At 67.6% G+C, this 43,531-nt stretch carries 30 protein-coding genes; 11 read left to right on the forward strand and 19 right to left on the reverse strand.

Annotation, left to right across the window (positions count from 1 at the left end; translation table 11 throughout):
• Positions 1-337 precede the first annotated feature (337 nt).
• From AC1DSO_RS13875 to tagH, 3 genes are read left to right on the forward strand one after another with little or no spacing between them, the layout of a single operon-like run.
• On the forward strand, positions 338-2,302 hold the full coding sequence (locus tag AC1DSO_RS13875; RefSeq protein ID WP_477069374.1) for a type VI secretion system Vgr family protein: 1,965 nt from the start codon (positions 338-340) through the stop codon (positions 2,300-2,302).
• A gap of 8 nt (positions 2,303-2,310) precedes the next feature.
• Positions 2,311-2,868, forward strand: coding sequence for a DUF6931 family protein (locus tag AC1DSO_RS13880; protein WP_477069375.1), 558 nt, complete (start codon positions 2,311-2,313; stop codon positions 2,866-2,868).
• Positions 2,865-4,253, forward strand: coding sequence for a type VI secretion system-associated FHA domain protein TagH (tagH, locus tag AC1DSO_RS13885; RefSeq protein WP_477069376.1), 1,389 nt, complete (start codon positions 2,865-2,867; stop codon positions 4,251-4,253). The genes AC1DSO_RS13880 and tagH overlap by 4 nt, the downstream gene beginning before the upstream one ends.
• 36 nt (positions 4,254-4,289) lie before the next feature.
• On the opposite strand, the gene AC1DSO_RS13890 is transcribed toward tagH, so the two are convergent.
• From AC1DSO_RS13890 to tssK, 5 genes are read right to left on the reverse strand one after another with little or no spacing between them, the layout of a single operon-like run.
• Entirely contained in the window at positions 4,290-5,030 is a 741-nt protein-coding gene (locus AC1DSO_RS13890) for a PP2C family protein-serine/threonine phosphatase (protein WP_477069377.1), read from the reverse strand.
• On the reverse strand, positions 5,023-5,571 hold the full coding sequence (tagF, locus tag AC1DSO_RS13895; protein ID WP_477069378.1) for a type VI secretion system-associated protein TagF: 549 nt from the start codon (positions 5,569-5,571) through the stop codon (positions 5,023-5,025). Before tagF ends, AC1DSO_RS13890 begins: the two co-directional genes overlap by 8 nt.
• A complete protein-coding gene (gene tssM, locus AC1DSO_RS13900; RefSeq protein ID WP_477069379.1) occupies positions 5,568-9,005 on the reverse strand; it encodes a type VI secretion system membrane subunit TssM in 3,438 nt (1,145 codons plus the stop codon). The genes tagF and tssM overlap by 4 nt, the downstream gene beginning before the upstream one ends.
• On the reverse strand, positions 9,002-10,396 hold the full coding sequence (icmH, locus tag AC1DSO_RS13905; protein WP_477069380.1) for a type IVB secretion system protein IcmH/DotU: 1,395 nt from the start codon (positions 10,394-10,396) through the stop codon (positions 9,002-9,004). Before icmH ends, tssM begins: the two co-directional genes overlap by 4 nt.
• Positions 10,393-11,736, reverse strand: a complete 1,344-nt coding sequence (gene tssK, locus AC1DSO_RS13910) for a type VI secretion system baseplate subunit TssK (protein ID WP_477069381.1) — start codon at positions 11,734-11,736, stop codon at positions 10,393-10,395. Before tssK ends, icmH begins: the two co-directional genes overlap by 4 nt.
• A gap of 253 nt (positions 11,737-11,989) precedes the next feature.
• Between tssK and AC1DSO_RS13915 the strand changes: the two genes are divergently transcribed.
• The 3 genes from AC1DSO_RS13915 to AC1DSO_RS13925 all read left to right on the forward strand — a co-directional run bounded on the left by AC1DSO_RS13915 (position 11,990) and on the right by AC1DSO_RS13925 (position 14,575).
• Positions 11,990-13,216 (forward strand): peptidoglycan DD-metalloendopeptidase family protein, encoded by a 1,227-nt coding sequence (locus AC1DSO_RS13915; protein ID WP_477069382.1) that lies wholly within the window; start codon positions 11,990-11,992, stop codon positions 13,214-13,216.
• 182 nt (positions 13,217-13,398) lie between these two features.
• Positions 13,399-14,019: a thioesterase domain-containing protein gene (locus AC1DSO_RS13920; protein WP_477069383.1), complete on the forward strand. Its 621-nt coding sequence runs from the start codon at positions 13,399-13,401 to the stop codon at positions 14,017-14,019.
• A 37-nt stretch (positions 14,020-14,056) separates the two neighbouring features.
• Entirely contained in the window at positions 14,057-14,575 is a 519-nt protein-coding gene (locus AC1DSO_RS13925; RefSeq protein WP_047410981.1) for a hypothetical protein, read from the forward strand.
• Here the strand turns inward: AC1DSO_RS13925 and AC1DSO_RS13930 are convergent.
• The 7 genes from AC1DSO_RS13930 to AC1DSO_RS13960 form a co-directional block, all read right to left on the reverse strand.
• Positions 14,572-14,862 (reverse strand): hypothetical protein, encoded by a 291-nt coding sequence (locus AC1DSO_RS13930; RefSeq protein ID WP_477069384.1) that lies wholly within the window; start codon positions 14,860-14,862, stop codon positions 14,572-14,574. The two genes, AC1DSO_RS13925 and AC1DSO_RS13930, sit on opposite strands and share 4 nt — an antisense overlap.
• 38 nt (positions 14,863-14,900) lie before the next feature.
• Entirely contained in the window at positions 14,901-15,344 is a 444-nt protein-coding gene (locus AC1DSO_RS13935; protein ID WP_477069385.1) for an SMI1/KNR4 family protein, read from the reverse strand.
• A 42-nt stretch (positions 15,345-15,386) separates the two neighbouring features.
• Positions 15,387-15,908: a suppressor of fused domain protein gene (locus AC1DSO_RS13940; protein ID WP_477069386.1), complete on the reverse strand. Its 522-nt coding sequence runs from the start codon at positions 15,906-15,908 to the stop codon at positions 15,387-15,389.
• 219 nt (positions 15,909-16,127) lie between these two features.
• On the reverse strand, positions 16,128-16,595 hold the full coding sequence (locus AC1DSO_RS13945; protein WP_477069387.1) for an SMI1/KNR4 family protein: 468 nt from the start codon (positions 16,593-16,595) through the stop codon (positions 16,128-16,130).
• A gap of 15 nt (positions 16,596-16,610) precedes the next feature.
• On the reverse strand, positions 16,611-17,918 hold the full coding sequence (locus AC1DSO_RS13950) for an HNH endonuclease (protein ID WP_477069388.1): 1,308 nt from the start codon (positions 17,916-17,918) through the stop codon (positions 16,611-16,613).
• A 31-nt stretch (positions 17,919-17,949) separates the two neighbouring features.
• On the reverse strand, positions 17,950-18,513 hold the full coding sequence (locus tag AC1DSO_RS13955; protein ID WP_477069389.1) for a DcrB-related protein: 564 nt from the start codon (positions 18,511-18,513) through the stop codon (positions 17,950-17,952).
• A complete protein-coding gene (locus AC1DSO_RS13960) occupies positions 18,488-19,897 on the reverse strand; it encodes an amidase (protein WP_477069390.1) in 1,410 nt (469 codons plus the stop codon). The genes AC1DSO_RS13955 and AC1DSO_RS13960 overlap by 26 nt, the downstream gene beginning before the upstream one ends.
• A 133-nt stretch (positions 19,898-20,030) precedes the next feature.
• On the opposite strand from AC1DSO_RS13960, the gene AC1DSO_RS13965 reads away from it, so the two are divergent.
• Positions 20,031-21,023 (forward strand): P1 family peptidase, encoded by a 993-nt coding sequence (locus AC1DSO_RS13965; RefSeq protein ID WP_477069391.1) that lies wholly within the window; start codon positions 20,031-20,033, stop codon positions 21,021-21,023.
• Here the strand turns inward: AC1DSO_RS13965 and AC1DSO_RS13970 are convergent.
• The 6 genes from AC1DSO_RS13970 to AC1DSO_RS13995 all read right to left on the reverse strand — a co-directional run bounded on the left by AC1DSO_RS13970 (position 21,020) and on the right by AC1DSO_RS13995 (position 30,625).
• Positions 21,020-22,615 (reverse strand): ABC transporter ATP-binding protein, encoded by a 1,596-nt coding sequence (locus AC1DSO_RS13970; protein WP_477069392.1) that lies wholly within the window; start codon positions 22,613-22,615, stop codon positions 21,020-21,022. The two genes, AC1DSO_RS13965 and AC1DSO_RS13970, sit on opposite strands and share 4 nt — an antisense overlap.
• 1 nt (position 22,616) lies before the next feature.
• Positions 22,617-23,432: an ABC transporter permease gene (locus AC1DSO_RS13975; RefSeq protein ID WP_477069393.1), complete on the reverse strand. Its 816-nt coding sequence runs from the start codon at positions 23,430-23,432 to the stop codon at positions 22,617-22,619.
• The gene (locus AC1DSO_RS13980; protein ID WP_477069394.1) at positions 23,429-25,984 is read right to left on the reverse strand and encodes an ABC transporter substrate-binding protein; all 2,556 of its coding nucleotides are present in this window, start codon (positions 25,982-25,984) and stop codon (positions 23,429-23,431) included. Before AC1DSO_RS13980 ends, AC1DSO_RS13975 begins: the two co-directional genes overlap by 4 nt.
• A complete protein-coding gene (locus AC1DSO_RS13985) occupies positions 25,981-27,354 on the reverse strand; it encodes a tetratricopeptide repeat protein (RefSeq protein WP_477069395.1) in 1,374 nt (457 codons plus the stop codon). The genes AC1DSO_RS13980 and AC1DSO_RS13985 overlap by 4 nt, the downstream gene beginning before the upstream one ends.
• A gap of 54 nt (positions 27,355-27,408) precedes the next feature.
• Positions 27,409-28,374, reverse strand: coding sequence for an alpha/beta fold hydrolase (locus AC1DSO_RS13990; RefSeq protein WP_477069396.1), 966 nt, complete (start codon positions 28,372-28,374; stop codon positions 27,409-27,411).
• A gap of 64 nt (positions 28,375-28,438) precedes the next feature.
• The gene (locus AC1DSO_RS13995) at positions 28,439-30,625 is read right to left on the reverse strand and encodes a TonB-dependent receptor (protein WP_477069397.1); all 2,187 of its coding nucleotides are present in this window, start codon (positions 30,623-30,625) and stop codon (positions 28,439-28,441) included.
• A gap of 402 nt (positions 30,626-31,027) precedes the next feature.
• Between AC1DSO_RS13995 and AC1DSO_RS14000 the strand changes: the two genes are divergently transcribed.
• The 4 genes from AC1DSO_RS14000 to AC1DSO_RS14015 all read left to right on the forward strand — a co-directional run bounded on the left by AC1DSO_RS14000 (position 31,028) and on the right by AC1DSO_RS14015 (position 41,140).
• Positions 31,028-33,307, forward strand: coding sequence for a hypothetical protein (locus tag AC1DSO_RS14000; RefSeq protein WP_477069398.1), 2,280 nt, complete (start codon positions 31,028-31,030; stop codon positions 33,305-33,307).
• 328 nt (positions 33,308-33,635) lie between these two features.
• Positions 33,636-36,371, forward strand: coding sequence for a TonB-dependent receptor (locus AC1DSO_RS14005; RefSeq protein WP_477069399.1), 2,736 nt, complete (start codon positions 33,636-33,638; stop codon positions 36,369-36,371).
• Between the two features lie 82 nt (positions 36,372-36,453).
• The gene (locus tag AC1DSO_RS14010; protein ID WP_477069400.1) at positions 36,454-37,776 is read left to right on the forward strand and encodes an oligogalacturonate lyase family protein; all 1,323 of its coding nucleotides are present in this window, start codon (positions 36,454-36,456) and stop codon (positions 37,774-37,776) included.
• Between the two features lie 13 nt (positions 37,777-37,789).
• Complete coding sequence (locus tag AC1DSO_RS14015; RefSeq protein WP_477069401.1) at positions 37,790-41,140, forward strand: DUF4450 domain-containing protein; 3,351 nt, start codon at positions 37,790-37,792, stop codon at positions 41,138-41,140.
• Positions 41,141-41,160: 20 nt separating this feature from the next.
• On the opposite strand, the gene AC1DSO_RS14020 is transcribed toward AC1DSO_RS14015, so the two are convergent.
• On the reverse strand, positions 41,161-43,422 hold the full coding sequence (locus AC1DSO_RS14020; protein WP_477069402.1) for a glycoside hydrolase family 88 protein: 2,262 nt from the start codon (positions 43,420-43,422) through the stop codon (positions 41,161-41,163).
• Positions 43,423-43,531 lie beyond the last annotated feature (109 nt).

Below are 43,531 nucleotides of genomic sequence, written 5' to 3' on the forward strand. Positions count from 1 at the left end.
CGACACCCGAGGCGTCGATCGAGACCTCGGTCTCGAACGCTTGCTCGATCTCGTATCGCGCCGGGTCGTAGGCCAGGTCGGGGCCGGTCGGATCCTCGTCGGATACCGGCGCCAGCAGTCGACCAAGATCAAGCGCCATGTGTGAAGCCGTCTCAGCTTTTTACAGAGGTCCGACTGCAACCTCGGGCTGCGAGGCTTGGGGTCGAAGGACGGCGCGGAGTGTGGCCGAACAAACGGATTTGGCAAGTGCATCTGGTTGAGATTTGAAATTTAACGGCTACACCTAGTTGCAATCGTCGGACCGTCGTATGGTAGAGCTTAGTAACAGGAGCGATTAATGGATCGGCAGGCGGCCATATCTGTCGCTCTCGGTACGGCTAAGCTTAACCTTGAGCGTTTCGAAGCGATAGAACGTCTAAGCGAACCCTTTGTTATTGTCGCAGAAGGGTTTTCCGTCGACGAGATCGATTTCCTGCCGCACATCGGCAAGCCCGTATCGTTCGATGTGGGCGACGAGATGGACCACGTCCGCTACTTCCATGGGTTGTTGGCGGATGCGGTCCTGACCAAGGTGGACATCAGCGGCGCTCACTATCGCCTGACGGTGAAGCCCTGGTTCGCGCTGCTGGATCAGAACCTGAACTACCGGATCTTCCAGGACAAAAGCGTCATCGACATCGCCAAACAGGTCTTCGCGGACGCGGGGATGAAGGACGTCGAGTTCGACAAACTGACGGGCGCGTACAAGCCGCGGGAATACTGCGTCCAGTACAAGGAGAGCGACTTCAATTTCCTCTCGCGCCTTTTCGAGGACGAGGGGGTCTACTACTATTTCCGCCACGAAGAGGCCGCCCACAAGCTGGTGCTCTGCGACGGCAAGTCGGCGCACCAGCCCGCGCCGGGCTACGAATCCATCCGCTTCCTGCCCGTGTCGGGCGACGAGGCGACCACGCCCGACACCCTGTCGGACTGGAACGAGCGGGTCAGCTCGGTCAGCCAGGCCACCGTCACCCTGCGCAGCTTCGATTTCACCAAGCCCCAGAACCCGGTCGAGGCGGTCGCCAAGGGCGCGGGGCAGCATCCTGGCGATGCGCTGGAGGTCTACGAGTATCTCGGTGACTTCACCGAGCAGTCCGAAGGCGAGGCGAGGGGGCAAGCGCGGCTCGCCGCCAGTCGAGCCCCGCGCCGGCTCTACACCGGCGGCGGTGACGTGCTGGGCCTGGCCTGCGGCGGCCTGTTCACGTTGACCGAGGCCGGGGTCGACCGCTTCAACCAGGAATATCTGATCACCGGCCTTAACCACGTGATCGAGGCCGAGAGCCATCGCAGCGGCGACGACCGTCAGGCGCGACGGGTGAACGTCGTGGCCATTCCGGGCGACACCCTGTTTCGACCGGCGCTGAACGCGACCAAGCCAGTCTCCACCGGGGTCGAGACCGCTACGGTGACCGGACCACCGGGCGAGGTGATCTATGTCGACGAATGGGGACGCGTGAAGGTGCGGTTCCACTGGGATCGCTCGCCGGACCAGCCGGGCAAGACCTCATGCTGGATGCGGGTCTCGCACCATGCCGCCGGCGAGGGCTTCGGCAATGTCGACCATCCGCGCGTCGGCCAGGAAGTGATCGTCGATTTCCTGAACGGTGATCCAGACCGGCCGATCATCACCGGGCGTGTCTACAACGGCCAGCGCAAGCACGCCTACGACCTGCCCACGCAGAAGACGCGGTCGCTCTGGAAGACCCAAACGGTCGGCCGCCTGGGCGACTATTCGGGCGCCGAGAAGACGCCGGCGCCCAACAGCGTGGGATTCAACGAGATCCGCCTGGAGGACAAGGGCGGGGCCGAGGAGATCTACGTCCACGCCCAGCGCGCCATGGTGCGTGAGGTGCTGCTGGACGACAGCCTGTCGGTGCAGCGTGATCGCGCCACGCGAGTCGGTCGCGACCGGGTGACGGCGATCAAGCGCCACGAGACCACGACCGTCGAGACCGGCAATCAGACCCACGAGGTCAGCCAGGGCAACCGCACGACGACGGTCGAGCAGAACGATTCGACCACGATCCGATCGGGCGACTATTCGGTGAAGGTGGACAAGGGCATGGTGACCATCGAAGCTGCCACGAGCATCACGTTGAAGGTCGGGTCCAGTTCGATCGTCATGGATCCTTCGACGATAACCTTGAATTCGCTGACCATCGTCAGCCAGGCCACGACGCTGCAGAGGGTCTTGGGAACCATGACGGAGGTCGACGGCTCGGGCGGGACCACGATCACGGGCAGCGTCGTTAAGATCAACTAGGACCTGTAATGAAGCGCTGGAAACAGGTTCGTTGGACCGAGGCGGGCCAAATCACCGCGATCCTGGGATGGCCCGCGTCCGAGCACGACACGCAGCCGCCTGAAAGCTTCTTCGACCGGTTGCTGGAACAGGGCCGGGACGACGACGCGGCGATGTTCCTGGGCCAGGCCTTGCCGCGCTACGAGGTGGTCGCCTGGGCCGTCCAGACCGTCCGCGACCTCGCCCCCGCCAATCTCGCGGCGCAGGATGCGGAAGCGCTGGACGCGGCTTTGCGGTGGCTGACCGACCCCAGCGACAACCGGCGGCGGGCGGCCTTCGACGCCGCCGCGAAGGCCAGCGGAACCAGTCCCCAGCGGATGTGCGCCCTGGCGGTGTTCTTCTCGGGTGGATCAATCGCGCCGGCCGACTTGGAGCCGCTGCTGGCGCCGAAGGACACGGCTGGCAAGTTCGCCGCCGGCGCGGTGCTGACCGCGGCCACGCGTAGCGGTCGACGTCATGAGGGCTTGCGCGCGGCGCTCGCTCTCGGCGAGGCTCTGGCCGTCGGCAACGAAGACGGACGTTCATGACCCTCGTGCTTACCATCAGGTCTCTGGAACGGCTCGACAACGGCGAGGCCGCGCGGCTGGCCCTCGATCGGCACGGTGCGCGCATCGGCCGTTCGCCGCACATGGACTGGTGTCTGCCCGACCCGCGCAGCTACATTTCCTCGGCCCATTGCGAGATCGAGTACCACGATGGCGCATATGTGCTGGTCGATCGCAGCACCAACGGCACCTTCGTCAATCACTCGACCGCGCGGCTGTCCGCGCCGCACCGCATCGACGACGGCGACGTCATCCTGATTGGGCACTACGAGATCGAGGCGCATCTGGATCAGGCCCCGGCCAATGATCCGGTCCCCGAGCCGGTCGCCTGGAGGGGTTGGGACAGTCACGGCGCGCGCGAAACGGCCGGCGAGCCCGGCCGTTGGGATCAGCCCGCGCCGAAGGCGGCGATCACCGGGCAGGGCGCCGCCGCGGGCGCCTGGGCCGCGCCGCGCGTGCGATCCCAGCCGGAGCCCACCTCGGCCTGGACGCCCGCATCGCCCGAGGCGCCGCCGCCTTCGGCCTGGTCCAGCGAGCCGCGGGCGCCCGCCGCGCCGTCGGCCGACGACGTTTGGGGGCGGCTGGCGCAGACCAACGAGGTCGACTGGGACCGGGGATTCGCGCCGGCTCCAGCCGCTACGCCGCCAACTTTCGCGCCATCGAGCGCGGCGGCCGCCTGGAGCGCTCCGCCGCCCGCCCCGACGACCGGAACGGCGCCGCCCGCTCCGCCGCCGCGAGCGCGCGCGCCCGAACCGCGCCCCTCCACGGCCAGCGCCGAATGGAATGCCTTCCTCGGAGGCTCGGGCCTGCGGCCGGAGGATCTCGGGGATTCTCCGCAGCAAGTGCTGGCGACCGCTGGCGGGCTTCTGCGACGCCTGATGGGCGGCCTCGTGGTGATGCTGGAGGCCCGGGCCAGGGCCAAGGCGCAACTGGGCGCTCAGGGCACGGCCCTGGAGTTCGACGGCAACAATCCGTTGAAGTTCACGCGATCGGCCGAACGCGCCCTGGCGCAGATGCTCAATCGCCCGGACCGCGGCTTCATGCCCTCGGACCGCGCCGTCGAGGACGCTTTTCGCGATCTCCAGGCCCACCAGATGGCGACCTTGATGGCGATGCAGGGCGCTTTGGCGTCGACCTTGGATCGGTTCTCGCCCTCGGCGATCCGCGCGCGGGCGGAGAACAAGGGCTTGCTGGCCAAGATCGTGCCCGGCGCTCGCGCCGCGGCGCTCTGGCAGGCCTACGAGCGCGAGTTCGAAGGCGTCACGCGCGGTTCGGACGAAGCCTTCATGGAAGTCTTCGCCAAGGAATTCCGCGAGGCTTACGAGCGCACCGCCGCCGAGATGAAAGCCAGACCCCCTCGGGCCTGATCGCCAAGAACATCTCGACGTCGATCAGGCTCCGGGTCAGGCCAACGCCAGCAATGTCGTCTCGTCGCACGCCACCACGGCGACGCTGACATTGTCGGGCGCGCCGCGCTCCAGGCATGTGGCGACCAGGCTGTCGGCCGAGGCGCCAGGATTGCCCTTGGCCAGGATCGTCGCCAATTCATCGTCCGGGATCACCCGGGTCAGACCGTCGCTACAGACCAGGAAGACATCGCCGACCTTGGCTTCGTCCGACACCGCGTCCAGCTCCAGCTGAGGCCCGACCCCGACGGCGCGCGACAGCACGTGGGCCATGGGATGGTTTTCGGCCTCCTCGGCGGTGAGCCGCCCCGACGCGACCATCTCCTGCACCTGCGAGTGATCGACCGTGAGCTGGTAAAGCTTGCCCGCGCGCAGGAGGTAGCAACGACTGTCGCCCGCCCAGAACACCGCGAAGCGTCGCTCGCGCAGCAGCAGGACCACGACGGTCGAGCCCATGGGCTGGCCGCCGGCCTTCAGCCAGATCCGCTCGTTGGCCTTGTGCACCGCCGCTGCCGCCGCGCTCGACGCGGCGTCGAAATCGGCGGGCAGCGTGGCCGCTTCCAGGGCGTTGACGATCGTTCTCGACGACCACTTGCCGTTGGCGTGCCCGCCCATGCCGTCGGCGACCGCCCACAGCCCTTCTTCGGGGCGCGCGAGCACATGGTCCTCGTTGTCGCTCCGCACCTTGCCGGGATGGGTCAGAATGGCGTCGCGGATCCGCAAACTCCCGTCATCCATGGACGGCTCCCTCTATCGTCAAGGCCCGAGCAATCAGATCGGCGGGCGGTTGGCCGGCGGAGATGTCGAAGGGCGAGTCCGGCCGCCAGAAGCGTCCGTGCGCGTCCGGCTCGGGCTCTGATTCCATAGTGTGAAAGACATTTTGCGCGTTGGCCACCATCGCGTCGACGTCAGCGGCGGTTTCGAACGCGCGGTAGATCTCTTGCTCCGCCGCCTCGGCGATCCGCTCGCTTTCCGACGGTGCTTCGTCGGTGTGGACGCCCAGAATCAGAACGAAGCGCCGACCCGCGGTATCGATCGAGGCGGTCAGCGCACCGGTGCTCCATCCCGATCCGAACGCCCCGGGACCGAAGGTGAAGCGTACAGGCGGGGCGGCGTCGTGGTGGGCTTCGAACGCGACGCCAAGCGCTTCGCGGGCGGCTTCCAGGCCTGCGCTCGACCAGGCGTCCCAGGCCTCGCGCGCATCCGGCGTCAAGCCTCGCGCGACGAAGTCGCCATGGGTCGGCAGCTTGCCGAACGCGAAGGCGCGCGGGGCGGTCACAGCTTCGCCGGGCATCGGAATGACCACAGACCGCCGCGCCCGAACGGGTTCTTGTCGGACGGCAGATTGACCTTCAACGAGAAGTACTGGGAGCCTTGGCCGAAGGTCGCCTTGACCACGGTCGGACCCGCGTTCTCCTTCTGCGCCGCGTCCATCAAGTGGAACAGCGCCCAAGGGCCCTGGGCTTCGAAGCGCCGTAGCTCCTTGGTCCCCGAATAGAGAATGAGATGAGCCTCCGGCAGGCTCGAGATCGACCACATCACCGGCTTGGCGCCGACGGTGCTCGGTTCGAACCGATAGGTGGTTCCGCCGGCCGAGAACTCCGCGGCGGTGACCGCGCCGCCAAAGCCAGCGGCCTCGACCTTGATCGGCAGGCCGGAGGTCAGTAGGTCGCGAACCTGGGCGGCTTTCTGGAACTGCTCGGCGCTGGTCGGATCGAAGGTGGCCGCGATCGGGTCCTCGGCGCGCCAGCGCCAGATCGGTCCCGAGGTGACCAGTAGCGGCTGGAGGCGATCGCGGACCAGGCTGTCGAACTGGCCGTTGAGGCCAAAGACCTGCAGCATCTCGCCCGCCGTGCCGTCGTTCCGCGCCGCGCCGTAGAACGGATAACGGTTCTCGCTGACGCTCCGGCAGGCGCCCGCCAGGTTGGCGGCGTACTCCTGGGCGATGGCGTTCTGGGCCGACGACACGGCCGCGCCCTTGCCGGTGCGGGTGGCTTCGGCGACGAAGCCCTGCAGTTGCGGCGGGGCGACGACGCCGGCGGTGGCGACCTGTCCGAGGGCCGAGGCCAGCTGGCCCTGGGCGGAGACGCCGCCCAGTCCGCCGCCAGCGACGCCCGCGGCCATGTTGGCTGAGGCGGCCTGCTTGACCGCGGCCAGGAACTCGTCGATCGGCGCGGCGCCCTTGCCGTCGCCGACATAGTCAGCGAGCGGCTTGAAGTAGTTGGAGATGGTCTTGCCGGCGTCGACACCGCCGGCATCCAGCACGGTGGCCCCGACGATCTTCGCCGCCGCCTTGAGCTTGCTGGGCGCGCGGATCGGCGGCGGCTTGCCGAAGCTCGTGTTCTTGCGCACTTCCAGCAGCAGCACCTTCAAAGGGGAGGGGGTGCGCGTGAAGGCGCCCAGGGCGCTCGGATTGGAGAAGTAGTCGGCGGGCTTGAGGTTCTGGACTACGCCGTCCCAGGCGGCGATGTACTCCTTGGCGTAGAGCGCCGCCACGCCCGGCCTGACTTGGGCGATCTGGCTGCGGATCGCCGTCTTGTTGGCGTCGTCGCCCATCACCCAGAGATCCTTTTCCAGGTCTGAAGCGACGGTCTGCAGGCCGGTTTGATAGGCCCGCTCGAAGCCCGCGCGGGTGAAGAAATAGGGCACGGTCGACTGCAGCACGGCCTCGCCGTTCAGAAAGGCCTGACGGTCGCCGCTGGCCAGCACCGTGTCGGCGCGCCAATCGGCCTGGTCGCTCGCCGCGGCCTTCTGGCGGAGAATGGCATAGGCTCGGTCGGCCAGGGACAGAGTCTGGACCGCCGCGCGCGTCGAGTCGATCAGAGCGCCGTCCAGCGGCGCTTCCCGCCCTGGCCAGACCCGGCCGAGCTGAGGGTCGGCCAGCATGGCGTCCAGGTGTCGGGACAATTCCGCGCGCACCTCGGCCCGGTCGGCGCCCGGCAGCACGGTCTCTTCCCAATCGTCGCTCACCCAGGCCTTGACCGCCTTGGCGTCAAGCGGACCCAGGCCCCCCAACATCAGGTAGACCTTCAACGGTTCGTAGAGCTTGAGCGGCTCCTGGGCGTGTTCCTGCATGTAGCGCTCGAGCCGCAGCAGCAGGCGCGGCAGCAGGATGCGTTGCAGAGAGTCGAGATAGGCCTGCTTGGCGGCCTTGGCGTGACCGCCTTGGAACAGGCCCCAGCGCATCATCAGCGGCGCGCCGCCCTTGGCCTGGTCGCCGTAACCGCGCGGCAGTTCGCGCAACGCCCGGATCAGGGACAAGGCCTGCTCAAGGTCGGGGTCGCCATCGCGCACCTCGACCAGGTCGACGCCGGTCTCACGCACCTCGGCGCTGATGTTCTGCGCGCCGGTCAGCAGCCTGTCCTGCAGGGCGCGGTTGCGCGCATAGCTGACGGACCAGAGGGCGAGAACCGCGACCGACACGACGGCGACGGCGCTGACGCCGGCGATCAGGGCGGTTCGCCGCCGCGCCCGCGCCTGGGGCGAGGCCTGCACCAGCCCCGCTTCGGCGAAGATCACCTCCTTCAGGAGGCGGTTGAGGAAATACGCCCGTCCGCTCTGGCCGGGACGCGACTGGACCGGCGCGTCGTACACAGCCGCGACGTCACCGAGGATGCGGTCCAGGGGTGCGCCTTCCTGCACCCCGCTGGTGAAATAGAAGCCGCGCAGCTTGGCCGGCGTGTCCTGGTCGGCGATCAAGGCTCCGTCGAGGAAGCGGGCAAGGCGCGCGCGTAGCGAGGCGACCTGGGCCGGGAAGCCGAGGATCAGGCTGCGCCGATGCGGATCGGTCTCTTCCTGCAATCGCTTGGCGACCCGGTCGGACAGCGCCTGCACCACGGCGTCGAACTCGCCCAGCAGCCCTTCCAGGTCGTAGGGCTGGTCCAGCGCCAGGCTGGCGCCGAGCACCGCGCGGCGGCCTTCGACGTCGAGATCCTCGAAGAACTCACCAAACCCGGCCAGCAGGTCGGCCTTGGTGAACAGCACATAGACCGGCGCCGAGACCTCGAGCACCCGCCGCAGCTCGGCCAGCCGCCGGCGTACGGCGGTGGCGTGGTCGTCCAGTCCCGCGCGGTCGGTGTTCAGGATCTCGTCGAGGCCGATGGCGACCAGCACGCCGTTGATCGGCTGCAACGGTCGCGTACGGCGCAGCAGGCCCAGGAAGCTCTCCCAGCCCTTCTGGTCGACAGACGCGTCAGAGGTTTGGGTGGTGTAGCGGCCGGCGGTGTCGACCAGCACCGCCTCGTCGGCGAACCAGAAGTCGAGATTCCGAGTGCCGCCCACGCCCTTCAGCGCCGCGTCAGCGAACGGAAGGCGCACGCCCGACTTCAGCAAGGCGGTGGTCTTGCCCGCGCCCGGCGGACCGATGATCACGTACCAGGGGCGGGCGTAGAGATAGTCGCGCCGCTCGCCGGCCACGGTCTTCAGCTTGGCCAGGGCCGAGCGCATCCGGCCCGAAAGCGCCTCGGCCTCGGCGTCGCCAGGCGACGGCGCGGCCAGCTGTTCGGCGATCGCCGCCGACGCCCTGCGGGCGCGAAGAACGCGCAACGTCGCGAAGACGCCCCAGACGATGGCGACCGTCAGGAGCAGCAGCAGCCGCACCCACCACGGCCGAAGGAACGGCGCCACCAGCGGCAGCACCAGGGCCAGCAGGACGGCAATCAGGATCGCGGCCAGCCCGGTCAGCAGCCACCAGTTCAGGAAGAAACGCTTCATGGCGCCTGTTCACCACGCGGAATGACGATTTCGACGCGGCGGTTCAGGGCTTTGCCGGCCGCCGTGGCGTTAGGGGCGATCGGCTGGCTGTCGCCGAAGCCCTCGGTGCTGACGCGCGCCTTGTCGGTCAGCTGGTCGCGAACGACCCCGGCGGCGGCGTCGGCGCGAGCCTTCGACAGCGCGAAGTTGTCGGGGAAGGTGATGCTGGTCAGCCGATCGGTGTCGGCATGGCCTTCGACCCGCACCGCGCCGCGCTCGGCTTCGACAGCAGCGCCGATCCGAGCGAACAGCTTGTCGGCGTTGGGTTCGAGCTTGTCCGAGCCCGACTTGAACAGCGTGCCGATCGTGGTGCGCACGCGGATGGACTGACTGTCTTGCTCGACCGTGACCAGGTGCTGGGCGATCTCCGGCGCGAGGAAGCCCTGGATGCGTTGCAGCTGGGTGCTGGTCTGCGCCGGCGGCGGTGCGGCGAGGCGGGACATGCGCAGCGGCTGCTCGGGATTGATGGCCTTCAGGGCCGCCAACGACGGCTGCCCGGTCTGCATCAGCATCACGCGGAACAGGATGAACGCCACCAGCAGGACGCCGAGCGCGATCGCGCCGGCCAGGGCCAGGATCGCCCAAAAGCCGACCCTGGTCGCGGGCGTCGGGTGTCCGCGCCAGCGCGGCGTCAGTTCGGTTTGTGAAAGCGCGCGGACATGATCCAGCGCCGCGTAGCAGCTGGCCATGATCTCATGGAGCTGGCGCTTGCCGTCGGGCGAGACGCGATAGCGCCCCTCGAATCCGGCGGCGAGGCAGGCGTGGTAGAGCTCGATCAGGTCGGCGAACTGGGCGGGGCGCGCCAGCATGTCCTCCAGCAGGCGCCAGAAGCGATCGCCGCCGATATTCTCGGTGAACACCTGGACGACCATGCTTCGGCGCGCCCATTCGGCGCCGTCGGCGGTCTGGCCCGGCAGGTTCTGGGCGACGTCGTCGACCGTGGCGCAAACCGCGTAGAGGGCGCGTTGCCGGGTCTCGGCGTCATAGTTCGCCGCATGCAGGGCCTTGTCGAAGGCCGCCACCTCGGTCGAGGCCTTCTGGTGCAGTTCGGGCAGGTCGAGTCTTACGCGTCCCGATCGGACGCCGATGATCAGCGACAACAGCGGCGCGGCCGCCATCATCATCGGGTTGCGGGCTCGTCCAGCCGGCGGCGGCAGAGGGATGTCGTCGTCGCTGGCGGTGCGGCGCCGCGGCGGTGGGGCGGGGGGCGAGGAAAAGTCGCCGGAATAGGCAGGGGTGAAAGCCGGTGACGGCGACGGCGAGGGCGGCGCGCCCGGCGTGCGGAGATTTTGTAGCGGCGACGGCCGGAATACCGTCTTGTTCGGATTCTTCGGGTCGTCGCTGTCGCTCATCGGCCGGTTCCCTTCACGCACCAGAGCTCGAGCTTAAGATCCGGCCAGTCTCCGGCCACGTGCAGGCCCAGCGCCGCGGCGCTGGCGAAGTCCCGCCAGTCGGGGACCGAGCGATCGAGTTCGAAGTAGACGTAGCCCGGGATCACCCGCAGCTGCGGCGGCGGCGTGGGCGTATGGCGGAGCGGCACGCCGGGCAGGGCGGAGTCGACGATCTCGCGCATCTTCTGGACCGCGCCGATCTTGGCCATGGACGGGAAGCGACCGCGGATATCGTCCAGAGACGCGCGGGCGTTGACGGCCAGGTAGAAGTAGCCGGTCTTGTAGAGATTGTGGTCGGTGATGCGTGAGGTGTAAGCGCCCAGCCCCGCCATCTGCAGCGGCAGCTGGATCGCCGAGCGGTCGAACACCGCCGAAAGCGCCGCCTGCAGAGCCTCGAAGACGGGCTCGAAGGTCGGCTGCAGCTTCTCGTGGACATAGGCGGGAAACGGCGGCGGGCGCCGATCCGGCCGAGTCAGGGTGGCCAGCTCGCCCGCCATGCCCAAGAACGTTTCGTACAGGCGCTCCGGATGAACGCCGGGCAGGGCGTCCAGATGGCGAAGCTGGGGTGTCCAGCGATTCAGCGCCTGCAGCAGCAGGAAGCTGGCGAAGGTTTCGGCCCCGCCATCGGTGGCCTCGACCGCGCGCAGCGCCAGTTCGTCCACGCGCTGGGACGCTCGACCGATGATGTCGGTCAGGAAGCCCGCCAGCCGGCGGCTGGCCTGGATGTCGAGGGCGGACGGAATGTAGCGATCGTCGAACACCAGCGCGCCGTTGTGCACTTCGCGAATCCGCGCCAGTCCCAGCAGGACGCGGCCATAGGTCTGGTCCTGGGTCACGCCGAAGGCGAGGTTGGGGCGCGCCACCTCGATGGGCTCCTGGCCGCGCTCCTCGGAGAAGGCGTCGGTGACGTCCTCTTCGTCGACCAGATAGCGGACGGCGGCGGTGTCGCGCTCGTCCCGTCCCTTGAACTCGACCGCGCCGGCCTGGCGGGCGGGGAGGGTGAGGTAGACGATGGCGTCCCGGGCGTCGGCGGGGATGTCGAGCGGCGGTGGCGGCGGCAGGTCACCGGGGATCGAAAAGGGCAGGCCGTCCGGCAGCACCCCCGACAGCGATTCGACCGCGAACTTGCCCAGGGCCGCCATGTCGGCGTTGATCTTCAGTTGCGACACCCCCCACGGATAGGGGCGCAGGCTGTTCGCCCGGGCCGTGATCAGCGCCTCCAGATAGCGGTCCTGCTGTTGGAAGTGCTGTTGCCGAAGGAATAGACCCTCGCGCCACGCGACGCGGCTGTCGCTCTGCATACGCTTCCCTCGTTCCCCTGGGGGTTGCACTTAAACACTAGTCGGTAGAGCTACGGAAGCCGTATTCCCAGCAATAGACCCTGGTTCGCACGCCCCGCACAGCTATGCTTCGGGAAACGCAAGCAAAGAGAAGCGGATGCATCGCCGTTCAGAAGACGAGCCGTCCTTCGATCCGCGAAGCTGGGTCAGAAAGACTGGTGCGCATTCGAAAATGATCCGGGAACGGTCAAGCTTGTCACGGTCAAGCTTGACCATGAGCCGTCTTATGCTTTTTGGCGCTGGAGCGGTGGTCGTCCTGGCGCTGGCGGGAGGCGTCGGCTGGCGCCTGTGGCGCGCGCCCGCCAAACCCTCGGCGCCTCCCCCGGTCGTCGCCGCCCCACAGCCGCCAGAGGGCTTGCGCCGCACCTTCTCCATCGCGCGCGTTCAGGACCTGGCGTCCGCGCTCGTCGCGGAGGGGGTCAGCATGGATCGTGCGATCCGCCTGGGCTTGGCGGCCAACGAGAAGCTGGACGCCAAGCCTGGCGAGCTTCGGGTGTCGCTGCGGCTTCGATCGGGCCAGCCGGGCCTCGTCGACAGTATCGAACTGCGGCGGACGGACGGATCGGGGGTGATGTTGCGAGGCGACGGCTCACGGGCGGTGGACGCCGAGCCGCTCTCGTCCAACCGGACTCTGGAGATCAAGGTCGTGCGGGGCGAGATGGACGCCAACAGCTTCTACTCGTCGGCCGTCGCGGCCGGTGTGCGTGACTCGCTGATCGACGATTTCGCCGCGGCGTTCGCCTTCGACTTCGACTTCCAGCGCGAAATCAAGCCGGGCGACATCTTCGAAGCCGCATTCGAGCGGCAGGTCGATGGCGATGGCGCGGTCGTCGGCAGCGAGCGTCTCGTCTATGTCTCGCTGCAGACCAGCGCCAAGTCGCGGGCGCTCTACGCCTTCCAGCCGCCCGGCGACGCCCGGCCCAGTTGGTTCGACGGCAACGGCGTCAGCGTGGTGCGCGGGCTGATGCGGACGCCGGTGGAGGGCGCGCGCATCACCTCCAGCTTCGGGCCGAGGGTGCATCCGGTGCTGGGCTATACCCGCCTCCACAAGGGCACCGACTTCGCCGTGCCGGTGGGGACCACCGTCTATGCCTCGGGCGATGGCGTGGTGGATTTCGTGGGTCCGCATGGCGGCCACGGCAACTTCGTGCGCATACGCCACAAGGCCAATCTCGAGACCGCCTATGCTCACCTCTCGCGCTTCGCCCCCGGCGTGGTGGTCGGGGCGGCAGTGCGTCAGGGGCAGCCGGTCGCCTTCTCTGGCAATACCGGCCTCTCGTCGGGCCCGCATCTTCACTACGAGGTCATCGTTCAGGGCGTTCAGGTCGATCCCATGGGTTTCCAGACGAGTCAGGGGCGTACGCTCAATGGTCAAGCTTTGGCCGCCTTCAGGCGGGAGCGCGACAGGATTGACGGTCTGCGGGCGGCTCAAAACGGCTAAGCCTTGGAATGGTTCCAAGGCTATCGCGAAATATCGTGCGTAAGCTCTGCTGTAACTGTTCTGACATCATCTGGTTGAAGAAAAAGGACTTTCTGAAAATTACAACAAAGGGTGGTGGAGTGTATTGAGTAAGGCGAGTGCTGACGCTAGGCTCCGGCGACCTCTGGCCAGCGAGAGAGAGTATGATCGTCATCATCGATGGAACGGGACCGAGCGACGACAAGGAGTACGCCAAGGAGATGGGGAACTCCTTCCCCAGTCAGATCGCCAGGCAAGTCGTCGGAAGCGCCTACTTCCGCGGGCCGTCCCTGACCGGCAAGGAGGTGTCGCAAATCGCCGACCGCGCCGTCGGCGCGGCCCAGGGCGGTTCGGGGCCCTTGATGCTGGTGGGCTACAGCCGTGGCGGGTGCACCGCCATCGTCGCTGCCAAGCGGCTCAAGGCGCAAGGCAAGCGCGTCAAGGCGATGTTCCTGTTCGACGCGGTCGACATGCAGACCAGCGAACTGGGCCTTTCGCAGACTATCCCAGACAATGTCGACTTCGTCGCCCACGCCCGCACGGCGCGCAGCTTGGGCTTTTGGGTCCGCAATCCGGTCAAGTCGCGGTTCTACTTCTACAACACCGGCCGCTGGCTCGATGGCGACGGGATCCTCGAGGAAAAGAAGTTTGTCGGCACCCATGGCGCGGCCGGCGGCGTGCCTTGGGCCGACGTGGTCGGTGACCGGGCCTGCGCCCTGGCCGTGGCCGAATGGATGAACGGCCAACTTCAATCGCAGGGCGTCGCCGTCACCTTGAAAGTCTAGTCCCGCGAAATCGCGATCTTCTCCAGGGAGCAGGCCCTTGAGTCCTTTCGACATCAGTGTCCAGGAAGCCCAGTCGTTCGAGGGCGGCTTCTTCCGCTTCACCACCATCGCGGGACCGATCCGTCTGGTGCGGTTCAGCGATAGTGGGCGGGGCGTGAATGGACGTCTTGGCCGATTCTGGCTGTACGGCAGCGAAGTGGCCGAGATCCTCTCCGCCGGCCCCTCGGGCAAGCACCTGGTCAAGGAGGTCAGCCAACGCTGGGCCGTCTGCGACGACTGGGGCGACAAGGGGCTGGTCTGGTTCATGGACGTGCCGCGCGGCCAGGCCGTTCCGGCCTGCTGGGGCGCGACCAAGTTCCAGCCCAAGGTCTCGGCCGCCGCTCAGGACAAGGGCTGGCGTCAGACTCGTCGGTCCTACGCCGGTGGCTCCATCCAGCTGGTGATCCCGGTCGTCGACACGGGGCGCAACCCGGACCCGTGGCTGACGTCGCTGATCTCTGGCCCGACGCCGACCGACAAGCTGGTGACGTCGGCCGACCGTTTCCTGCCGGCCTAAAGCGCAGGCGGGTCCGTGTAGAACGGAGCGCCGAGGTCGGCCTCGTCGATTGGATCGGATTTGAACACTTGGTCGGCGCTGGCGGCCTCGCTCAGCAGCTCGGTCAGGTCGCGGCAGAGCCAGGGGGCGTATTCGTCCAGGGCCAGGGATCCCGTGTCGACCAGAGAGACGCCGCGACCCTGCTGACCGTCGCCGTAGACCAGCCATTCCCCGCCGCCATTGTCCGCGAACGGCAGGGCGCCCAGCCCGCCGGCGACCTCCGGTTCGACATAGAAGAAATCCGGCATTTCAGTTCCTGAAGGGCGTGGGGGGCGACCAGCGGTGACTAGGGTTCTTCGGCGAGCGCATCGAGGAAGCTCGCCAGGTTGGGACTCAGGAACACAAGGTACCGATCCGGTTCTTCGAAATAGTCGGACTGGACGAACAGGATATGGCCGTAAGACTCCGGCCTGACGCTGTAGACGAAGTAGTCACCGCCCTCGTCGACCGCGAACGGAATGACGCCGGCGGGGAACAGGGGATTGTCGAGAACGAGGCTGCTGTAGCTCGCTTCGAAGCTGTCTCCAGCATCGCCATTGGCCATCGGCAGAAAGTAATGAACGCCATACCACTCGTCATTCTTTTCGAAGAAGCGAGGAGCCGGCCTTCCGCCGTTGTGGCGCAGATAATGGTCCTTGAGATCCGCGGGCAGGATGACGCCTAACCGCCTCTCGACCGACGCCAGGTCGGCTTGGGTGAGCGGCGGTCGGGTTCTGCTGAACGCCACCATTCTCGATCTCGCGCGCGCGTTACAAATAGCGTCTTCGGGGTTTCAAAGGACGCTGGGGCGATCGATGTCGAAGACGTCAATCTGGTGGTCCTCGAACAGGTCCTCCAGGGCTTCTGGACCGTTCGCCAGCGCATGGTCCCGCTCCGCGTCGGAAATCGGCAGGACCTGCAGCCAGGCAACGGTCTTGTTGGGAAAGGTCTGTGTTTCCAAGTCCCAGACGAACGGGGCGATCAGCATGGCGTGCTTCATGTTGCGACCGTCGCCATAGAGCTCCAGGACCCGGGGGATGATGGCGCCCGGCGTGGGCGTGATCTCGCCCTTCTTGATGCTGAAGCCACAGGTGGCGATCATGTTGGCGCCCTGCGCGCACGAGCTGGCCATCGGTAGCAGGATCTCGACGCCCAATGTCTTGTCGCCGATGGTAAGGCCGGTGCTGGCGTCGGACAGGCCAAGGCTCGCGTAAGTCGTCACGGCGTCGGCGGGGGCGTCCCTGACGATCATGATGTCGATGTCGCTCGCGCGGACGTCGTCCCAATATTTGGTGATGATTGGGGCGGCTTGCATGACGTCCCTCAGGTAGCGGGCGAGAGCTTTGTTATCTTCCGAAACCGCCATGATCCCTCGCTGAAGCGACTTGGAAAGGCGACGCCGCGCGCTCGGGTCGCATGATGCTAGAGGGCGATGCGATAGTCAGAACGGGCCGCACGCAAGCGGAGCAGTTCCGCTGGACGGCGAAAACTGCTCCGTCGCCACGCTTTGCCGGGACCATCCAGCAACGCGCCATCACCTCAGGATCGAGAGAAACTCGCTGAACGAGCGCGCCACCGTCGTCACGGCCGGCGCGAAGTCTTCCGAGGCCTCGTGATCCCAGAAACCGATCGTCGGATTTTCCGGACCCTTTCGGTAGTCCAGCACCACGAAGTTGCCGGCGAACAGCGCGGCGATCGGGATCAGGTTGATGTTCTCGCCATCCTCGTCGTCGGTCAGGCGCGAGTCGAGCTGCGAAGCCACGACCTCCAGCTCCAGCCAGCCCAGCGGATGGTCTTCCGCGTCCTGGATGACGGGCAGGAAACGTTCGACCATCCGCTCCAGCCCCGCGACGTCGAAGCGGGTGGTCAGCGGAACGGCGCCGTTATGGGTGACGACAAACCGCTTGTAGTCGTCAGGAAGCTTGATGTCGTAGTAGTCCTCGAGCGCCTCGAGGTGCCCCGGCGGTGGGGGCGGAATGATGGAAGCTGGATCGAATTCCATACACCTTTTCCGTTGTTAGCGCGGTCCGTGCGCCCAGTGACCGGGCGAGCGTCCGCCGATATGGCTGATAGTATTGTGCTGGCCGAAAGGCACTAGCTCCATGCGCCCAGGCGTTTCCGTATGGTGCCAGGTCGTGCCGGCGGGACGTCCGCCAGGAATGCGCGAATCCAGGTAGCTGAACTGCTTGGCGTCCGAGCTCTTCCACAGGTTTTGCGGCAGGTTGTCGACCTTCTTGACCAGGCCCGCCTTCTGGAAGTCGGCATAGCGGGTTCCGGGCTTGAGCTCGACCTTGGAGATCAGCCCGCGGTCGATGGCGCCCTGCTTGATCTGGGCGCGCTCGGCGTTGGTGATCTTGCCCTGGAAGCTCTCGCGCCACTTCCATGGCTTGTTCGAATTGACGACCTTGGCGTACTGCTTCGACGCCCGGGTCATGTTGATCGTGCCGTTGGGGTTACGGACGTTGGGCGGACGACGCACGACGCTGACATTGCCGAGGTTCGAGCCCAGGCGATTGGGGTGCACGACGACCTGGTAGCGGCTGTTGAAAGCGCGCACGCCCTTCACGCCGGCCGCGCCGCCGATCATGCCGCCCAGGAACTGGCCGCCGGCCTCCATGGCCCGTTTGCCGGCCTCGGACATGCCCAACGCCTCGCCCAGGGCTCTGCCGGCCTCGCCTCCGTACTTGCCTCCGTAGTAGCCGAGCACCGCGCCGCCGATCGTCGCCGCCACGCCGACCGTCGCTATGGCGAAGGGGAGAGCCAGGATCGCCCCGGCGACACCCAGCACCTGCAGCGCCGTCACCGCCCACTCCGGCACCTCGGGCTTGATCTCGACGCGCGGATCTTGAGCGCTCTCGCCGCCGATCAGCACGTTCGGCGAGGTCATCTTCACCGACACGGCGCTGCAGCCCAGCTTCTCGCCCTCGCGGCCGGCCATGCCGATGTTGATGAACACGGTCGAGGAGCCGGTCGCCAGCGGGATTGGCACGCCGGCTTCCTTGATGCAGACCGCCATGGACACGAAGGTCAGGGTCGCCGGGCGGCTGTTGATCAGAACGTTGGGCGARCCGACCACGAACTTGCCGGTGGGCGGGCCCATCATGGCCGCGCCGATGTTCATGCCCGCCAGCCCGCCGAACGAGGTCAGGCCCGCCGCGCCGCCGACCGCCGCCACCACGGCCAGGGCCGCGCCGCCGGTGGCGATCGTCGCGCCCACCAGGACCGCGCCCGCCACCACGCCGCCCAGCACGCCCAGCAGCATGCCGAGTCCGGCCTGACTGTGGGCGACGTCGTCACCCAGGCGCGCGGCGGGCATTTGGCTCATGCGGTCATCCGGCTCCAGCGGCGCGTGGGCATCAGTGCATTCCGGCCGCGGCAGCCGGCGGCGCGTCGATGCGCAACGAGGCCAGACCGCGCTCGAAGGCGGGCTCATAGGCGGCGAAATCATCCGCCGCGGCGGTCACCGCATAGTTCACGACGACCTGGGTTCCGGTGGCGATGAAGAAGACCCGCTGGCGCAGCAGGCCGGCGGCCGAGCGCCAGGTGAACTGGATCTGGAACGCGTCCCGCTCGTGGCTGCGGCCGTAACCCTCGCTCTCGCGGTTGAACTGCGGGAGATTGGATCGGAAGGTCTCGATCTGGCGATTGCAATATTCGCGAAAGGACTCGCCCTCGAGAAGGGCGTCGCGAGAAATGACCATGTTCGGCGCCATGGCGCGCCCGGGTTCATGGGGCGCGCTATATACAATCATCGTCTTGTCATGCCAGCCCTGCGGCGGGTCGGCTGCTAGCTTGACCATTGGCGGGCTGCCATCAATAGACTTCATTGGCGCGTGCTCTGTGATTTGATCGCCGAAAAGTTCTAGGAGGAGAGCCCGCTCGCGGCAAGGCTGATCATGTCTTCGTCGTTGCCTCATCATCAAGTCGGGGCCAGGGACGTTGGGGCGGACGCAAAAGCTCGTAGGCTCGTGAAAACCGCAGCACGCCCAGATCGTCGAACCGTCGCCCGACGATCTGCAAGCCGATGGGCAGGCCCTCGGCCGTGTAGCCGCAATTGATCGAGGCCGCCGGCTGTTCGGTCATGTTGAACGGGACCGTGAATCCGATGTGCTCGAACGGCCGACTGGGATCGTTGGTCGGGGAGGGCAGGTCCGCGGCGAAGGCCGGCATCGGCGCGGTCGGGGACAGCACGAAGTCGTAGGGCTGGAACGCCTTGGCGCCGGCCTCGCGCATCCGGTGAATCTGATGGAAGCCGCGATAGACCGACAGGCCGTCGGCGTCCTTGGCCGCCCGCGCCCACGCGTCGATATAGGGCAGGATGCGTTCGGCCTTGTCCGGCGCCAGGGCGGTGATGTCGCTCCACGACCGGACGCGCCAGAAGAGATCGAGGCCGTCGAGCATTTCGCGCGTTAGGAAGGGGGCGAAGGTCTCGACGATCGCGCCTTGGGCCTCCAGCAGACGGGCCGCGGCGGTCACCGCTTCGATGACCTCCGGCTCTGCGGGCGCTCCGGCGCCGGCGTCCAGCATCAGGCCGATGCGCAGGCCTTTCAAATCGAAGTCCAGATCGAGCCAGTCGATCTCGGCCGGTGGCAGGCTCATGTGGTCGCGCCAGTCCGGTGCGCTGAGCACGCTCATCATAAGGGCCGCGTCGACGACGGTGCGGGTCATCGGTCCGGCGACGCGGCCGATATAGGGCGGATCGATCGGGACGCGGCCGTTGCTGGGCTTGAGTCCATAGACGCCACACCAGCCGGCGGGCAGGCGGATCGAGCCGCCGATGTCCGTGCCCAGATGCAGCGGGCCGTAGCCGGCCGCGGCGGCGGCGCTCGCCCCGGCGCTGGAGCCGCCGGGCGTCTTGCTGGTGTCCCAGGGATTGCGCGACAGCTTGTGAAAGCTCGACAAGCCCGACGACAGCATGCCGAAATCGGGCGAGGTGGTCTTGCAGAAGATCACCGCTCCGGCCTCGCGCAGCCGCGCCGCCGGGGGCGCGTCGGCGGGTTCGGGCGTCAGGTCGGTCGCCGCGCTGCCCAGGGGCTTGGCCACGCCCTGGGTCGCGATCAGCTCCTTGACCGTCACCGGAACGCCGTCGAGCGGCCCCATCGGCTCGCCCCTGGCCCAGCGCGCCTCGGCCGCGCGGGCGTCATTCAGGGCCGCGTCGGGGTCCAGCGCCCAGGTGGCGTTGAGCCGGGGCTCCAGGGCCTCGACCCGGGACAGGGTCGCCGTCATCACCTCGACGGGAGAGGCGCGCCGGTCGCGATAGAGTCTCAGCAACTCGATGGCGGACAGGTCCGGCAGGTCGGCCATGGGAACTCCGGGAGGCGGGACTCGACCGGAGCAGCCTACAGTCGCTCGCGCCGGCGCGAAGCCGTTTTCCACCCCGCTGGGCGGCCGCCTCGGGTAAAAGCAGCGGCACGCCGAATCTTCGAAGGTGACTGCCTTGTATCGCCCCGGGCCCCGCAATCTGATCACCGACGTACCAGGCCTCACGGTGGGTAACGCCACGGACGAGACCGTGCGCAGCGGCGCGACCGTCGTGCTGTGCCCGGGGGGGTGGCGGGCGGGCGTGGACGTGCGGGGCGGAGGGCCTGGCGTGCGCGAAAGCGAGGCGCTGGCGCCGGAGAATGGCTATGCCAAGGCTCACGGCCTGGTGCTGTCGGGCGGGTCGGTCTTCGGGCTGGGGGCGGCCGATGCCGTCACCGCGGCCCTGTCGGACGCTGGGGAGGGTTTCGCGGTCCGGCCCGGCGCGCCCACCGCGCCGATCGTGGCCGGGGCTGTGCTCTATGATCTGGCCAATGGCGGCGACAAAACCTGGGGCGTGGATCCGCCCTATCGGCGGCTGGGCCAAGAGGCCTTCGCCGCGGCGTCGAGCGATTTCGAACTTGGCTCGGTCGGCGCGGGACGCGGCGCCCGGGCGGGCTTGGTCAAGGGCGGGCTAGGCTCGGCCTCGCTCGATCTGGGCGAGGGTCTGATGGTCGGCGCCCTGGTCGCGGTCAATCCGGTCGGCTCCGTCTACATGCCCGACGGCGAGACGTTCTGGGCCTGGCCGTTCGAGATCGATGGCGAGTTCGGCGGCCGCGCGCCCAAAAGTCCGGCCGCGGCTGTCGACCCCATGCCTGACGACTCGCGATTGGCGGGGCAGGGGCGTTTGACGCCGGGGGCCAACACCACCCTCGCCGTTGTCGCGGTCAACGCGGACCTGTCGTCGGGCGAGTGCAAACGCGTGGCGATCATGGCTCAGGACGGCCTGTCGCGGGCGATCCGGCCGGCCCATACGCCCTTCGATGGCGACGTCGTGTTCGCGGTCGCCTCCGGAGCGATCGTCCTGACCTCCGCCCAGGAACGACAACACCAGATCGCCAGGATCGGCTCCGCGGCCGGCGATTGCCTGGCCCGCGCCGTCGCTCGCGCGGTATATCTGGCGGCCGGCTAGGCGCGGACCCCCAGGGCGCGTTCGAGGCTCGGCGTCGCGGCGATCAGTTGGGCCGTATAAGGATGCCGGGGGTTTGCGAAGACCTCCGCCGTCAGGCCCTCTTCGATGATCTTGCCGCCCTGCATCACCAGCACCCGATCGGTCAGACCGCGCACCACGCCCATGTCGTGCGAGACGAACAGATAGGCCAGGCCCAGTTCATCGGAGAGCCGCGTCAGCAAATCCAAAATCTCGGCGCGGACCATGACGTCGAGCGCCGAGACGGCCTCGTCCAGAACGACCACCGAAGGTTCCACGATCAGGGCGCGGGCGATGGCGATCCGTTGGCGCTGGCCGCCCGAGAACTGGTGCGGATAGCGGTCGGCCACCATGGCGGGCAAGCCGACCTGGAGCAGGACGTTCTCCACCCTGGCGCGGCGCTCGGCCGGCGTGGGTCTGGCGTCGAGCAGGTGCAGGGGTTCGGCGACCAGCCGCTCGACCGTCCAGCGCGGATCGAAGCTGCCGCTGGGATCCTGGAATACCGCCTGGATGCGCCGGCGCAGCGCGCGGGGCGCGGCCGGTGAAAACGGCTGACCGGCCAGCGCGACCTGACCGCCCTGCGGCGCCTCCAGGGCCAGCAGGGTGCGCAACAGGGTGGACTTGCCACTCCCGGACTCTCCGACCAGACCGACGATCTCGCCCGGCTGGATCGTCAGGCTGACCTCGGACACCGCCCGGAAGGCGGGGCCGGCGCGCAGCAGGCGCCGTGGACCGGGATACTCGCGGATGACGGCCTTGGCTTCCAGCACGGGCGGGGCGGAAAGGTCGGGGCCGCCGCGCCTCAGCGGAACGCGCGCGGCGTCGACGGCCAGGGCGCGGGTGTAGGGATGGGTCAGGTTTGCGAACAGAGCGGTGGTCTGGCCCTGTTCGACGATCGCGCCGTCCTTCATGACCGCCACGTGATCGGCGATCCCGGCGACCACGGCCAGGTCATGGCTGACCAGGATCAAGGCCGCGTCGTCCTCGCGCACCAGCTGGCGCAGCAGGTCCAGGATCTGGGCCTGGGTGGTGACGTCCAGRGCCGTGGTCGGCTCGTCGGCGATGATCAGGCGGGGCGACAGGACGATGGCGATGGCGATGGCCACGCGCTGGCGCTGGCCGCCCGACAGCTGGTGCGGATAGCGGTTTAGCGGGAAGCGGTCGGCGGGCAGACCGACGCGATCCAGGGCCCGCCGCGCCGCCGCCAATGCCTGGCTCCGGGATCCGCCGCGATGCTGGCGCACGACCTCCGCCACCTGGTCGCCGATGGTCATGACGGGATTGAGGGCCGTCATCGGTTCCTGGAAGACCATGCCGATCCGGGCTCCGCGCACGCGACAGAGCTGGGCCTCGGACAAACCGGTGAGGTCCTGGCCCTCGAAACGGATCGCGCCCGACGCCTTCGCGTCGCGCGGCAGCAGACCCAGGACCGCCAGGGCGGTCATTGATTTGCCCGAGCCGGACTCGCCGACGACGCCCAGCACCTGGCCGGGCTCCAAGGTCAGGGACACGTCGCGCAGGATCGGACTGTCGCCGATCGTCACGCTCAGGGTCTCGATCGCCAGCAGGGCCATCTCAGCGCTCCCCGTCCAGGCGCGGATCGAGCCGGTCGCGCAGGCCGTCGCCCAGCAGGTTCAAACCCAGGACCGTGATGACGATGACCAGGCCAGGGACGATCGCCTGCAGGGGCGAGAGGCTGATCAGGGTCTGGGCGTCGGCTAGCATCTTGCCCCAGCTGGCGGCCGGCGGCTGGACGCCCAGGCCGACATAGGACAGGCCCGCTTCGGCGATGATCCCCAATGAAAACTGCAGGGTGGCTTGGACGATCAGAAGGCCGCGCAAGCCGGGAAGGATGTGTTCCCATGAGATCCGCGCTTGACCCTTGCCGGCCGTGCGCGCGGCCAGCACATAGTCGCGCGTCCAGAGGCTGAGCGCGGCGCCGCGCGTCAGGCGGGCGAAGACCGGGATGTTGAAGACGCCGATGGCGATCACCGCGTTGATCGCCCCGGGACCCAGCACGGCGGTCAGCAGAATGGCCAGGATCAGCGACGGAAAGGCGAAGATCACGTCGTTGGTCCGCATGACCAGCTCGTCGGTCCAGCCGCGCTGGGCCGCGGCCAACAGGCCCAGAGGCACGCCGGCGCCCGCGCCCAGCAGCACCGCCACAAGCGAGACGGCCAGAGCGTTTCGCGCGCCCGCCAGGATCATCGACAGGACGTCGCGGCCGAAGTGGTCGGTTCCAAGCCAATGGGCGGCCGAAGGACCTTGTAGGCGCCGAGCAATGTCGAAGGCCGCGACATCGTAGGGCGTCCAGACCAGAGACCCCAGGGCCGCCAGGACGAAGAGCGTGGTGATCGCCGCGCCGACGCTCAGGCTCAAGGAGCGGTTCATGATCGACTCCGCCCGCGCAGCCTGGGATCGACCAGCACATAGGCCACATCGACCAGGAAGGTGGTGGCCACGACGGCGAAGATCAGCAGCATGACCACGCCCTGGACGACGATCAGATCGCGCTGGGTGATGGCCTGCAGCACCAGCCGTCCCAGACCGGGCAGGAAGAAGACGTTCTCGATGATCACGCCGCCCGCCAGCAGGAACGGGAACTGCAGGCCCAGGATGGTCAGCAACGGGATCAGGGCGTTGGGCAAACCGTGACGCCACAGGGCCTGGCCGGGCGACAGGCCCTTGGCGCGGGCGGTGCGCATGTAGTCCTCGGCCAGGGTGTCGAGGAGCGCCGAACGGGTGACGCGAGCAATGATCGCCGCCTGGGGAATGGCCAGCGCCAGGGAGGGCAGGGTGAGAGCCTTCAGCGCCGGCCACAGCCCCGCGTCCCAGCCCGGAAAGCCGCCGGACGGGAACCAGCGCAGGCCCAYCGAGAAGCTCATCACCAGCAGGACGCCGAACCAGAAGTTGGGAATGGCCACGCCGATCTGGGTCAGGCCCATCGCCGTTGCGTCGGCCGCGCCGCCGCGGCGGGCCGCCGCCAGCGCGCCAATCGGGGCGCCGATCAGCACCGACAGCGCCATGGCGGCCGTCGCCAGGGGCAGGGAAACGGCCAAGCGCTCGGCAACCAGGCCGGCCACGGGCGTCTGGTAGGTGTAGCTGACGCCGAGGTCGCCGTGGAGCATGCCCAGCAACCAGGCCAGGTAGCGTTGTGGGGCCGGCCCCTCCAGTCCCATCTGGTGACGCAGGTTGGCCACGGCCTCGGGATTGGCGTTGAGGCCCAGCATGTAGGCGGCGGGATCGCCGGGCACGATCTGGATGATGGCGAACACCACAAGGCTGGCGGCCAGCAGGGTCAGGGCCATGATCGCCGCCCGTCCGCCCAGATAGGCGGCTCCGAAACGGACCAGAAGGGCGATCAGGCCCGCCACCCCCGCTAGGCCGGCCAGGATGCCAAGGATGTCGCCGGCTCGGCTGGTCGTGGCGACCGTCGTGTCGCCGGTCGCGTCGGGGGCGTCGAAATAGGCGGTGCGCGGATCGACGGTCAGGGTCGGCGAATTGACCCAGAAGTCCTTCAGCCGCGCATCAAACACACCCAGGCGCGGGAACTGGAACAGGAAGCCGTTGACGGCGTCGTCGGCGATCTTGCGCTGGATGCGTTGCAGGATGACGGCGCGCTGGCCTTCGTCCGCCGTGGCTTTCAGCGTCGTCATCAGGGCGTGGAACTCGGCGCTGTGGTAGCCAAAGTAATAGTCGGGCCGGTCATAGATGTCATAGTCCATCGGCTCGGCGTGGCTGACCACGGTCAGATCGAAGGCGTGGCGGCTGAACACCTGGTCCAGCCACTGAGCCCATTCCAAGTTCTCGACCCTGACCTTGATCCCCACCGCCGCCAGCTGCGAAGCTGCGATCTCGCCGCTGCGGCGGGCGTAGTTGGGCGGCGGCAGCTTCATGGTCAGGGAAAGGCCGTTCGGATAGCCCGCCTGTGCCAGCAACGCCTTGGCCTTGGCCACGTCGTGGGGATAGAGGCCGGTCAGGTCGACGTAAGAGGCGTTCTGCGGCGGGAAATGGCTGCCGATCGGTGTCCCGTAGCCGTACATCGCTCCGTCGATGATCGCCCCCCGGTCCAGGGCATGCTGGATGGCTTGGCGTACACGCACGTCAGCCAGCGGGCCGTTGCGGTTGTTGATCGCCAGGATCACCTCGCCCTCGCTGGAGGCCGAGATCACCTTCAGCGACGGATCGGCGCGCAGCTGGGCCAGGTTCTCGGGCGCGGGATAGTCGGGAAAGGCGTCGACGTCGTGGGTCCTGATCGCGGCGAAGGCCGCCGCGGGATCGGCGATGAACTTGAACACCACCCGGCGCAGTTTGGCCGGCTGACCCCAATAAGCGTCGTTGCGCGTCAGGGTCACCGCGTCGCCGCGTCGCCAACTGGCGAACTTGAAGGGGCCGGTGCCGACGGGCGCGGTCGCCAAGGTCGCGACCGATCTGGGCGAGACCATCACCGCGTCGCCCCAGGCCAGTACGTAGAGCAAGTTGCTGTCGGCCTGGGCCAGATGCAGTTTCACGGTCAGCGGATCGACGACCTCGATCCGGCGGATGACGCTCAGCGCCTGCTTCTGGACGTTGACCGACGTGGGCGCGATGGCGCGCTCCAAGCTGAACCTGACAATGCCGGCGTCGAACGGCGTACCGTCCTGGAAACGCACGCCCTCGCGCAGATGAAAGGTGTAGGTCAGGCCGTCAGGCGCGACCTCCCAGTAGGTCGCCAGCAGAGGCTTGATCGCGCCGTCGCGGTCCAGGCGCACCAGCCCTTCGAAGATGTTGGCGTAGACCACCTCGTCGGTGGCGACCGCCGCGCCCGAGGTCGGATCGAGGTTCGGCGGCTCCAATTGCAGGGCCAGGGTCAGGCTGTCCTTGGCCAGGACGGGGCTGGCCCCGCCCAGCAGAACGAGCATGCAGGCGGCGAGGATCGCGCCCAGAACCTTCGGAAATCTCACGCCAGGGCCGCCAATCTGCGCTCGACCCGCGCCCTGGCCCGGACCGCTTCGGCGGGCAGGCCCAAGCGGTCATAAACCTCGGCCAAGGCGCGGTTGAGCGGTACGCCGTCGGGATCGAAGCCACGGCGCAGCTCCAACGCCTGCTGGGCTTCCGAGAGCCGGCCCGCGCGTATCGCGGCGTCGAGGGCGATCTGCTCGAAGAGGTCGCGCTGGGCGTGGCTGCCGCCGACCTCGATCATCCGGGGCAAAGCGGTGCGCAGGCTCTGGACGGCGGCCTCGAAGTCGCCGCGGGCGTGAGCGACCAGGCCGTGGGCGGCGGGCAGCGCCGCGTCGCGCCAGGCCGCGCGGGTGAACTCGGGCGCATGGACCGCTCTATGGCGCACCGCCGCCAACAGGCTGTCGGCCTCCGCACGGCCGGCCTTCGCCAGGCCATAGAGGTATTGCAGCGTCAGGAACGGCTGGACGACGTCGTCGGCGCGCTTGACCAGGTGATCGGCGACGTCTTGCCAACGCTCGCCGAGGTTCACGCCGGCCAGTTCCAGGCGGGCCAGCAACGAGACCGCCCCGACCTGGTCCTGGGAATAGTCCTTCTCCTGGGTCCAGCAGTGCTGGTCGTAGGCGTTGAGCGCCTGATCGAACCGTCCTTGGCTGAGATAGAACAGCGCCAGATGCCACCAGAGGTGGGTGTCCATGAACGAATTCAGCCCTGTCCAGGTGTCGCGCACGCTCTCCAGAAACAGCGCGCCTTCATCGATGCGCCCCTGGGTGAGCATGACGTGGGCGAGGGCGTGCTGAGCCCAGGGCTCCTTGCGTTGCAGGTTGAGGGCGCGATGGGCGGCGGCCTCGGCCTCGACCAGCAGATGGCACTGCTCGTAAGCGAAGGCCATCATGCCGTGCCAGTGGGCGATGTCGGCATTGGCCTTGGCGACGCTGGAGGCCGCGCGCAGCATGGCGGGAAAGTCGCCGCGATTGAAGTCGTGATACTGGCGCAGCTTGAGGATCAGCAGGTCGCGCGGCCAAGTGGCCAGGATCGCGTCGGCGACGGCCAGGGCGCGGGGAATGTCGTCCTCGAACCAGGCGAGCAGGAAATCGACCGTGGCCTGCTCACGCGGATGGGCCGCGGCGCGGGCGGCGCGGGCCGTGGCGACGTAGGGCGCAGCGCGGCCGGGGCCTTCCGGCGATTCCAGCAGCAGCCACAGCACGCCCGCATAGGCGTTGAGCAGGGCGCTGGCGGGATCGGCGTCGGCCGCCGCCAGCACGTTCGCGGCCCGGGTCTCATAGGCCAGAAATCCGCCGACGAAGTCGTTCACCGCCGCCAGCGAGGCTTCGGTGGAGACGGTGACGGGGTTGCCCAGATCATCGACGCGCATGCGGTTACTCTAGTCAGCGAACGCGGGCGCGCCAGCGGCGGCGCGCCCTATCGGTCACGGGGCCGGATGGGCGATCAGGAAGGCCGCGACGTCGTCGGCCGAGCGCTGCGGAATTTCCACCTGCGGCAGGTGGCCGACCTTGGGATAGACGATCAGCTGGGCGCCCGGGATGGCGTCGGCGAACTTGCGACCGGCCGACACCTCGATGATCGGGTCGATCTCGCCGTGCAGGACCAGGGTCGGGACCTTGATCGTGGCGAGGGCTTCCTTGGTCGCCTGGCTGTGCTTGCCCGGCTGCATCGACATCAGGATGGCGCGATGGCCCGGCGCGCGCTGCAGCTCGGCCCAGCGGTCGATGAAGGCGTCGGTGATCACGGCCGGATCGCCGACCTCGCCGCGCAGGCCCGAGCGGATCAGGGGCTTGTTGTCGATCGACCGCAGGAAGGCGCGGCCCCACGAGTACTTGAGCAGCTTGAACGCCAGGGGCGGTTTCTTCAGGGTTTCGGCGGGCCAGCCGGCGGCGTCGGCCAGCACCAGGGCGTTCAGGCGGTCCGGATGGCGCACGGCCGTCTGCCAGGCCACGCCGCCGCCCATGGAATTGCCGGCGATCGCGAACTTCGGCAGGGCCAGCCTGGCGGCCAGGGCGTCGATCAGGTCGGCGTAGCCGTCGCTGGTGGCGACATAGCCGGCCGGGGCGCGGGTCAGGCCGTGGCCGGGCAGGTCGACGGTGATGATCCGGTAGCGGTCGCCCAGCCGAGCCACCCAGCCTTCCCAGGAAAAGTGGGAGTCGCCGAAGCCGTGGACCAGCACCAGCACCGGCCCATCGGCCTTGCCCTCGTCCTTGTAGTGCAGGCGCACGCCACCAGGCAGGTCGGCATAGTGCGAGGCCGCCGTGGCGTATTTCGCCTCGAGCGTCTCGTAGGGGATATCCGGACCCCGCAGCAGCAGCCAGCCGACGAAGCCGGCCACCACGACAAGGGCCGCCAGGCCGCCCAGGATCAGCAACAGAGTCTTGATCATCACGAAGGTCCTGAAATGGCGGGCTGGCGCTTGAACATCGGCGCCCCGGGGGCGGGGGGAAGGACTAGAACGCGTAGCTGGCGCGCACGCCATAGGTGGCCGGGCGTCCCGCCGCGCCGATCTTGGCCGAGGTCAGGAAGTAGTTGCGGGTGACGTCGTACTTCTCGTTGAAGATGTTGCGGCCCCATAGGCCCAGGCTCCAAGGCCCGTCCTTCGGCTGGATCGTCAGGTTGGCGTTGGCCAGCCAATAGGAGGCGACGGTGTATTCGGCGCCCAGGAACGATGGAGCCTTGTCGCGATAGGCGTAGTCGGTGGCCGCCTGGACGTCGAAGTTTCCGACGGCCCAGATGTAGCTGACCGCGCCGCCATAGCTGACGCGCGGGAAGTCGAGCGCCACGCCCGACTTGTCGATCGTCTGCCCGGTCCACAGGCCTGTGGACGGATTCTTGACCACCGAGCTGGCGTCAACGTCGTCGAAGGTCTTGTACGAGCCTTTCTTGTAGCTGGCCGTCTGGGTGATCTGCAGGCCGTGGAACGGGGTCCACTGCAGCTCCAGTTCGCCGCCGTAAATCTCGGACTTCGGCGCGTTGGTGATCCGGCCGATGGCGCCGTTGGTCGGGTTGATGACCACGCCCAGCACCTGCTGGTCGCGGTAGTCGTAGTAGAACACCGAGCCGTTCAGGCGCAGGTTCCGCGCCAGGTCGCCCTTGAAGCCCGCCTCGTAGGCCCAGACAACCTCGGGCTTGAAGGCGTTGATCTGGTCGGACTGGGGCGAGTTGTAGACAGTGAAGCCACCCGATTTCACGCCGCGGCTGACATTGGCGTAGAGCAGGACATTCTCGTCGGCCTGGAACTCGACACCGGCCTTGCCCGACAGCTCGTTGAGCGAGGTGTGACGGTCGCCGTTGTTGAACAGCGGCGCGCCGCCGATCTTGGTGGCGAAGTTTTCGAGATCGCGTTCCTCATGCTCGTAGCGCAGCCCCAGGATCGTCTTCAGGCGCGGGGTGAGGGCGTATTCAGCCTGGCCAAAGCCGCTGATCGACTCGACCTTCTGGCGGTACGAGGTGTTGGTGATGAAGCCCAGGCTCTGGCTGAAATCGGTCAGGAAGGTCTCGTCCAGGGTCTGATGGCTATAATAGCCGCCGGCCACCCAGGTGAGCGGACCCGCGCTCTTGGAAGCCAGCCGAACTTCCTGTGAATAGATGTCGACATCGCTGCCCCAGAAGGTGTCGGACTCCGACCTGGGTTTGGCGTCCCAGTCATTCAGCTCGCGGCGCTTGAGGTTCTCATAGGCGCTGATGCTGGTCAGCTTGGCGAAGCCCAGGTCGATATTGGCGGTGATCGAACCGCCGCCGGATTTGTTGTCCCGCTGCGGCTTGGCGCCCGGCGACACGCCGGCGAGGCTCGCGAAGGTCGGCGAGACGCCCCAACCGGTGGCGTTGTAGCGGGTGTCGCCAACCTGGCCCGGGACGTTGAGCAGGTAGAGGCCCTGGCCGTCGGACTTGTCCTGGCCGTAGTGGGCGCTCAGCAGAACGTCGACCTTGTCGGTTGGCGACCAGTCCAGCTGGCCGCGCACGGCGCTCCGGTCGGCGTCGCCGAGTTTCTCGCCGGTGGCGCGGTTGCGCTGCCAGTCGCCGCCCTGTTCGGTCACGGCCGACAGGCGGCCCTTCAAGGTCTGGCCGAGCGGTCCCGAGACGAAGCCTTCGACCTTGGCGCTGTCGAACCGGCCATACTCGGCGGTGACGCCGGCCGATAGCTGATCGGTGGGACGCCGGGTGATGAAGTTGATCGCGCCGCCGGTCGTGTTGCGGCCGTAGAGCGTGCCTTGCGGCCCGCGCAGCACTTCCACCCGGTCGATGTCGTAGAGCACGCCCTGGGTGGCGGCCGGGACCGGGTAGGCGACCTCGTCGACATAGACGCCGACCGTAGGCGTATTATTGGTGGCGTAGTCGTCGAAGCCGACGCCGCGCAGACGGAACTGAGGCTGGCCGCCGCCGAACGCCGGAACGATTTCCAGGCTGGGGGTCTGGTACTGCAGCTGGTTGACATTGGTTACGCCACGCGCCGCCAGCTGGTCGCCGGAGATCACCGACAAGGCGATGCCGACGTCCTGGGCCGACTGTTCGCGCCGCTGGGCGGTGACCACCACCTGCTCCAACTCGGTGTTGTTGGCGGCCTGGGCGTAGGCGCCGGTCACGAAGGCCGCGCCCAAGGCGCCGGCCGCGGTTCCGATAAGAAGACGCTTGATCACTGCACTATCCCCTGTGTCGGCGGACGTGGTCTGACGCCACGGCGAAACGCCGGTTCCGATGCCTAAAGCCTAGTTATCAAGTGGGGATTGGAAACCGAGATTTTCTGTCCTTGTCGCCAAGCTTCTCTATCGGCGGACCTTTGGGCAGGGCGGAGGGGGACGTTGAACGTCCGGCTCCCCTTAACTCGGCCGCTCAGATCGGCCACTGGCCGCTTTGCATCTCGACAACACCCCGAAACATGGATCGGGAGCGCCGTGCTTGCGGGAAATTCCATAATATGAGATATCGTTCTATAAAATGACATAACGATCTCGAGCAAAGCGTGGCCTGCCAGGTGGCAAGTCCCCGCTGGACCGGCTCGCCGCGGTTCGGCGCGGCTCGACAAAACATGGGGAGTAGCCATGAAACGCGTTCTCGTCGCCGGGCTGGCGTTGGCCTGTCTCGCCGGTCCGGCATTGGCTGGGCCCATCGACCGCCACGCGCTGGTCAGCCGCCACAATGTGAAGCTCACCAAGGTCGATCCGTCCGCGCCCCTGATGGTCGGCAATGGTCAGATCGGTTTCACCGCCGACATCACCGGCCTTCAGACCTTCCCGGAGGCCTATTCCAACATTGCGCCACTGCTGACCGAGGCCCAATGGGCCTGGCACGCCTTTCCGAACCCGAACAACTACACCTACGCCGACGGCACGACGCCGATCGATGTGCGCGGGACCAAGCAGCCCTACGCCTATATGAAGGACTGGAACGAGGCCGAGGCCCGTCCGGCCCTGGCCTATCTGCGCGAAAACCCGCACCGTTTCTCGTTGGGCCGCGTGGCCCTGGATCTGCGCGACAAGACGGGGAAGCCCGCCAGGTTCGAGGACCTGACCCAGACGGAACAGGCCCTGGACCTGTGGAGCGGCGTGCTGACCAGCCGCTTCACCTATGACGGCGAGGCGGTGACCGTCCGAACGCGGGTCCATCCGACGCTGGACATGATCGTGGTCGACCTGGACTCAGCCTTGGTCGCGCAAGGACGACTGAAGCTTTCGGTGAAGTTCCCCGGCGTCTCCAAGACCCTGAACCCGGATCCGTCCGACTGGATCCATCCGGAACTGCACACGACCAAGGTGACGGGGGAGGGCGCCTCGCGCCTCGACGTCTCCCGACAGTTGGATAAGACCCGCTATTTCGCGGCCCTACAGGCCGACCGCGCGGTGGACTTCACGGCCGCCGGACCACACGCCTTTACGGTTTCGCCCAAGGCCAAGGGCCGGGCGCTGGGTCTGGAGGTCGCCTTCTCCCGCCAGGCCGTGCCGAAACTGCCGACCGTGACGGTCGCCGACCTGGCGGCGCGCGCGCACTGGAAAAGCTACTGGACGCAAGGCGCGACCGTCGACTTCTCGGGCAGCACCGACCCTCGGGCCGCGGAGCTGGAGCGCCGCGTGGTGCTGTCGCAGTACCTGATGGCCCTCAATGGCGCTGGCGAGGTCCCGCCGCAGGAAGAGGGACTGTTCTCCAACAGCTGGAACGGCAAGTTCCACCTCGAGATGCACGCCTGGCACGCCGGGCACTTCGCGCTGTGGAACAGGCCCGAGCTCTTGGAGCGGAGCCTGCCCTGGTATCTGGGGCATCTGAAGGACGCCCAGGCCCGCGCGGCCAGTCACGGCCTGAAGGGCGCGTGGTGGCCGAAAATGACCGGCCCCGACGGCGTCGACAGCCCCAGCAAGGTTTCGCCGTTCATCATGTGGCAGCAGCCGCACCCGATCTGGATGTCGGAGCTGGTCTGGCGCGACAAGCCGACCCAGGCGACCTTGGCGAAGTACGGCGCGCTGGTTTCAGAAACGGCCGACCTGCTGGCTTCCTTCCCACACAAGGCCACGGCCGGGCGCTACGTCCTGGGTCCGCCGATTATCCCGGTGCAGGAGAACTACGATCCGCTGACCACCTCCAACCCGACCTTTGAACTGGAATATTATCGCTGGGGCCTGGAGACGGCGCAGCGGTGGCGCGAACGCCAGGGCATGAAGCGCAAGCCCGAGTGGGACGCGGTGATCAAGGGGCTGCCCGCGCCGGCCATGAAGGACGGCCTATACCTGCCGACCGAGACGGCGCCGGACTTTTGGGACGTGGCCAAGAGCAAGGCCTGCTCGCGCCATGCCATCGACCCCAAGTGCATGAACCGCGACCACCCCTCGTTCCTGATGGCCTATGGCCTGATCGCGGGGAGGGGCGTCGATCGCGAGACCATGCGGCGCACGTTGCGGGCGGTCGAGAGCGACTGGGACCTGCGCCAGACCTGGGGCTGGGACTATCCGATGGTGGCCATGACCGCCGCCCGCCTGGGCGAACCGGACAAGGCCGTCGATTGGCTGTTCTACGAGGCCAAGAACAACAAGTTCGGCGTCTCGGGCATGACGCCGCGCGTGCACTTGGACGAGCATGCCGAGGCCTTCGTGCCGAAGACCGTGGTGTCGAGCGGCCAGATCGTGCCGACCGGCGAGCCGGTCGGGCCGGACGGCCCGGACGGCCCGGGCTACCGTCGCGCGGCCGAGACCTACTTCCCGTCGAACGGGTCGCTGCTGGCGGCCGTGGCGATGATGGCCGGCGGCTGGGACGGCTCGAAGGGGCCGGCGCCCGGCTTCCCGAAGGACGGCAAGTGGACCGTCCGCGCCGAGGGTTTCAAGCCGCTACCTTAAGGTCTTGGATTCGGCGGCGCGTGGCCTCAAAGACCGCGCGCCACGCTGCAGAGCGAGTTCGATAAGGCGGATCGCCGTCCCCACGTCGGCGCTCGACATGCGCTTTCGCACGTTTTGTGGGCATGAAATAAAGCCTATTAAAACAATAGACTAGCGTCCTGAAGTGGGGTGATCCCGGTGCGCTCCACCTCTCGCACCACGTCATGACGCCAATAAGGCGGTTGCGAACTATACCGGTTTACTGCACTATGTGGGCAGTAATCTCACATTGTGGAAACGATGTGACTGTCAATGATACCGGTGTCAATCCGGTATGGGGAGAAACGAAATGGCTTCGCGCACCCTGCGTCAACAGCTTATGGCGAGCGCTCTGCTCGGCGGCGCCTTCGCCGTGTCGATGCTCGCTGGCGCCGCGTCGGCTCAGACCGCCGCACCGACGCAAACCGCCGACGAGGCCTCGGCCGTCGAACAGATCGTCGTCACCGGCTATCGCTCCAGCCTGAGCAAGGCCCTGGGCGCCAAGCGGACCAGCATCGGCGCCATCGACGCCATCCTCGCCGAAGACATCGCCGCCTTCCCCGACCAGAACCTGGCCGAAGCCATCCAGCGCCTGCCGGGCGTGACCATCGACCGCGTAGGCGGCGAAGGTCGCCAGATCTCGGTGCGCGGCCTCAACGCCGATTTCACCCGCGTGCGGATCAACGGCGTGGAGGCCATCGCCACGGGCGGCGGTAACCGCAGCCGCGGCTTCGACTTCAACGTCTTCGCCTCCGAGCTGTTCAACAGCATTACGGTGCGCAAGACCCAGTCGGCCGACATCGCCGAAGGCTCGCTGGGCGCCACGGTCGATCTGCAGAGCGGCCGCCCGTTCGACTACACCGGCTTCAAGGCCGCCGCCTCGGCCGAAGGCAGCCTCAACAGCATCACCGACCGTATCCTGCCGCGCGCGGCGGGCCTGCTGAGCTGGTCCAACCCCGACAAGACCTTCGGCGTTCTGGCCTCGGTGGCCTATTCGAAGCGCCAGCCGGTGGCCGAGGGCTTCAACACCACCCGCTGGGCGGGTTTTGACGACATCAACCCGCGCACCGGTCTTCCGGACACGGCCACGAACTTCGCCAGTTGCTCGGTCTGCACCACGCCGGCTCAGCTGAAGCAGGTGCAGGACGCCTTCTACCCGCGCATCCCGCGCTACACCGCCTCGAAGATCGATTCCGAGCGCCTGGGCATCACCTTCTCGACCCAGTGGCGACCGAATTCGAAGTCCGAGCTGTCGCTGGACGTCCTCTATTCGGACCTGAACCAGTTCACCGAGAGCCCGAACTTGGAGGCCATCTCGTTCAGCCGCTCGAACGCGGCCGGTGTCGGCTCGACCATCGTCCGTGACTACGCGCTAAACGACCGCAACACCTTCACCTACGGCGTGTTCGACAAGGTCGACGTCCGTTCGGAGAACGGCACCCAGCGCGACCACACGACCTTCACCCAGGTGACCCTGGCCGGGAAGTACGAGTTTACCGACCGCCTGCGCGGCCAGGCCCGCATCGGCGTGGCCAATTCGGACTACCGCCTGCCCGAGCAGATCTCGTTCCAGCTCGATCGCAACGACGTCAACGGCTACACCTACGACGCCCGCGCCAACGATCGCACGCCGATCATCACCTACGGCTTCGACGTCGCTAACCCAGCCCTCTACACCCTGACCGAGATGCGCTCGGCGGTTCAAACCTCGCTGAACATCACCCGCACCGCCAGCGGCAACCTGGAGTTCGACGTCGACGAGCACCTGAAGCTGCGCGGCGGGATCGACGCCCAGCAGTACGTGGTCAAGTACCGCGGCGCGAGCCGCAACCAGGTCCTGACCGCCGCCAACCAGATCGTCGGCGTCGGCGCCTTCTCGAAGGTGGTCTCGTTCGGCCGCGACTTCCCGTTCCCGGGCGGCGACCGTAAGTACGTGGTGGCCGACATCGACAAGGCCTTGGCCTACACCAAGCTGTTGAGCTTCCCGCTGCTCGTCCAGCAGGGCGATACCCGCGACGTGGAAGAGAAGGACCTGTCGGGCTTCGGCCAGGCGGTCGTGGACGCCACCGTGTTCGGTGGCATGCCGCTGCGCTCCGACTTCGGCTTCCGCGTGGCCCACACCAAGGTCACCTCGCAGGGCTTCATCGGCAGCGGCGTCTATCTGACAGCCAAGAACGACTACACTGACGTCCTGCCGTCGATGAACATCACGCTGGAGCCGCGCGACAACTTCATTTTGCGGGGCGGGATCGCCAAGGTCATGGCTCGCCCCACCCTCGGCAGCCTGACGCCGGGTGGCTCGGTCGGCGCCACGACCCGGACGGTCAACTTCGGCAATCCGGACCTGGAGCCGTTCCGCGCCACCAACTTCGACCTGGCGGCAGAATGGTACTTCGCCTCGGAGTCCTTGATCGGCGTGGCGGTTTTCTACAAGAAGATCGACAGCTTCATCGCCAGCCAGACCAGCCAGGCCATCTATAGCTCGCTTGGCCTGCCCGCGAGCCTGCTCAGCACCAGCGCCGGCGTCTCGGTCAACGACATCTTCGACGTGACCAACCCCTACAACGGCGACGGCGGCTGGCTGAAGGGCGTCGAATTCCAGTATCAGCAGCCGTTCAACTTCCTGCCCGACGCCCTGCGCGGCTTCGGCTTCATCGGCAATTTCACCTACGTCGACTCCGAGGTGAACTACGGCACCAAGGCCGCGCCGAAGCTGAACAAGCTGACCGGCCAGTCGAAGACGACTGCCAACGCCACGCTCTATTTCGAGCGCGGCAAGTTCAGCGCCCGGACGTCGATGGCGCGTCGCTCTGGCTTCCTGACGGCCTTCCCGGGCTCGAACGGCAACAGCGAGCACGGCACGCACGGCAGCACCTATTACGACTTCTCGTCGAGCTACAAGGTGCGGGACAATCTCGTAGTCACCCTGGAAGGCATCAACCTGGGCGACAAGTTCACCGACGCCTATGTCGACACTGCCGACCGCGTCAGCGACTACCGCCACACGGGTCGCGAGATCCTGCTGGGCGTTCGCTGGACGTACTGACCACTCTAAGATCGGCTCCTCCCCTGGGGCCTGGCGCTGGTCCTTCCCCGCGCCAGGCCCACATTTTTCGGAGAGTACAGACGTGATCGCTCGCAGAACCGTCCTTGGCCTGGCCGCCGCCGCCCTGGCGACGCCGGCTTTCGCCCAGCAGGCCGTTCCGGTCGCGCCGCCGAAGGACTGGATCGATCCGAAGACCGGTCACCGGATCGTGCGCCTCTCCGAAGAGGGCGGCAGCAAGAACCTCTATTTCCACCAGCACGGCTACACGCCGCAGGGCGACAGGCTGGCGATCACCACGCCGTCGGGCATCGCCCTGGTCGACTTGAAGACCTTCAAGCTGAGCCCGGTCCCGAAGACCCAGGGCGCGGATCTGCTGTTCTTTCCGCGCGGTTCGCGCCGGCTCTACTATTCGGTCACCGCGCCAGGCGAGGGCCTGCCGGTCGATCGTCCCAAAACGATCTACGCACTCGACATCGACAGCGGCAAAGCCAAGGTCGTCGGCAAGCTGGCCCAGGGCCAGATTGCCTCGGTCAACGCCGACGAGACCCTGCTGCTGGGCGTCGTGACCTATGGCGGCAAGCCGTTGCAGCCGAACACCGCCGACGATCGCAAGCGCTTCGGCCAGGCCGAGTACGCGGCCAACGGACCGGACGGCAAGCCGCTGTCCTTCGCCAAGGCCAAGGGCGTGCGGATGACCGAGCGCTTCGAGACGCCGACGCCGATGGAGATCTTCACGCTCGATCTGAAGACCGGCGAGCGCAAGGTCGTCCACGCGTCGGACAAGTGGCTCGGCCACGCCCAGTTTTCGCCGACCGACCCGACCCTGGTGATGTTCTGCCACGAGGGACCTTGGCACCGGGTAGACCGCATCTGGACGATCCGGACCGACGGCTCGGCGCTGACCAAGATCCACACCCGGACCATGAACTTCGAGATCGCCGGCCACGAGTTCTTCTCGGCCGACGGCAAATGGATCTGGTACGACCTGCAGACCCCGCGCGGCCAGGTGTTCTGGATTGCTGGCCACGAGCTGGCCACTGGCAGGAAGCTCTATCGCCGAGTCGAGCAGAACGAGTGGTCGGTGCACTATAATGTGGCCGCCGATGGCAAGCTGTTCGCCGGCGACGGCGGCGACGCCGACATGGTCGCCCACGCGCCGGACGGAAAGTGGATCTACGCCTTCCGCCCGGAAACCATCCGCGACGCCGCCACCCAGTTCTATACCGACGACCTGATCACCGTGGATAAGATGGCCAGCGAGCGCCTGGTCGACATGTCGGCCCACGACTACCGCCTCGAGCCCAATCTGGGCTTTACGCCCGACCAGAAATGGATCGTCTTCACATCGAACATGCACGRCCAAAACCACGTGTACGCCGTGGAGGTCGACAAGCGCGGCGCTTGATCGGGAGACGGTGATGAAGCGATCGCGCCGACACACGGGTCTGGCCCTGGCGCTGCTCGCCGGCCTGTCGCCCAGCCTGGCCTGGGCGCAGACCGCGCCGTCGGCGGTCGGTGGGCCAAGGCCCAATCTCGTCGGCAATATCGATCGCCCGATCCGCTATCGGCCGGACGGCGGCGACTTCGTCATCGAGAACGGCGGCGAGACCTTCAACCGGCCGCTGTACGGCGGCGATACGGCCTTCCGCGTCGACGGCGGCGACAAGCCCGAATTCGTTCTCTACCTGCCGGGACGCGGCGGCAACCTGCGGCTCGGCGTCGCCGGTCCGAACGGCGCGCGTTGGCTGCATGACGCCAAGCGCATCGTCACACGCTACCGGCCCGGCGAGTTGATCTACGAGATCAGCGATCCGCTGCTGGGGCAGGGGACGCTGCGTGTCGAGGTCCTGGCCTACGCGGTCACCGAAGGGCTCTCCCTGCGGTTCGAGGGCGTCGATCTGCCGCCGGGCCTGGAGCTGGTCTGGGCGTTTGGCGGCATCACCGGCCAGCGCGGCGTCCGCGACGGCGACATCGGCACCGAGAAGGTCCCGATCTCCGAATGGTTCCAGTTCAAGCCGGCCTTCGCGGAAGCCAATCGTGTCGCGCTGAGCAATGACGGTTTCCAGGTGAGCGCGCCTAAGGCGGTGGTCGTCGGCGCGGCCAGCGGTCCGGCGCGCTTCTCCCGCGGCGAGGCGGCCGCATGGAATGACATCGGTCGTCTCTTGACGAGCCAGGCCACAGAACAGGGAAGCGTCGCCGTCGGCCGTGCGGCCCTGTCGTCGAACATGCCGCTGATCGTGGCCCTGCAACGGGTCGATCCCAACGTCGCCGACGACCTCGCCGACTACAAGGCGGTCCGCGCCGGCAAGCCCGACGCGCCGCCAGCGCCCGCGCGCCGACCGGCCGCCTTCGCCCGGGCCGAGCTCGGTGCGCGGTTCGAAGAGGCGCGCCGCCACTTCCAGGCCCTGCGCGACCAGGTGCGGATCGAGACGCCGGACCCCTATGTCAACGCCGCCATGCAGGCGCTGAATGTCGGGGCCGAGGCCACTTGGGACGGGCCTCAGCAGGCGGTGATGCACGGTGCGGTCGCTTGGCGGACCAAGCTGTTGGGCTGGCGCGGACCATACTGGCTGGACGCCCTGGGGCATCCCGATCGCGCCGACCACCATTTCCGCGCCTGGGCCAAGGGTCAGAACGTCTCGCCGATTCCCGCGACCATCCCGCCAGCCGACGAGGACGCCAACCTGGCGCGGGCCGAGAAGGCGCTGCACTCGAACGGCGACCTGTCGAACTCCCACTACGACATGAACACCGTCTATATCGACGCGCTGTTCCGGCATCTGGCGTGGACCGGCGACCTTGAGTCGGCGCGCGAACTCTGGCCGACCATCACCCGTCACCTCGCCTGGGAACGCCGGCTCTTTCGTCGTGAGTACGGGCCGCGCCGACTGCCGCTCTACGAGGCCTATGCCGCGATCTGGGCCAGCGATGATCTTTCATACAATGGCGGCGGCGCGACCCACGCCTCGGCCTACCAAGCCTATCACAACCGCATGGCGGCCAAGCTCGCGCGCCTGATCGGCGAGGACCCCGCGCCCTACGAGCGTGAAGCCGACGCGATCCGGGAAGCGATGCGGACCCTGCTCTGGATGCCCGGCGAGGGCGCCTTTGGCGAGTATCGCGATCTGCTGGGCGAGCAGCGGCTGCATCCGGCCTTCGGCCTGTGGACCTACTATCACGCCATCGACTCCGAGGTCGCTTCGCCCACGGACGCCTGGCGGATGTCGGATGCGCTGAAGCGGTTGCCGCGCGTCCCCATCAAGGGACCTGGTGTGCCGAGCGACGCGCGCTACGGGCTCTACGCCACCACCGACTGGTTGCCCTATGCATGGTCGATCAACAACGTCGCCACCCAGGAGAACCTCCACACCGCCCTGGCGCTGTGGCAGGCGGGCCGGAACGACGAGGCTTTCGTACTGGCCAAGAGCGGGTTTCTGGCCAGCATGTTCATGGGCGTTTCGCCCGGCAATATGGGCACCTTGGCCTGGCCGGACGTCTATCGGCGGGAGTCGCAGCGCGACTTCGCCGACAGCGCCGGGGTGACCGCGCGCGCCGTGGTCGAGGGCTTGTTTGGTCTGAGGCCCGATGCGCTGGCCGGCGTGATGACGATCCGTCCGGGCTTTCCGGCCAACTGGGATCACGCCGCGATCACGCACCCGGTCTTCGCCTACGAATTCCGCCGTTCCGGCGATGAGGACCATTGGACCCTGACGCCGGGCGATCACCGCTTCAAGACCGTGGTCCTGCGCCTGCCGGCTCCGCGCGAGGCAGTGGCGAGCGTCGAGATCAACGGTGTCAAGGCGGCCTGGCGGTCCGCGCCGGACGCTATCGGTAGTCCGGCCATCGAAGTCACCGTCCCCGGCGGCAAGGCCGAGGTCGTCGCGCGCTGGCGCGGCGAAGCGATTTCGCCGCCCAAGACGAACGCGCCCGCCACGACCTTCGAGCGGGTCTCGCGCAATAGGCTGACCTGGTTGGCCCCGCTCGCCAAGCCGATCACGCTGCCGTCGAGAGCGCTTTCGGCGACGAGCTCGGCGATCGCGCGGGGGCAAATGGATCCCGTGAAGCTGGCCTTCAACGACAAGGTCACGGCCATCTTCGCCAAGGGCAAGTATCGCTCGCCCCGGCCAAGGGGGCCGTCGCTTGGCCTCCCGGCCCAGGGGCTGGGCGGCTGGGCCGGCAACGTCAACCAGATGGCCAAGATCGACGACAGCGGCCTGCGCCAAATCGCGGCCGCGCAGGGCGGCCGCTTGACGACCCCTGAAGGCGTGGTCTTCAGCACGCCCGGTGAACCCGACGTTCCAAACGTCGTCTTCACGTCGCTGTGGGACAACTACCCGAAGCAGGCCGTCGTGGCCCTGAGCGGCAAGGCCAGCCGCGCGCATCTGCTGATGGCCGGCTCGACCAATCCGATGCAGAGCCGCTTCGACAACGGCGAGGTGGTGGTGACCTATCAGGACGGGACGACGGCCCGTCTGCCACTGCGCAATCCCGACACCTGGTGGCCGATCGAGACGGACTATTTCCTCGACGACTATCAGTTCAAGGTCGACACACCGCCGCCCACGCGGGTGAACCTGGCGACCGGCGAGATCCGAGTACTAAACCGCGAAGGCTTCAAGGGTCAGGGTCGCGAGGTTCCCGGTGGGGCGGCCACGGTGCTGTCGCTGCCCCTGGATCCTCGCAAGCCGCTGCGCTCGCTGACGGTGCGCACCTCGGCGAACGAGGTGGTGATCGGCCTGATGGCCGTGACCTTGGAGCGGCCTCGCTAGACGGCCGCTCCAAGGCGATCCTACTTGCCCGGGTTGAAGTCGGGCTTCTGCGCGAAGACGTAGCTTTCCCAGTCCGCGCGGCTGTGGAAGTCGAGGCCTTTGTCCCAGGCCGCGCCCATATAGTAGACGAACGGCTTGCCCGGGGTGACCTTGACCAGCACCAGCCAGTCGCTGTCGGTTTCGACCACGTCGACGATCTGGCGCGGATCGACCAGCAGGGCGACACCCATCGTGCCCTTGTCGGGATCGGTGACATCCCAGAACGAGAAGACGCCCTTGGCCTTGTCGGCCTTGAGGTCACCCGCCGTGGCGGCCGTCGGCTTCTTGCTGATCCCGATCGCCACGGTCAGCGGGCCCTTGGCGTTGGAGCCGAGGGTCGAAACCATCCGCGTGAAGTTCGTGCCCATCGGCAGGGTGAAGGTCCGGCTTTCCCAGACCTCGCGCGTTTCCCCCACCTTCCAGGGCGCGTAGCTGACCTTGAACGACGCCATGTCCGGGCCGTCCCTCAGGATCTTGTAGTCCTTCCAGTTGCGCGACACCCACAGCTTGCCGCCGTCCCAGACGCCCAGGCCGCCCGCGCCCCGGTAGGTCTTGACGTTGTAATAGTCGATGCCTTCGCCGTGATAGGCGTGCTGGTCACCGGTGCGCAGCTGGCGGGTCATGAACGGATAACGGACGCTCTTGCCCCAGGCGTCGACGCCCGAGGTCGAGGGCGGCTCGTATTGCTCCAGCGCCGGACCGTAAATGCGATGGGCGGTGCGGTCGTTCTCCCACAGGATGTCGTCATAGCGCTCGGGCGCATAGCGGACCGTGGCGCGCGGCTTGTCCTGGCCGGCGGGCGGCGGCGCCAGGCGGTAGATCATCTTCGGCGGCGTCGGCTGGCCCGGCGCGGCGGGGGGAACCTGGGCGGGCGCGAGGCCCGGCCCCTCGATCGTGGGGTCGTAGGCGAGGGCGGCCACGGCCTTCATCTCGGTGGCGTGGCGCTGGGTTTCTTCGGGCCCGCGCACGGTTCTGGGAAGCGCGGGCGTCGGCGTGCTGGCGGACACGAGCGTCGCGGCGTCCGATTTCGGTTCGGTCAACGGAAGGGCGGTCTGGGGTTTGCCGAGGTTCATGACCTCGAGCCCGGCCAGCAGGAAGGCGCCGGTTCCGTACGGACCGATGTCGGTCGGCGCGGTCGTGACCGGCTGATCGCCCGTCTTCTGGACGGCGCCGATCATGCCGTTCGGCAGCACCTGCCGCTCCAGCGCGCTCCAGCCCTTGACGACCACCGGAAGGTAGGTCGCGCGGTCGAGGACGCCGTGATTGATCCCCCAGGCCAGGGCGTAGACGAAGAAGGCCGATCCCGAGGTCTCGGCCTCGGGGAAGCGCTCGGGCTGCATCAGGCTGGCGGCCCACAGCCCGTCGGCGCGCTGCAGGCCGGCGACGCGCGCCGACATGGCGCGGAAGATGGCCAGATAGCGCGGACGGTTGAGGTAGTCGGCCGGCATCGATTCCAGCAGCCGCGCCATGCCGCCCATCACCCAGCCGTTGCCCCGTGACCAGAAGACCTTGCGGCCGTTTTCGTCGCGGCGCTCGATGAAGCGTTCGTCGCGGAAATAGAGGCTCTCGTCCGGATCGTAGAGGCGCGCGAAGGTGCGCCACCACTGGGTGTCCATGGCGTCGAAATACTTCTTCTCGCCGGTCATGGCGCCCATGCGCGACAGGACGGGCGGCGCCATGAACAGCGCATCGCTCCACCACCAAACCAGGTGCTCGGGAACCGGCTGGCGTCGGAGGTGGGGCAGGGACCAATCCAGCCGCTGGCGCAGCGGCATGATCACGCCTTCCTGGCCGCGACGGGCGTAGAGCTCCTGGTAGAGGTCGCCGATCGCCCACTCGTCGGCGTTCAGCATCGTCTTGCCGGAGCGCGCGCCGCGTAGGCCGTAGTTGTAGTGCTCGGCGGCCAGGGTCAGGAACTTCAGAGTTTCGACGTCGCCGGTCACCCGCGCCAGTCGCGCCGCGCCGACATAGTAGGTGGCCGAGACCCAGTTGGACGAGATCTCGCGGACCGCGCCGCCGGTGGCCAGCGGGATCGGCTCCGCGCGCATGGCGTCCATCTGGGCCTTGTTCGCCCGGTTCAGGACGGCCAGCACGGCGGCGGTGTCCGGGATCTGGACCGTCGCGGCTGCGCTGGGGCGTGGCGCGGCGGCGTGAGCGAACGAGAGTGGCGACAGCGCCGTGGCGCACAGCAGAACGGCCAGGCCAGCATGCAGCGGCGCTTGGTTACGCTTGGAAAAAAGCACGGCGAATCCCCCGGCGCGGCGACGGCCCTATGGCGTCGACGTCCATTATCTGGAACAGTGTGCCATCTTTTGGAACGAAGTCCAGGCGGCGGCAGCGTCAATCGGGCGA

The sequence above is a fragment of the Caulobacter sp. P4_E5 genome (assembly GCF_056401555.1).

What these genes read in the sequence shown, in the direction of transcription:
- AC1DSO_RS13930 (WP_477069384.1), bottom strand. Translation starts at nt 14,862, where the DNA reads ATGCCGGATTTCTTCTATGTCGAACCGGAGGTCGCCGGCGGGCTGGGC.
- AC1DSO_RS13880 (WP_477069375.1), top strand. Translation starts at nt 2,311, where the DNA reads ATGAAGCGCTGGAAACAGGTTCGTTGGACCGAGGCGGGCCAAATCACC.
- tssK (WP_477069381.1), bottom strand. Translation starts at nt 11,736, where the DNA reads ATGCAGAGCGACAGCCGCGTCGCGTGGCGCGAGGGTCTATTCCTTCGG.
- AC1DSO_RS13955 (WP_477069389.1), bottom strand. Translation starts at nt 18,513, where the DNA reads ATGATGAGGCAACGACGAAGACATGATCAGCCTTGCCGCGAGCGGGCT.
- AC1DSO_RS14000 (WP_477069398.1), top strand. Translation starts at nt 31,028, where the DNA reads ATGAAACGCGTTCTCGTCGCCGGGCTGGCGTTGGCCTGTCTCGCCGGT.
- AC1DSO_RS14005 (WP_477069399.1), top strand. Translation starts at nt 33,636, where the DNA reads ATGGCTTCGCGCACCCTGCGTCAACAGCTTATGGCGAGCGCTCTGCTC.
- AC1DSO_RS13875 (WP_477069374.1), top strand. Translation starts at nt 338, where the DNA reads ATGGATCGGCAGGCGGCCATATCTGTCGCTCTCGGTACGGCTAAGCTT.
- AC1DSO_RS13985 (WP_477069395.1), bottom strand. Translation starts at nt 27,354, where the DNA reads ATGCGCGTCGATGATCTGGGCAACCCCGTCACCGTCTCCACCGAAGCC.
- AC1DSO_RS13975 (WP_477069393.1), bottom strand. Translation starts at nt 23,432, where the DNA reads ATGAACCGCTCCTTGAGCCTGAGCGTCGGCGCGGCGATCACCACGCTC.
- AC1DSO_RS13945 (WP_477069387.1), bottom strand. Translation starts at nt 16,595, where the DNA reads ATGGAATTCGATCCAGCTTCCATCATTCCGCCCCCACCGCCGGGGCAC.
- AC1DSO_RS13915 (WP_477069382.1), top strand. Translation starts at nt 11,990, where the DNA reads ATGAGCCGTCTTATGCTTTTTGGCGCTGGAGCGGTGGTCGTCCTGGCG.
- AC1DSO_RS13890 (WP_477069377.1), bottom strand. Translation starts at nt 5,030, where the DNA reads ATGGATGACGGGAGTTTGCGGATCCGCGACGCCATTCTGACCCATCCC.
- AC1DSO_RS13960 (WP_477069390.1), bottom strand. Translation starts at nt 19,897, where the DNA reads ATGGCCGACCTGCCGGACCTGTCCGCCATCGAGTTGCTGAGACTCTAT.
- AC1DSO_RS13990 (WP_477069396.1), bottom strand. Translation starts at nt 28,374, where the DNA reads ATGATCAAGACTCTGTTGCTGATCCTGGGCGGCCTGGCGGCCCTTGTC.
- icmH (WP_477069380.1), bottom strand. Translation starts at nt 10,396, where the DNA reads ATGAGCGACAGCGACGACCCGAAGAATCCGAACAAGACGGTATTCCGG.
- AC1DSO_RS13935 (WP_477069385.1), bottom strand. Translation starts at nt 15,344, where the DNA reads ATGGTGGCGTTCAGCAGAACCCGACCGCCGCTCACCCAAGCCGACCTG.
- AC1DSO_RS14015 (WP_477069401.1), top strand. Translation starts at nt 37,790, where the DNA reads ATGAAGCGATCGCGCCGACACACGGGTCTGGCCCTGGCGCTGCTCGCC.
- AC1DSO_RS13920 (WP_477069383.1), top strand. Translation starts at nt 13,399, where the DNA reads ATGATCGTCATCATCGATGGAACGGGACCGAGCGACGACAAGGAGTAC.
- tagH (WP_477069376.1), top strand. Translation starts at nt 2,865, where the DNA reads ATGACCCTCGTGCTTACCATCAGGTCTCTGGAACGGCTCGACAACGGC.
- AC1DSO_RS13940 (WP_477069386.1), bottom strand. Translation starts at nt 15,908, where the DNA reads ATGCAAGCCGCCCCAATCATCACCAAATATTGGGACGACGTCCGCGCG.
- tssM (WP_477069379.1), bottom strand. Translation starts at nt 9,005, where the DNA reads ATGAAGCGTTTCTTCCTGAACTGGTGGCTGCTGACCGGGCTGGCCGCG.